Raw genomic sequence first — 57,671 nt, forward strand, 5'->3', positions numbered from 1 at the left:
CGCGGCGAGATCGAGCGCGCCGCCGTGACGACGGTCCTGCGCCAGCGCGGCGTCGAGGTCGTCGACGCCCTCCCCGACGACCTCGCCCCCCGCCTCGCCGACACCTACCTCGCGCTCAAGGCGGCCGGCCGCCTCTGAGCCCCCGCCGGGGGCCACCGAGCCGGAGCCGGTGGTCGCGCGAGGTAGAGCCACGGTCGCACGAGGTAGAGGCCCGGTCTCACGAGGTAGAGGCGTCGTCCCACGAGGTAGAGCCGAGGCCGCGCGAGGTAGAGGCCAGGTCTCACGGGACGAGGGTGCCCGGGTTCGCCGAGCAGGGATCCCGACTCCGTCTGCGGCGCCGGGCCACCAGAAGCGCCCTGTCGGGCGCCACGACCGTCCGGTCGGCGCGCAACCCGTCTGAGGTGGCCCGACGTCGTCGTCCCCTCGAGCGTGGGCAGGCCCACCCTGGGCGACCACGCCTCCACCTGGCGGAACCACGGCTCTACCTCGCGCAACCACGCCTCTACCTCGCGGAACCACGGCTCTACCTCGGGAGACCAGGCCTCTACCTCGCGGGAGGTGGTGCAGGGGCCTTCTCCCCCGACCGTCAGGGGCGGGAGGTAGGGTCGTCCAGCACGTCCATCCCGACCTCAGGAGACTCCCGTGGCCTGGCAGCCGACCGATCCCCGGCAGCGCGTCCGGCGCAACCGTCGCGTCGCGATCATCGTCGTGGTGGCGCTGCTCGCGACGTTCCTCGTCCCGGCGCTCGCGATCGTCCTGTCCTGACGGGCCGATGGCCGACGAGCGGTTCGGGCCGCGGCTGAGCGACGACGACCTCAACCGGGCGCTGCTCGCGCGCCAGCACCTCGCGGCCCCGCGCGACGCGACCGTGCCGGACGAGGTGCGGCACCTCGTCGGCCTGCAGTCGCAGGTCCCGTCGTCGCCGTACCCGGCGCTCTGGTCGCGCCTGGCGGGCTTCGCGCCGGACGACCTGGGCGACCGCCTGCTCGACCGCCAGGTGGTGCGCGTCGCGACGCTGCGCGGCACGGTGCACCTCGTCGCGGCCGACGACGCGCTCGAGCTGACGGCGCTCGCCCGCCCCGGCCTGGCGACCTACCTGCGGTCGCGGAACCAGCACGGAACCGCGCTCGCGCACGTCGACCTCGACGACCTCGAGCGCGCGGCGCGCGACCTGCTCGCGGAGCCGCTGACGTCGGTCGAGCTGGGGCGGCGCCTCGCGGAGCGCTGGCCCGACGTCGACCCGAAGCACCTCGCGTACGCGGCGCGCTGCCTGCTCCCGCTCGTGCAGGTCCCGCCCCGCGGCCTGTGGGGCGCGAGCGGCGCGGGCACCACGACCACCTGGACGACGGCGCAGGCCTGGCTCGGTCGGGCCGACGACGCCCTCGACGCCGTCGCGCACGGCACGGACCCGGACGCAACGCTCGCGGCGCGCGTGCGGCTCGTGCGCCGGTACCTCGCGGCGTTCGGCCCGGCGTCGGTGGCCGACGCGCAGCGCTGGGCGGGCCTGACCCGGCTGCGCGCCGCGGTCGACGTGCTGCGGCCCGAGCTCGTGACGTTCACCGGCCCGGCCGGCACCGAGCTCCTCGACCTGCCCGACGCGCCGCGCCCGCCGGGCGACGAGCCCGTGCCCGTGGTCCTCGCGGGCGACTTCGACAACCTGCTCCTGTCCCACGACGACCGCACGCGCGTCCTCGGGGACCTGCCGGTCACGAGCGTCGTGAGCGTCAACGGTCAGGTCGCGGCGGCGGTCCTCGTCGACGGCCGCGTCGCGGGCGCCTGGACGGCCCGCCCGGCGGCACCGGCGGCGCGCAGCGCCCGAGCAGCGGACCCAGGCACCCCCAGCGCCCGAGCAGCGGCCGCGCGCGGCGCCCGAGCGGCGGACCCGGCCGACGGGACGCGCCCGGCCGACGGGACGGACGTCGCCGTGCACGTCGAGGTGCGGCCGCTGCGCGCACGGAGCGGCCCCGGCGCGCCCGGCGGCGAGGCGCCGAGCCTCGCCGACCGCCTGCGCGACCCCGCGGTGCGCGACGAGGTCGTCGCGCGCGCCGAGGACTGGGTGCGGTGCGGGTGGCCGGACGCGCGGGCGCGCGTCGTCGTCGACGGCTGAGGCGTCGCGGGTCAGGCCGCGACGGGCGCGGTGTCGCCCGCGTGGTCGGCCGTGAGGTCGCCCGTCTCCCCGGCCCGGACCGCGCGGCGTCCGAGCACGATCGTGTAGACCCAGAACGCCGCGAGCGCGACCGCCCCGATCACGATCTTGAGCCACCACGGCAGCTCCGACCCGGTGACGAAGCCCTCGATGACGCCGGAGACCGCGAGCGCGATCGCGAGGCCGATCGCGACGGTGACGAGCGCCCGGCCCTCCTGCGCGAGGGCGCGCGAGCGGGGCAGGGGGCCGGGGTCGATCCACGCCCAGAAGATCCGCAGCCCGGCGGCGCCGGCGACGAAGATCGACATGAGCTCGAGCAGCCCGTGGGGCGCGATGAGCTGGAGGAAGAGCGCGAGCTCGCCGTGCGCGGCCATCATGCCGCCGATCGAGCCGATGCCGACCGCGTTCTGGAACAGGACCCACGCGGGGAACACCCCCGTGATCCCGAGGCCCACGCAGAAGGCCGCGATCCGCGCGTTGTTCGTCCACACGACGGCGGCGAAGTCGACGCCCGGGTCGTAGTAGGACGCGAACGCGTCGTTCACGTACTCCTCCTGGGTGCTGGGCGGGCCCATGGAGGCGAGGCCCTCGGGCGTGGTCGCGACCCAGACGCCCGCGACGAGCGCGACGAGGAGGCACGCGGCGGTCACGCCGACCGACCACCACCGGATCCGGTAGAGCGCGGCCGGGAGGGACACCGTGAGGAACCGCACGACGTCGCGCCACGCGGGCTCGTGCGCCCCCGCGATGCGCGTGCGGGCGCGCCCGAGGAGCACGGACAGGCGCGAGATGAGCACCGGGTCCGGCGCGACGGAGCGCACGGTCGACAGGTGCGTCGCGACGGCCTGGTAGAGCCGGACGAGCTCGTCGGCCTCCGCGCCGTCGAGCGTGCGGCGGCGGACGAGCGCGTCGAGGCGGTCCCACTCCGCGCCGTGCACGTCGGTGAAGGCGTCGAGGTCCACGACCGATACCCTGCCACACGGGGCGTGCCGCCGGTGCGCCGACCGACGGGCGGGCAGGACCCGCGACGGCGAGGACGGGAGCGGGCGTGCGCGAGGGCATCGTGATCGGCGAGGGCGTGGTCCTGGACGCGCGACCGGCGTCGTTCGTGACGCGCGGGCTGGCGCTCGCGCTCGACCTGCTCGTCGTGCTCGTGTTCTTCGTCGCGACGCTCTTCGTGCTCGGCGCCTCGCTGGGCTCGCTCGAGCTCGACATGGTCACCGCGATCCTCATCGCCTTCTCGGTCCTCGTCATGGTCGTCATCCCGACGACGGTCGAGACGCTCTCGCGCGGCCGCTCCCTCGGCAAGCTCGCGCTCGGCATCCGGGTCGTGCGCGACGACGGCGGCCCGGTCCGGTTCCGGCACGCGTTCCTGCGGGCGCTCGTCGGGGTCGGCGAGATCTGGCTCACGTTCGGCTCGGTCGCGCTCGTCGCGTCGCTGACGAACGACAAGGGCAAGCGGCTCGGCGACATGGCGGCGGGCACGTACGCGATCCGGGTGCGGGGCGGGCGACCGACGCTCGCCCCGCTCGCGATGCCGCCCTACCTCGCCGCGTGGGCCGCGCACGCGGACATGCGCCGGCTGCCGGACGGCCTCGCGCTGGCCGCCCGGCAGTTCCTCGGGCGCGCCGACCGCCTGCACCCGGCGTCGCGCGCGCGGCTGGGCCAGGAGCTCGCGGGGCAGGTCGAGCGGTACGTCGCTCCGGGCCCGCCGCCCGGCACCCACCCCGAGACGTTCCTGCTCGCCGTGCTCACCGAGCGCCGCGACCGGGACCGCGCGACGGCCCACCGCGCGCAGGCCGCCGCGCGCGAGCAGGCCGAGCTGCTCCACCGGCTCCCCTACTCGGTGCCCGACCCGACGCGCTGACGCGCGCGGCGCCCCGTCGGGGCGTCCTCGAACCGCCCGACGGCGCGCGCGATCCCGACGAGCACGAGGGCGAACGCGCCGAACCACACGGGCCGGCTCGCCCACCAGTCGGCGCCGCCCACGGCCGGGAGCTCCTGCCCGAGCACCACGAGGACGACCCCGACCACGACGACCATCGCGGTGAGGTGCCACAGGTACACGGTCATCGAGCGTCGCGCGAGACCGCGGACGACGGACCGTCCCTGGCCGTCGGCCCAGCGCACGAGCGGTCCCCGCGCGGCGAGCGCGAGCGCGACGAGCGCGACGGCGTGCAGCACGACGGGCGCGGTCGGCGGCCCGAGGTTGGACATCGCGTCGCCCGGCATGCCGATGAGCGAGACCGGGTAGGGCCCGACGGCGACGAGCAGGGCGGCGAGGGCCGCCGCGGCGAGCCCGACGGCCACGAGCACGCGGGGCCGCGGCACGACGGCGACGGGGACGACGCGGCCCCGGCGCACGACCCGCAGGCCCGAGCGGGCGTCGGCGTAGAGGAGCCCGACCGCGTAGGGCACGGCCCACACGAGCACCACGTTGACGAGCGCGAGCCGCTCGAGCCCGGCGCCGAACCGCAGGGCCTCGACCGCGAGCGGGGCCGCGGCGAGCCCGGCGACGGCCCACCAGCCGGCGGCGTGCAGCGCGCGACGCAGGAGCGGCGTGAGCACGACGAGGCCGAGGTAGACCGCGAGGAACCACAGGAGCTGCGGCGCGAGCGTCGCGAGCGAGCGGACGGCGTCCGCCGGGAGCCCGACGGCCAGCAGGACGCCGACGGCGACCACCCACGCCCCGACGAAGACGGCCACCGGCCGCAGCAGGCGCGGCAGCCGGGCGCCTGCGAGGCGGACGCCGTCGGCCAGGTCGGCGGCGGCGCTCGGGCGGGTCACGACCCGGCCCCGGGCGGCGGTCCCGCCGGTGCTGCCGGCACGCCGCAGCCCGTATGCCGCCGAGGCGCCCGCCGCGAAGAACAGCAGGGCGAGCACCTGGAGCACCCACGTCACGGCCCACCCGGCGCCGTGCGCGAGGGCGTTCCCGATCCGGAGCTGCTCGCCGTCCCACGTCGCGTCCGCCATGAGCCAGTGCACCGTGAGGACGCTCAGGGTCGCGACGGCGCGCACGGCGTCGACGAACACGTCGCGCGACGGGCGACGCGGTCCCTCGCCCGCCGCGGCCGCCGCGCCGGGCCGGTCCGGGCGCGGGGCCGGCGGGCCGCCGTCTCGGGTCCGGCGTGAGGCCGGGAGGACGTGCGACGACGCGCGGGGTCGGGCGGGGGGTGGCGACAGGACGGCCACGGGATGCTCCTCGGTCGGCGGGCCCGGGAGGTCTCCCGGTGCTCACCAGTCTCGAAACATCCCGTTCGTCCCGGTACGGGAGGGTCCCCCGACCGCGTCGCGGTCGTCCACCCAGGTTCCGGGGGGTTGTCCCCCCCGCCGCTCGGACCTGGAGCCGCTCGGACCTGGAGCCGCTCAGACCTGGAGGCGCTGAGAGCCGCTCAGACCTTGAGGTAGCGCAGCACCGCGAGGACGCGGCGGTGGTCGCCGGCGTCCTGCGGCAGCCCGAGCTTGCCGAAGATCGAGGTGACGTTCTTCTCGACCGCGCCGTAGGAGAGGAACAGGGCCTCCGCGATGGCGGAGTTCGACCGGCCCTGCGCCATGAGCTCGAGCACCTCGGTCTCGCGCGGCGTGAGGCGCGCGAGACCGTCGTCGGACCGCGACGCGCCCATGAGCTGGCTCACGACCTCCGGGTCGAGGACGGTCTGGCCCGCGGCGATGCGCGTGAGCGCGTCGACGAACTCGCCGACGTCCGCGACCCGGTCCTTGAGGAGGTAGCCGACGCCGCGCGCCCCGCCCGTGAGCAGCTCGCTCGCGAACCGCGTCTCGACGTACTGGGAGAAGAGCAGCACCCCGAGGTCGGGGTGCGCCGCGCGCAGCGCGAGGGCGGCGCGCAGCCCCTCGTCCGTGAACGTCGGGGGCATCCGGATGTCGACGACGGCGACGTCCGGCAGCGCGTCCTGCGCCGCGAGCCGCGCGACCTGCGCGACGAGCTCGTCGCCGTCCGCGACCGCCGCCGCGACCTCGTGGCCGCGACGGGTGACGAGCGCGACGAGACCGTCGCGCAGGATGGCGGAGTCCTCGGCGATGACGAGCCGCATGGTGTCCTTCCGGTCGGGCGGGCCGGGCGGCCCGGGCGGGCGCGGTGCCCCGGGGACATCCTGCCCGACGCCGCCCCGCCGCCCGGGCAGGACCGTCCCGTTCGCGCGCAGCACGTCAGACCCGGACGGGCAGGAGGACCGTGACCACCGTGGGCCCGCCGACGGGGCTCGTGAGCTCGAGCGAGCCGTCCACGGAGCGCACGCGCTCCGCGAGGCCCGCGAGCCCCGAGCGGTGACCGTCGGAGCCCGGCTGCACGACGCGCGCGCCGCCCTGGCCGTCGTCGCGCACCCGCAGGCGCAGGCGGGCCGCCCGGCCGCCGCCCTGGCGCTCCACGAGCACGTACACGCCCGACGCGCGCGCGTGCTTGACCGCGTTCGTCACGAGCTCGGCGACGCAGAAGTACGCGATCGACTCGACCGCGGGGGCGAGCCGGCCGGACGCCTCGACGGCCGGGTCGACGTCGACCGTCACCGGCAGCGGCGAGCGCGCCGCGAGGGTCTCGAGCGCGACCGCGAGACCGTTGTCGAGCGCCGGCGGGTGGATGCCGCGCGCGAGCTCGCGCAGCTCGACCAGCGCCTCCTTGGTCGACGAGTGCGCGAGGTCGACGAGCTCGAGCGCGTCGCCCGCGTCGCCGCCCGCCGCGAGCTGCTCCTTGGCCTCGCCGAGCTGCATCGCGACGGCGACGAGGCGCGCCTGGGTGCCGTCGTGCAGGTCCCGCTCGATGCGGCGCAGCTTCGCGTCGGCGTCCTCGACCGTGCGGCCGCGCGACTCCTCGAGGTCGGCGACGCGCAGGCTGGACAGCGTGGGGCCGAGCAGCGCCACGGTGAGCACGCGGAAGAGGTGCGCGAACGCGCGCGTGACGTGGGGCCACACCCAGAGGAAGAGCGCCCCGACGAGCACGAGGCCGAGCTGGCGCGCCGGGGTGTCGACGTACCAGTCGACGCCGAACTGCGCGCCGCGGTGCCACGACCCGTCGGCGGCCTGCTGCAGCGGGAGCCAGCGCGACCAGATCCAGTGCGTCATGCCGCCCAGCCCGACGGCGAGGAAGACCGTGCTCACGACGAAGGACAGGATGGCGAGCGGGAACGTCACGAGGAGGAACAGCACGGCCCGCCACCCCGTGCCGTCGCCGATCCCGCTCCACAGCGTGCTCCAGAAGCCGCGGCGGCGCGTGTACGGGGCGGGGGCGGCGACGTCGACCCCGAGCAGGGACCGCGCGAGCGACCGGTACATCGAGCCCCAGCCGCGCCCGCCGACCACGACCCACCCCGCGACGACGAGGCCCAGGACGGGCACGATCATCGCGACGAGGAAGACCACGGAGAACAGCCCGTAGGAGAACGCGAAGGGCGCCAGCAGGAGCGCGAGCGAGAGGTACCCGTACTCGCGCCACGTGCGCCCCGCGAACGGTGCGCGCGCGAAGCCGACCCGCTCGCGGTGGTCCACGTACCGCGGGTCGGGCTGCGAGCCCGCGAACGCGCCCGGGACCCCGGGCGCGGCGGCCACGGCGGACGCCGAGGGGTCCGACGGCGCGGCGGGCGACGACGGCACCGCGGAGGGGTGCGGCGTCGTCGGCACGACCGCGTCGGGCACGCCCGGCGAGGGATCGCCCGCGGGCACGACGCTCGGCTGGTCAGGGGTCACGGCAGTCATGGTGCCAGTCTGGGCGCGCGCGTGCGGCGACGACAGGGTGGCGTCCGCCGCACCCGGGTGGGGACAACCCCCGTGCCTGCCGTCAGTGCAGCAGGTACTTGACCGCGATGACCACGCCGCCGAACGCCGCGGCGAGCAGCGTCTCCCCCACCAGCAGGCCTCCGCGCGCCCCCGCGCGGTACGCGGCGAGGAACCCCACCACGCCGAGCAGGACGACGGTGAACCACACCGCGACGAGGGCGGCGCCCTCGGCGTCGAGCCCGGCCGCGAGCGCCACGAGGTACACGACGATCCCGGGGAGCGCGCCGAGGAGCACCCCGACGTTGGACCTCAGCGCGACGACCGTGCGGCCCCACAGCGAGTGCCCGGTGTCGTGGAAGCGTCCGCTCACCGCGTCCACGTAGCAGTGCGCGAGCCAGTAGCCCACCGCCACGAGGGTCGTCGCGAGCACGACGCGGTCGCCCGTCGGGGCGTGCACGCTGGAGACCGCCATGACGAACCCCGCGACGATCGCGCCGTACAGGAGGTCGTGCGGGGGCTCGCGCTCCCAGCGGTCGCCCACGCGGTGCCACAGCGGCCGCACCCGGCCGGGCGGCGGCTCGTCGCGCACCTCGTCGGCCGGCCCCGTCGTGCCCTCGCCCGCGGGGGGCGAGGGCACGACCGGCGTGCGCTCGTCGGACGACGGGTCCATGCGACCTCCTCGGCGCGTGCCGGACGACTCGGGGCAGTGCTCAGTAGCGGTAGTGCTCCGGCTTGTACGGCCCCTCGACGGGGACGCCCAGGTAGTCCGCCTGGGACGGCGAGAGCTCGGTGAGCCGGACGCCGAGCGCGTCGAGGTGCAGGCGCGCGACCTTCTCGTCGAGCACCTTGGGCAGACGGTAGACCTGGCGCGCGTAGGCGCGCTCGCGCCCCTCGCGCGCGGCGGCCGTCGCGTCCTCGTAGAGCTCGATCTGGCCGATCACCTGGTTCGAGAACGAGTTGCTCATGACGAACGACGGGTGGCCCGTCGCGTTCCCCAGGTTGAGCAGGCGGCCCTCGGACAGCACGACGACCGAGCGGCCCGCGGGCTGGCCGTCGGGGCCCGGCTCCGCGAACGTCCACTCGTGGACCTGGGGCTTGATCTCGGTGCGCGACACCCCGGGCACCTCGGCGAGGCCGGCCATGTCGATCTCGTTGTCGAAGTGGCCGATGTTGCCGACGACGGCCTTGTCCTTCATCGCGACGAGGTGCTCGGCGCGGATGACGTCCTTGTTGCCCGTGGTCGTGATGAAGAAGTCGGCCTCGCCGAGCACGTCCTCGATCCGGGCGACCTGGTAGCCGTCCATCGCGGCCTGGAGCGCGCAGATCGGGTCGACCTCGGACACGATGACGCGCGCGCCCTGGCCGCGGAACGCCTCGGCCGCGCCCTTGCCGACGTCGCCGTAGCCCGCGACGAACGCGACCTTGCCGCCCATGAGGACGTCGGTCGCGCGGTTGATGCCGTCGGGCAGCGAGTGACGGATGCCGTACTTGTTGTCGAACTTCGACTTGGTGACCGAGTCGTTGACGTTGATCGCCGGGAAGAGCAGCTCGCCCGACTCGGCGAGCTGGTAGAGGCGGTGCACGCCCGTCGTCGTCTCCTCGGTGACGCCCTGGATCTCCTGCGCGATCGTCGTCCAGCGCAGCGGGTCGGCCTCGAGCGCGCGGCGCAGCACCCCGCGCACGACGTTCATCTCGTGGGTGTGGTCGGGCTCGCCCGGGAGCGTGTCGGGCGGGACGACGCCGGCGCGCTCGTACTGCAGGCCAAGGTGGACGAGCATCGTGGCGTCGCCGCCGTCGTCGAGGATGAGGTTGGGCGACTCGTCCCCCGGCCACACGAGGATCTGCTCGGTGCAGTCCCAGTACTCCTCGAGGCTCTCGCCCTTCCACGCGAACACCGGGACGCCCTGCGGGTCATCGGGCGTGCCGTGCGGCCCGACGACGACGGCGGCCGCCGCCTCGTCCTGCGTCGAGAAGATGTTGCAGCTCGCCCAGCGCACCTGCGCGCCGAGCGCGACGAGCGTCTCGATGAGGACGGCCGTCTGCACGGTCATGTGCAGGGAGCCGGCGATGCGGGCGCCCGCGAGCGGCTGCGACTCCCCGTACTCGGCGCGCAGCGCCATGAGACCGGGCATCTCGTGCTCGGCGAGGCGGAGCTGGTGGCGGCCCGCCTCGGCCAGGGACAGGTCGCGGACCTTGTACCGGCCGGGGATCTCGTCGAAGCCGGGGGTGGCGCCGGAGGTCGGGGCCTGCGCTGTGGTGGACATGGTTCTCCTGTGCGTTCTCGGTGCCGGCGGAGCCGGTGGTGCCGGCTCGGCGGTGGCTGCCGATGACTGGTCGGTTGCTGCGCTGGGGGCTCCCGTCCGCGCGGGACGGGACCGCGGCCCGCCCGGCACCAGCCTACCGAGGACGACGCCGTCCGGCCGGGGCGCGGACCGCCCGGGCCCGCAGCACCACCGTTCGTCCGGCGCGCGCGCCCGGGCGCGCGCGTAACACGAACGCTTGACCATCTCAAGATCACGAAGGGATAACGATCCCGGTTCCGCCGTCATCCGCGCCATTCCAACGATGCTCGGTCAAGAATCGTCCTGGAATCGCCCCCGGTGCGGGGGTCCTGGGTAGAAGTTGAACCTCGAATCAGGCAGGGTGGGCGCGAACCGATTGACATCGGATCAGCGTGAGGCCCTGTGTGCGCCGGCCCCTGCGGGGGCAACCGGCCGGACGCGCCACCCCAGGGAGGACGTCCTCGCACCCGGGGCCTCCTGCCGTGCCCTCTCGTCGAGCGCCCGCACCCGGGTGCTCCGGAGGGGCGTGACGCTGGTCCACGACCGGAAGGTGGCGACACCCACCGCATGACAGCTCTCAGCACACCCGTGCCGACCGACCCGGCCGCGCACGCCGGCGCCGCGACCGTCGGCACCGACGACCGCGCGACCGCGCTCTCGGTCCGCGACGTCTACAAGGTCTTCGGGCGCCGCCCCGTCGAGGCGATCCGCCGCCTCGAGCAGGGCGCGAGCCGCGACGACGTCAAGCCGCTCGGCACCGCCGCGGTCATCGACGCGTCGTTCGACGTGAAGCAGGGCGAGATCTTCGTCGTCATGGGCCTCTCGGGCTCCGGCAAGTCGACGCTCATCCGCATGCTCAACGGGCTGTGGAAGCCGACGTCCGGGCACGTGCTGCTCGGCGGCACCGACCTCGCCCAGGCCGACGCCAAGCAGATGCGCGCGCTGCGCCGCAAGCACGTGTCGATGGTCTTCCAGCACTTCGCGCTCCTGCCCCACCGCACCGTGCTCGACAACGCCGCCTACCCCCTGGAGATCCAGGGCGTCGGCAAGGCGGAGCGCCGCGAGAAGGCCCGCACCGCGCTCGGCCTCGTCGGGCTCGGCGGCTGGGAGGACTCCCTGCCCTCGCAGCTCTCCGGCGGCATGCGCCAGCGCGTCGGGCTCGCCCGCGCGCTCGCCGCCGACACCGACGTCCTGCTCATGGACGAGGCGTTCTCCGCGCTCGACCCGCTCATCCGGCGCGAGATGCAGGAGCAGCTCCTCGAGCTCCAGCAGACGCTCGGCAAGACGATCGTCTTCATCACGCACGACCTCAACGAGGCGATGCACCTCGGGGACCGGATCGCCGTCATGCGCGACGGCCGGATCGTGCAGATCGGCACCGCCGAGCAGATCCTGTCCGACCCCGCGAACGACTACGTCGCCCAGTTCGTCGCCGACGTGGACCGCACGCGCGTCCTCACGGCGTCGTCCGTCATGGTGCGCCCCGCCGTCGTCGTCCCGCTCTCCGGCGGTCCCCGCCAGGCGAGCCGCACGATGCGCGAGGCGCAGGTCTCGGCCGCGTACGTCGTCGACCGCCAGCGCCGCCTCCAGGGCGTCGTGCGCGACGAGGACGCGGTCGCCGCCCTGAAGAAGGGCCAGGACAGCCTCGACGGGCTCGTGCGCCAGGGCGTCGCGCCCGTCTCCCCCGACACCCCGCTCGCCGAGGTCTTCGCCCCCGCCGCGGAGTCGCCGCTGCCCGTCGCGGTCACGGACGAGCAGGGCCGCCTCGTCGGCGTCGTCCCCCGCGTCACGCTCCTCGAGGCCATGGTCCCCGGCGACCAGCCGAAGACCGGCGAGATCGACCTCGGGCAGACGCCCGTCGTCCAGGACGCACCGGCGGAGGGCTCCGCCCCGCTCGCGGCCGCCCCGACGGAAGGCGGTGCCGCGTGAACGACACCCTCGTCCCCCGCATCCCGCTCGGCGAGTGGGTCGACGCCTTCGTCGGCTGGGTCACCACCACGTTCCGCCCGCTCTTCCGGTTCATCAAGGACGTCCTCGTGGGCGTCTACGACGGGCTCGACGCCGTGCTCTCCGGCCCGCCGTTCTGGGTCGTCGCGATCGCCCTCGCCGCGCTGGCGTTCTTCGTCAAGGGCTGGCGGCTCGCGGTCGGCACGCTCGTCGGCTTCGTCCTCATCGCGGGCGTGAACCAGTGGGACAACGCGATGGACACCCTCGCGCTCGTCCTGCTGTCCGCCGTCCTCGCGATCGCCATCGCGATCCCGCTCGGCATCTGGGCCGCGCGCAACGACCGCGTCTCCGCCGTCGTGCGGCCCGTGCTCGACTTCATGCAGACCATGCCGGCGTTCGTCTACCTCATCCCGACCGTCGTCATCTTCCTCACCGGGCCCGTGCCCGGGATCATCGCGACGATCGTCTTCGCCATGGCCCCCGGCGTCCGGTTCACCGAGCTGGGCATCCGGCAGGTCGACAAGGAGGTGGTCGAGGCCGGCCAGGCGTTCGGCTCGACCCCCGGCCGCATCCTGCGCCAGATCCAGCTCCCGCTCGCCCTGCCCACGATCATGGCGGGCGTCAACCAGGTCATCATGCTCTCGCTCTCCATGGTCGTCATCGCCGGCATGGTCGGCGCCGGCGGCCTGGGCGAGGACGTCGTCGCCGCGCTCCAGCGCGTCGACGTGGCGCTCGGGTTCGAGGCAGGCCTCGCCGTCGTCATCCTCGCGATGTTCCTCGACCGCGTGACCTCCGCGCTCGGCGACCGCGCCCCCGTGGCGCGCGCCCTCGCCGCGGCGCGCATCTGACCGCGCCACCCACCGTCCCCGGCCGCACGCCGGGACCCCGCCCCACGCACCCGCCGTCGGGCACCCCGACCGGGCCCCCCGGCCCACGGAAGGAACGCATGACCCCCGCACGCAAGCGCACCACCCGCACCGCCGCCGTCGCCGCGACCGCCGTCCTCGGCCTCGCGCTCACCGGCTGCGCGTCCGACTCCGGCTCGGGCGGCTCCGGCGACGGCGCCTCCTCCACCGGCGAGGACGAGACGTCGGTCTCCATCGGCATCCCGTCCGGCTGGGACGAGGGCATCGCCGTCTCCCACCTGTGGACCACCATCCTCGAGGACGAGGGCTACGACGTGTCGACGCAGACCGCCGACGTCGGCGTCGTCTACACCGGCCTCGTCGGCGGGGACTTCGACCTCACGCTCGACGTCTGGCTGCCCTACACGCACGCGTCGTACGAGAAGAAGTACGGCGGCGAGATCACCGACCTCGGCTACTGGTACGACGACGCCAAGCTCACCATCGCGGTGAACGAGGACTCCCCCGCGCAGTCCCTCGAGGACCTCGCGGCCATGTCCGACGAGTACGGCAACAAGCTCGTCGGCATCGAGGCGGGCGCCGGCCTGACCGAGATCACCCAGGACCAGGTCATCCCCACCTACGGCCTCGAGGACATGGACTACTCCATCTCCTCCACCCCCGCGATGCTCGCCGAGCTCAAGGGCGCGACCGACAGCGGCGAGAACATCGCGGTCACGCTGTGGCGCCCGCACTGGGCCTACGACGAGTTCCCCGTCCGCGACCTCGAGGACCCCGAGGGCGCGCTCGGCGAGGCGGAGAAGATCCACATGTGGGGCTCGTCCGACTTCGAGGAGCGCTACCCGACGCTGACGAAGATGCTCGGCGCGTTCTCCCTCGACGACGAGCAGCTGTTCTCGCTCGAGAACATGATGTTCAACTCCGACGAGTACGCCGACGAGCAGGCCGCCGTCGAGGCGTGGCTCGAGGAGAACCCGACGTTCGTCGACGACCTCAAGGAGGCCGCGGGCGTCTGACGCCCCGACCACCCGCGCTCCGACGGGCCCGGCAGGGCCCGTCCCGGACGGGCTGCGGTCCCGGTTCGCCGCAGCCGTGCGGGCACCCTCGGTGCCCGACGCCGAAGGCCGGCTCCCTCGCGGGGGCCGGCCTTCGGTCGTGCTGCGGGACGCGGTGCCCTCAGAGCTCGCGCGCGTCGTCCTCCAGCAGCACCGGGATGCCGTCGCGCACGGGGTACGCGAGCGGACGCCCCGGGTCGGTCGAGTGCAGCTCCGGCTCGCCGGAGGGGCTCGTCCCGTCCACGAGGCGGGCGCCCGTCACCGGGCACCGCAGCGCCTCGCGCACCCAGGGGTCGATCTGCAGGCTCATGCTCGCTCCTCGTCGTCGTCCGTGCGCACGAGCGACAGGACGTCGTCGCGCACCTTCTCCATGATGTCCTCGTCAGCGGCCTCGACGTTGAGCCGCAGGAGCGGCTCCGTGTTGGACGCCCGCAGGTTGAACCACCACTGCGGGTGAGAGCCCCAGTGGGAGACCGTCAGGCCGTCGAGCTCGTCGACCTCGACCGGGCCGGCCCCCTGCTGGGTCACGTACGCCTCGACGACGCGCGCACGCGCCGCCGGGACGTCCGCCACGGTCGAGTTGATCTCCCCCGAGGCGACGTAGGGCTCGTACATCTCCGCGAGGTCGGACAGCGCGTGCGGCTGCGACCCGAGCGCGGCCAGGACGTGCATCGCCGCCAGCATCCCGGTGTCCGCGAAGAAGAAGTCGCGGAAGTAGTAGTGGGCGCTGTGCTCGCCCCCGAACACGGCGTCGTGCTCCGCCATCTGCGCCTTGATGAACGAGTGGCCCACGCGCGTGCGGACCGTGCGCGCGCCGGCCGCGCCGAGGAAGTCGGGGACGGCGCGCGAGGTGATGAGGTTGTGGATCACCGTGGGGGTGCGCCCGGCCTCGAGCTCCTTCGCGACCTCCCGCAGGCCGACCAGCGCCGTGACGGCGGACGGGGAGACCGGCTCGCCGCGCTCGTCCACGACGAAGCAGCGGTCGGCGTCGCCGTCGAACGCGAGCCCGAGGTCGGCCCCGTGCTCGACCACGGCCGCCTGCAGGTCCACGAGGTTCTTCGGGTCCAGCGGGTTCGCCTCGTGGTTCGGGAACGTGCCGTCGAGCTCGAAGTAGAGCGGCACGACGTCGAGCGGCAGGGCGGGCAGTCCCGCGCCCGTGCCCAGCACGGCCGGCACGGTGTGCCCACCCATCCCGTTGCCGGCGTCGACGACGACCTTGAGCGGACGGATGCCCGACAGGTCGACGAGGCCGCGCAGGAACGCCGCGTACTCCGCGAGCATGTCGCGGTCCGTGACGGTGCCGGGCTCCTCGGCAGCGGGCGGGAGACCGCCGTCCAGGTACCCCTCCGCGAGGGTCCGTACGTCGATCAGGCCCGTGTCCTGGCCGACCGGGCGCGCGCCCGCGCGGCACAGCTTGATGCCGTTGTAGACGGCGGGGTTGTGGCTCGCGGTGAACATGGCCCCGGGGACGCCCAGCACCCCGGACGCGTGGTAGAGACCGTCCGTCGAGCACAGCCCGATGCGCGTCACGTCCACCCCCGCGGCCGTGAGCCCCGCGGCGAACGCGTCGACGAGCTCCGGGCCCGAGTCGCGCATGTCGTGCCCCAGCACGGCGCTGGCCCGCGTGCCGGCCGGGGCCTCCGGCAGCACCACGGCCCGCGCGAACGCCGCGCCGACGGCCCGGGCCACCTCCGGGTTCAGCTGGTCCGGGACGGTGCCGCGGACGTCGTACGCCTTGATGAGGTGGGAGAGGTCGGTGCTCACGCGACCCACCCTATCCGCGGGTGCACCGCGTGCGACGGCGACGGCTGCTGCGCGTGCTACTGCCCGGCCGCCGCGTACCGCTCCTCGGTCCGCGCCTTCGCCGGGCGCCACCACTCCTCGTGCTCGCGGTACCAGTCCACCGTCCGGGCGAGACCGTCGCCGAACGAGGTGAAGGCGGGCTCCCACCCCAGCTCGGTCCGCAGCCGCGTGGCGTCGATCGCGTAGCGCAGGTCGTGCCCCGCACGGTCCGCGACGAGCTCGTAGTCGTCACGGTCGCGGCCGAAGATCTCGAGCAGGTCCTGGACAACCTGCAGGTTGGACCGCTCGCCGTCCGCCCCGACGAGGTAGGTCTCGCCCACGGCGCCCCGCTCGACGATCGCCCACACCGCGTCGTTGTGGTCGTCGACGTGGATCCAGTCCCGCACGTTCGCGCCCGCCCCGTAGACCTTGGGACGCCCGCCGTCGAGCAGGTTGGTGATCTGCCGCGGGATGAACTTCTCGACGTGCTGGTACGGCCCGTAGTTGTTCGAGCAGTTCGAGATCGTCGCGCGCACGCCGAACGAGCGCACCCACGCCCGCACCAGCAGGTCGCTCGACGCCTTCGTCGAGGAGTAGGGCGACGAGGGGTTGTACGGGGTCGTCTCCGTGAAGCGCGCGACGTCGTCGAGCTCGAGGTCGCCGTACACCTCGTCCGTCGAGACGTGGTGCAGCCGCACGTCGTGGCGGCGCACCGCCTCGAGCAGGGTGAACGTGCCGAGCACGTTGGTCCGGACGAACGGGGACGGGTCCCGCAGGGAGTTGTCGTTGTGCGACTCCGCGGCGAAGTGGACCACGAGGTCGGCCTCGCCCACGAGCCGGTCCACCAGGTCGGCGTCCGCGACGTCGCCCTCGACGAGCTCGACGCGGTCGCGCACCGGGTCGAGGGACCGCGCGTCCCCCGCGTACGTGAGGGCGTCGAGCACGACCACCGCGGCGTCGGGCCGCGTCTCGACCGTGCGATGCACGAAGTTCGCCCCGATGAAGCCGGCGCCGCCGGTCACGAGCACCCGCACAGCCGACCTCCTCGATCCGTCCTCCTGGCGCGGCGAGTCTATCGACGGCGGGCCCCGGCCCCGGGGTCCGCGGCGGCATTTCACCCGCCGCGGCACGGGGCTGTCGTGAGAGCCTGCCGGGATGAAGGGGATCGTCCTGGCAGGAGGCGCGGGCACGCGCCTGCACCCGATCACGCTCGGGGTGAGCAAGCAGCTCCTGCCCGTCTACGACAAGCCGATGGTGTACTACCCGCTCTCCACGCTGCTGCTGGCCGGGGTGCGGGACGTGCTCGTCATCACGACACCGCACGACGCCGCCGCGTTCACGCGCCTGCTGGGCGACGGCTCGCAGTTCGGCATCTCCATCTCCTACGCGGTGCAGGCGGAGCCGAACGGGCTCGCCCAGGCGTTCGTGCTCGGCGCGGACTTCCTCGACGGGGACTCCGCCGCGCTCGTCCTCGGCGACAACATCTTCTACGGGCCCGGCCTCGGCGACCGGCTCCAGCGGTTCGCCGAGATCGACGGCGGCGCCGTCTTCGCCTACCGCGTCTCGGACCCGACGGCGTACGGCGTGGTCGAGTTCGACGGGTCGGGACGCGCCCTGAGCATCGAGGAGAAGCCCGTGCACCCGCGGAGCAGCTACGCGGTGCCGGGCCTGTACTTCTACTCGGCGGACGTCGTCGACGTCGCCCGCTCGCTGCGGCCCTCGGCGCGCGGCGAGTACGAGATCACGGACGTGAACCTGCACTACCTGCGCGAGGGCCGGCTCCAGGTCGAGGTCCTGCCGCGCGGGACCGCCTGGCTCGACACCGGGACGGTCGACTCGCTCCTCGACGCGAGCGACTTCGTCCGCACGATCGAGAACCGGCAGGGCCTGAAGATCGGGGCCCCCGAGGAGGTCGCCTGGCGCCGCGGGTTCCTCGACGACGACGGCCTGCGCGAGCGTGCGGCCGCGCTGGGCCGGTCGCGCTACGGCACCTACCTGCTGTCGCTGCTCGACGCGTGAGCGCCCGGGGCCGAGGCTCCGGCGAGCACGTCGGCCGCCGCGACGACCCAGCGCTCGCGCCAGTCGCCGACGGGCTCGACGCCGGCCCGGCGCAGCGCCTCGTGGCCGAGCACGGACCACGCCGGCCGCGGCGCGGGGCGGGCGGACGCGGCGCTGGGGACGGGGCGGACGATCGCCGGGTCGAGCCCGGCCGCGGCGACCACCTCGCGAGCGAGGTCCCACCAGGACGCCCGGCCCTGCGCCGTGCCGTGGTAGACGCCGCCCGGCGCCGGGGACCGCACCAGCCGCACGACGAGGTCGGCGAGGTCCCGCGCCCACGTCGGCTGCCCCACCTGGTCGTCGACGACCTCGAGCGCTCCGCGCTCGCGCGCCACCCGGGCGATCGTCCGCGGGAAGCACGCGCCGTGCGCGCCGTAGAGCCACGCCGTGCGGACCACGAGGGCGTCCGGGTGCTCGGTCCGCACGGCCCACTCCCCGGCGGCCTTCGTCCGGCCGTACGCGGACCGGGGCGCCAGCGGCGCGTCCTCGGCGTACGGGACCCCGACGGCGGCGGGCCCGCCGTCGAAGACGTAGTCCGTCGACACGTGCACGAGCCGGGCCCCGTGGCGAACCGCCGCGCGGGCGACGTGCTGGGCCCCGACGGCGTTGACGGCGAAGGCCGTCGCCTCGTCCGCCTCGGCGGCGTCGACGGCCGTGTACGCCGCACAGCTCACCACGACGTCCGCGCCGGCGAGCGCGCGCGCGACGGCGTCCCCGTCCGTGACGTCGAGCGCCGCGCGGTCGAGCGCGCGCACGGGCTCCCCGCCGGCGCGCAGCAGCGCCACCACCTCGGCCCCGAGCATCCCGCCGGCCCCTGTCACCGCCCACCGCACCACGACCACCTCCGCACGGCACCCTACCGAGGAGCACCATGAACGTCCGTGAGCTCACCGTCCCCGGCGCGTGGGAGCTGCTGCCGCGCCAGCACGCCGACGACCGAGGGGTCTTCCTCGAGTGGTTCACGGCCGCGGCCCTGCGCGAGGCGACGGGGCGCGACCTCGACCTCGCCCAGGCGAACGCCTCGGTGTCGAGAGCGGGCGTCGTGCGCGGGATCCACTACGCCGACGTCCCGCCCGGGCAGGCGAAGTACGTGACGTGCGTCGCGGGGTCCGTCCTCGACGTCGTGGTCGACCTCCGCGTCGGGTCGCCCGCCTTCGGGCGCTGGGACGCGGTCCTGCTGGACGCCCACGAGCGCCGGGCCGTGTTCCTCCCCGAGGGCGTCGGGCACGCGTTCATGGCGCTCGAGGACGGCGCGACGGTCGTCTACCTGTGCTCGAGCGGGTACGCCCCCGAGCGGGAGCACGGCGTCGACCCGACCGACCCCGAGCTCGCCATCGAGTGGCCGACCACCGGCCCGGACGGGCGCGCCCTCGTGCCGTCGTTCTCCGCGAAGGACGCGGCGGCGCCGTCCCTGCGGGAGGCGCTAGCGGCCGGAGCCCTCCCCCGCGCGGACGAGGTCGCCGCGTTCGTCCGGACGCTGCAGGGGTAGGTCAGTCGGCCTCGGCGCGCAGGACCCGCAGGTGCCCGCGCCGCCCGACCTCGGTGACGTCCGGCGGCTCCGGCTCGGTGCGGACCTTGCCCGCCTCGCGGACGGCGTCGGCGAGCGCCGAGAGGTCGTCGTCGCTGGGACCGGTCTCGACGAACTGCGGCGACAGGCGCACGACCTCCCAGCCGCGCGGCGCGGTGAGCCGCTCCGCGTGCTCGGCGCACAGGTCATAGCTGTGCGGCTCGGCGAGGTGCGCGAGCGGGCCCAGGACCGCCGTGGAGTCGGCGTAGACGTAGGTGAGGGTCGCGACGGCGGCACGGACGCACGCCGTGCGCGAGCACTGCCTGACGGATCTCACGGCCTGACCTTACGCCTTCCCGAGCGGTCCTGGAGACGCCACACGCCGTCCGCGCCCCGCGCCGGGCCGTGGCTGGTCCCGGCCGGGTTCGTGGGAGGGCCCGGCGAGCCCCGGTGCGCAGGGCGACGGCCGACTAGAGTCGTGGTGTGCGTGGCAACTCTCCGTCCCCCGGCTCGCGCCCCGACCCGGCCGGCGCAGGGCGCCGGGCCCGTGACCGCTGGTCGCGACGCAGCGCCGTCACCCCTCCCCCGGTCTCGTTCGACGAGCTCGTCATCCCGCCGCGCGCCCCGGGGCCGGGCGGCCACGGCCCGGTGCCGCGACGCCGCGACCGCCGGGGACGCGGCATCCGGGGTCCTCTCCTGCCGCCGACCGCGCCCGCGAGCCGCACGCGCGCGGAGAAGTTCGACGACGTCGTGCTCGACGTCGTGGAGCGCGTGCAGCGCTCGTGGGCGAAGCAGCTGCGCGGGACGGAGTTCGCGGTGGAGGACGTCCCGCCGTCGGACCCGGCGCCCTGGGAGGACGGCGGCGTGCCGCTCGGCCGGTGCTTCCCGGCCGAGTCGGGCCAGCCCGCCCGCATCGTGGTCTACCGGCGGCCCGTCGAGGCGCGCGCGTTCGACGCCGAGGACCTCGAGGACCTCGTCCGCGACGTGCTCGTCGAGCAGGTCGCGCACCTGCTGGCCCGCACCCCCGAGGAGATCGACCCGCGCTACACGGGCGACCGCTGACCGTCCCCTAGCGTCCGAGCCCGGCCGTGTCCGACGCGCGGACCGCGACCTCGTGCGCGGCGGGCGCCTCCGTGACCGGCAGGAGCACCGACACGAGGCTCGGCGCGCCGTCGCCCTCGTCGCCGCTCGGCGTGCCCGCGCTCGCCGTGAGCGACCAGACGGGGAGCAGGCCGTCGTCCTCCCCGACGACGTCGACCGTCACCGCCGCGGGGACGGCCTCGGACCCCTCCGCCGGCACCGTCGCCGGGTCGAGCGTCTGCGTCGTGCCCGCGCGGAGGGTCAGGGTCGTCGTGCCCGCCTCCGCGCCGCTCTCGTCGTAGACGCGCACGAGGAGCTCGAGCGAGCCCGTCGGCTCGTCCTCGTCGGCACGCGCCGCAGGCACGGCGGCGAGCGTCAGCGCGGAGGACGTGCCCGGGACGAGCGCCACCTGACCGGCGGGCGACGCGTCGTCGGCGGGCCCGGCGCTCTCGTCGGCGCTCGCCGCGTCCGCCACGGGCGGCAGCGGTCGCGCCGCGACCCAGGCGCGGTCGTACTGCCGCTCCTCGTGGAGCAGGTCGGGGTCCGGCTCGCCGCGGCGGTCGACGGACGCGCCGCCGACGACGGGGACGTCGGCGTGCACGGAGACGGCGTACGCACCCGCGGGCAGGCCGCCGAGCGACACGTCCGTGACGACGCCGGGCGTGAGCGCGACCTCCTCGGCCCCGCGCAGGGGCACGGCACCGTCCTCGCCGTAGACCGTGACGCGCGCGGTCCCGGCCTCCTCGCCCGGGGCGAGCAGGCGCAGCTGCGGCGCGTGCGGGTCGTCGACCGCCTCCCCGACGCTCGTGACGCCCGCCAGCGCGAGGTCCGTCGTCGGCTCCGCGCCCGGGACCACGTGGTCGACGCCGAGCGGCACGAGGCCGTCGAGCGTCGAGTGCTGCAGGTACGCCGACACGAGGCCGCCCGACGCGGCCACGTGGACGACGAGGCGGCGCTGCTCGGGGGCCGCCGCCTCGACCAGGGTCACGACCTCCTGCCCCGGACCGACGAGCTGCTGCCCGCCGCCGGAGAGCACGACCTCGCCCCCCTGTCCCCAGACCTGGACCTGGACGACGGCGGGCGTGAGACCGGGGTTCTGGAGCACGAGCTGCGAGCTGCTCCCGATCTCGGTGCTCCCGCCGACGAGCCACTGGCTGATGCCCGGCCGCGAGCAGCTCGCCGCGGCGAGACCGCGCAGGTCTCCCTCCGTCGTCACGGAGCCGACGGACGCGGCCACGCGGGGGGACGCGTCCTGGGCGGGGCGCACCGTCAGGACGCTGCCGTGCTCCGGGTCCTCGACGTCGCCCACGGTGACCTCGGCGCCCGGCCCGGGCGCGAGCTCCTGCTCCTCGGGGTCGCCGCCGTCGAGCACGCCGAGCCCAGCGGTCCCGTCGCCCTCGACGACGGCCCGCAGCCTGCTGGACGTACCGACCGGGGCGGGACCGAACTGCGCGTCACCGACCGTCTCGGGGTCGGTGAGCCGCGCCGGGCCCGGGCAGACCGAGACCTCCTGGGCGGGCTCGACCGTGACCTCCTCGACGGGGTCCGCCGGGGCCGGTGCCGCGGGCAGGAGCGCCGCGCCCGTGCTCCCGAGCACGACGACCGCGCCCACCGCCAGGATGCCGACCAGCCCGGCGCCCGTCGTCGTGACGCGGCGCACCACCGCCCGGGCGCGCCCGGGGCGCGCGTCCTTCTCCGGAGCCTCGTCGGGGCTCGTCCCGTTCGTCGTCGTCACCGTTCCTACCTCGTTCCCGCGCGACGGCGCCGGACCGGCACCGCGAGCAGCACGTACACGACCAGGGTCACGCCCGCCGCCGCCATCCAGCCGGACCGGTGGTCCGCGGCGTGGTACACCTCGAGCCGCCCGGCGTCGGTCCCGAGGGCGAAGGCCTGCAGCCCGCCGGTCGTCGCCGGGTCGACCGCCTCCAGCGGGCGGCCGTCGAGCGTCGCACGCCACCCGGACGACGCGTCCTCCGCGAGGACGACCTGCCGGTCCTCCGCCCCCTCGGGCACGGTCGTGACGACCGGGCGCAGCGCGTCGCGGTCCGCGGCCAGCGGCTCGACGCCCGCGCCGGACTCGACGCGCGCCCACGACGGCTCGCCTCCCTCGGGCACGACGCGCCAGAGCAGCGCCGAGCGGCCCTCCGTCATGCGCTCGAGCCCCGGCACCATGTCGAGCCGGGCGACGAGCTCGGCCCGCGCCTGGTCCTCCGGCGCGGACGCGGGCAGGAGCACGGCCCCGACGCCCAGACGGCCCAGGCCGTCGGCGACGTCCGCCGAGGTCCCGGAGACGAGCTCCGCGACGAGCCGGGGCAGCTCGCCCTCGGTCACCGCGGGGTCGGCCGCCTGCCACGCGTGCACGACGACCGACGAGTCGACCGCCTGCGGACCGTCCGAGCGCAGCGCCGCGTACTCGACGACGCCACCCGGACCGTGCTCCAGGGTGAGCACGCGCGCCTGGCGCGGCGAGGACTGCATCTGGCGGCCGACCGGCGGCACCACCGGCTCGGTCGTGGCCACGACCGAGCCGACCCGGGCGTCGTCGCGGTCGAGCACGCCCACGGTCCAGGACGCGGCGGCCCCGAGGGGCAGCAGGGTGACGACGAGCGCGAGCGCGACGACGGCGCCCGAGCGCCAGGCCGGGGCCCCGGCGCCGGGCCACCGCGGGGCGCCCACGAGCGCGGCACCGAGGAGGGCGAGGAGCGCGAGGGACAGCCCGGCGCCGGGCCACCCCGTGACCGGGGCGTCGGGCGACGCCCCGGCGGCCACGACGGTCGACCCGGCGAGGACGGCGGCGGCCAGCCCGAGCGCCGCGACGAACCACGCCCCCACGGCCAGACGGCGGCCGCGCAGCACGGCGAGCACGGCGAGCACCACGACGACCGCGCCGGCGGCGAACGGGGCCCAGCGCGCCAGGAGGTCGCCGGCGCCGCCCCCGTCGAGCCCGAACCACGCCTCGGGCGCGGTCGGCAGCCCCAGGAGCTGCTGCCACGGCGCGGCGGGCGTCGCCGCGACCGGCGCGCCCGGGTCGGCGAGCAGCAGCCGCCACCCGCCGTCGCCCGCGGTGCGGGCCACGTGCACGAGGAACGGGGCGAAGAGCACGAGGGCCGGCACGGGGACGAGGGCGAGGTAGCGGCGGTGCGCCCGGACCCCGAGCGCCACGACGACGAGCACGACCACACCGACGGGCAGGAGCACGGGCGCCCCGGCGACGGCGACCGCGAACAGCAGGCCCGCGGTCGCGGCGGCCGCGAGCGACCCCGGCTCGCGGCGCGCGCCCCGGCGGACGACGTCCTGCGTCGGGGGCGCGACGACGTCGAGCCGCTGGAGCCCGAGCGCGCGGACGACCGCGAGCGCGAGCCACGGGAGCGTCGCGTGCACGAGGACGGCGCCGACCCGGCCGGCACCCACGGCGGTGAGGAGCGCGGGAGCGGCGACCCAGACGAGCGTCGCCCAGGCTCGGAGCGGCACGGAGCGCGTGACCGCGCCCGCGGCGAACCACGCGCCCAGGCCGGCCGCGAGGAAGCACGCGGGGACGAGCAGGTTCACGGCGGTCTGCGTGGCGCCGCCGGCGAGCAGGGACGCCGGGACCAGCGCGGACACGAACGGGTCCGCCGGCGCGGGCGCGCCGAGCCCCGTGGTGACCCAGCCCGTCGTCGCCGCGCGCCACACGTCCCCGAGCGTCCCCGTGGCCGGGAGGAGCGAGCCGCCGACGAGCCGACCGCCCGCGAGGAGAGCCCCCGCCAGCGGCCCGAACACGACGGCGGTGAACCCCGCCAGCACGACGGCGGCCCCGGCGAGCCCGGCCCGACGCCGCACCGCGAGGGCACGCAGCTCGCGCCGCTCGATGTCGGTCGGCGCCCACGCGGTGCGCCGCTGCTCGGCGCGCGCGAGCCGGCGGTCGCGCCGCTCGACGAGCACCTCGCGCCACGTGCCGCGCAGCGGGCGCAGCGCTCGGCGCGGGAGCGTCCGGGTCCGGCGCGCCACGCGGCGCGCCCGCACGACGGGCCCGACCCGCACGAGCGCCCACAGCGGCGCGAGCAGCTCGTCCCGGGCCTGCCCCGGCTGCTTGACGAGCAGCCGGAACGCGGCGTGGAAGGGTGCGCCGACGACCATGGCGAGCGCGACGAACGGGAGCCACGGTGCCGCGACGCCGACGAGCCGCGCGTGGAGCTGGGAGTGCCGGCGCGCCGCCGACGACGCGTCGGGGTCCGGGGCGGGGAGCGCCGTCGTCCCGCGCCGACGCTCGCGCAGGCCGAGCAGGGAGGCCTGCGCGTGCCGCACCACGGCCGACGGCACGACGACGACCCGGTGACCCGCGAGGCGCGCCCGCCGGCACAGGTCCAGGCCGTCGCCGAACGGGCCGAGCTCGGGGTCGGTCCCGCCGAGCTCCTGCCACACCGACCGCCGCACGAGCGCCCCGGCGAGCCCGACGGCGAGCACGTCCTCGCGCGCGTCGTGCTGCCCCTGGTCGACCTCGTCCTCGTCGATGCCGGTCAGGCGGCGGCCGAGCGGCGTCGTGGTCACGCCCACCTCGACGAGGCGGCTGACCGTGCCCGGCTCGAACGGCGCCGCGGGCTGCGCGTCGGTGCCGGGCACCCAGCGCTCCTGCTTGGGGCCGGCCACCGCGACCGCGCTCGAGTGCTCGACGGCGCGCAGCAGCTCGGCGAGCGCGTCGGGCGCAGGGGCCGAGTCGTCGTGCAGGAGCCAGAGCCACGTGCCCGGCTCGACGTTCGCGAGGGCCGTGTCGACCGCGTCGCCGAACGAGCGGGCGCGCGGCGCCGCGACGAAGCGCGCGTCCCCGAGCTGGAGGCCCTGGTGCTCGCTGCTCGCGTCGCCGGTCGCGGCGTCGACGACGACGACCTCGTGCGGGCTCGTCGTCTGGGCGCGCAGCGCCGCCAGCGTGTGGGCGAGGAACGGGGTGCGGCCGCGCGTCACGACGACCGCCGTGACCGTGGTCACGACGGGCAGCGCGCCCGTCACGGCGGCGACGATCCCGGGTGCCGCGACGACGCCCGGCACGGCGGCGGCGCGCGCGGCGGCCCCCGGCGTGACGTCGCCGGGACGGGCGCTGCGCGCGGACGTGGTGAGGTCGGAGGAAGTCATGTCCCGTCGATCATGCGACGGACACGGCTCCAGGCGCGGCATTTGCGCGCCCCGGTGTGGCGGGTGTCGGCCACCCGTCACGACGGCACCCGTCGGCGACGCCGACGAGCCCTCCGGGCCGAGGCCCGGTCGTCAGACGACGCGGCGCTTGAGCTTGCGGCGCTCCCGCTCGGAGAGCCCGCCCCAGATGCCGAAGCGCTCGTCGTGCTCGAGCGCGTACTCCAGGCACTCGGCCCGGACCTCGCAGCCCGTGCAGACCTTCTTCGCCTCGCGCGTGGACCCGCCCTTCTCCGGGAAGAAGGCCTCCGGGTCCGTCTGGGCGCACAGCGCGCGCTCCTGCCACCCCATGAGCGAGTCGTCGACCGGCTCACCGAAGAGCGGCAGCACCGGTGCCACGCGCTCCACCTCTCGCTCAGCGTCGGAGGGGAAGACCCCGCCCGTCCCGTCCAGCATGTTCCACATTGCTCGCCCCTTCATGCCGTTCGCCGGGCCTCGAGCGAGAACCAGGCAGGAAACTGCATTGAAGAAATTACACGCGTGTCATCCGCGGGCGTCAAGCCGAAATGTGATAGCCCCGCGGAGGGCCCGGGTGAAACCACCACATCTCGGGTGTCGATATCAGCGCCCTAGGGTGGTGTCCATGGTGACCGCTCCCCACTCCCGCACCCCTCGCGACGGCCGTCCTGCCCACGTCTCTGACCTGCTCCGACTCGTCACGCGCGACCCGGGTCGGCCCCGTCTCACGTGGTACGGGGACGACGGCGAGCGCGTCGAGCTCTCCGGCGCGGTGCTCGAGAACTGGGTCAACAAGACGACGAACCTGCTCGTCGAGGAATTCGACGCCGGCCCCGGAACGCGGGTCGTTCTCGATCTTCCCGTGCATTGGCGCACCGTCGTCTGGGCGTTGGCTGCATGGCGCGTGGGAGCCACCGTGGTCCTGGTCGACGAGAATGCCACCGGTCCGGGCACCACGCACGCCGAGGTGGTCGTCACGCACCGTCCCGACGCGTGGACGGGTTCCGGCGCGGAGCTCGTCGCCGTGGCTCTCCCTGCCCTGGCGCGCCGGTTCGACGACGCTCTGCCCCCCGGGGCGATCGACGCCGCGTCGGCGGTGATGAGCTACGGGGACCGGCTCGGCTGGGCACCCGAGCCGGATCCGACGCTGGACGCGCTCGTGGACCCGCGCGCGGACGGACCCCTCGTCGTCCGCCACGAGAGCCTCGTGCCGCCCTCCGCCGGCGTCGGGGACGCCGGGCCGGGGCCGCGCGCCCTCGTCGGGCTGGAGGTCGGCTCGGTCGCCTCCACGCTGCGCGAGGTTCTCGCCCTCCTGGCCGCCGACGGGTCCGCGGTCGCGCTCTCCCCTGCCACGGCCGGTCTGCTGTCGGCCGACGAGCAGCGGCTCCAGCGCCTCGTGTCGACCGAGCGCGTCACCCGCTGACGCGCTCGGCCGAGGCCGTGGACCGCGCAGGCCGTCAGTCGCCGCGCATCTTCTCCACGACGGCGTGCGACTCGCCGTCCGCGACGACCACACCCTTCTCGAGGAGGACGCCGCGGTCGCACAGGTCGGCGACCATGTCGAGGTCGTGGCTGACGATCACCAGCGTGCGGCCCTCGTCGCGCAGCTGGCGCACACGCTCGAGACACTTGCGCTGGAACGGCTCGTCCCCCACCGCGAGGATCTCGTCGATGAGGAAGACCTCCGGGTCGGAGTGCACCGCGACGGCGAACGCGAGCCGCAGGAACATGCCGGAGGAGTAGAACTTCACCTCGGTGTCGATGAACTTCTCGATCTCGCTGAACGCGACGATCTCGTCGAACCGCTGCTCCACCTGCTTCTCGGACATCCCGAGGATCGCACCGTTCAGCAGGACGTTCTCGCGACCGGTCAGGTCGGGGTGGAAGCCCGCACCGACCTCGATGAGACCCGCGACCCGCCCCCGCGTGCCGATCGAGCCCGCGTCGGGCTGCAGCACGCCGGAGATGAGCTTGAGCAGGGTCGACTTGCCGGAGCCGTTGAACCCCAGCAGCGCGACCGTCTCGCCCTCCTCGACGGTGAGCGAGACGTCGTCGAGCGCGAGGAAGGTGTCGGACAGGTCCTTGCCCCGGACCATCGCGACGGCCAGCTCCTTGAGAGAGCGGTTGTGCCGCAGCGTGAACCGCTTCTGGACGTGAGAGATCTCGATGGACGACGTCATCACAGCTCCTGCGCGAAGCGCCCCTCGAGGCGCCGGAAGACGGACTGCCCGAGGAACACGACCACGACCGAGATGGCGAGGCCGACGAAGCCCCACATCCACAGGTTCGGCGGCATCGCGGCGGTGCGCGACGTGGCGGGGAACCAGAAGCAGTAGTGGAAGAGCTCCACGGCGGCCGTGATGGGGTTGAGCTGGTAGACGGTGAAGAGCCAGCCGGGCAGCGTGTCCCGGACCATCTCCCAGCTGTACAGGATCGGCGACGCCCAGGTGGCGACCATCACGATGAGGTCGACGAAGTTCTCGGCGTCGCGGTAGAAGACGTTGATCGCACCGGCTAAGAGCCCCAGCCCGAGCGCGAGCGTCGCGATGATCACCAGCCCCAGCAGACCCGCCGCGACCTCCGCCGGGTTCGGCCTCCACCCCGCGATCACCGTACCGACCAGCAGGACGACGAGCTGCGGGAAGAAGTGCACCGCCGAGACGTAGATCGACGCCACCGGGAACAGCTCGCGCGGCAGGTAGATCTTCCGCACGAGCGGCGCGTTCCAGACGATGGAGCGCGTCGCGTTGCCGAAGCCCTCGCCGAAGAAGTTGATGACGACGATGCCCGAGAAGAGGTAGACCGCGTAGTCCTCGATCTGGTCGCCCAGCCGGAGGAACAGACCCATCGCCACGAAGAACACGGCGAACTGGGTCGCCGGCTTGACGTACGACCAGGCCATCCCCAGCACCGACCCGCGGTAGCGGACCCGGAGCTCCTTGCGGACGATCAGGCGGAGGAGGAACCGTCGGTCGAGGACGTCGAGGAGACCTCTGCCCTGCCCGGGGGCGACGAGCGGAGCCGGTGCGTTCACGACGACGGCGGGTTGTCGGAGAAGGTCCGCTCCCACGCCTCGACGGACGTGATGCGCGGGAGCGCGTCACGGTAGGTGGTCCGCAGGTCGCCCCACCGCGCGAAGAGCTCCGCGTGGAGCTTCACGGCCTCGGTGAGCATCGTGCGCACGACCCGCGGGTCCCTCCGGTGCCAGGAGACACCGGTGCCCTCGGCGTTGGAGACGATCGCGGAGTCGTACTGCGACAGGCGCCACCACCGGGCGTCCTGGTGCGGGACGACGGCCTCGGGACGCTCCCGCTTGTTCTCCGGGACCGGCTTGGCGATCTGCCGGACGACGGTCTTCGCCGCCCACGGCCCCAGCATCAGGCGGCTGGGCATCTGGACGCCACGCCCCTTGTTCCGGGGCTTCGCCGCCGCGGGCGCGGGGAACTCGTCGAGGTCGGGCTTGAGCTGGGCGTCCGTGAAGTCCTGCGTGAGCCGACGGATCTCCGGGAGCTTCGTCCCGATCATCCCGTGCAGGCCGTCCGGTCCGGCGAGGACGTCCCGCATCGCGAGGATGCGCCCCTGCTCGGTGTAGTACTGCATCGAGATCAGGTGCTTGACGTCCATGTACGTGGACTCGCGGAGCACCCGCCCGCCCCGCTCGTACAGGGAGTAGAGCAGCGCCGTGATGAGCCGGTTGCGCTCGTGGAAGTACGACTGCCATCCCACGAGGTCGTCCTTGTCCCCCCACGACACGTGCCAGACGGCCGCCCCGGGGAGCGAGACCGTCGGGAAGCCGTGCGCCCGCGCACGCAGGCCGTACTCGGCGTCGTCCCACTTGATGAAGACCGGGAGGGACAGGCCGATCGTCCGGATCACCTCGGTGGGGATGAGGCACATCCACCAGCCGTTGTAGTCCACGTCCGCGCGCCGGTGCAGCCACGAGGTGGCCCGGAGCCCGCTCTCGCGGAAGTCGTGGCCGTTCTCCATGTCCGGGTGCGGGACGCCGGGCTGGATGCGCCACGGCTCGACGATCTCGCCGAAGGTGTGCAGGACCGAGCGGTTGTACATGTCGAACATGTGCCCGCCGACGAGCGTCGGCACCCGCGTGAAGTCCGCGAACGTCACGAGCCGCAGGATGCTCTCCGGCTCGAGGACGATGTCGTCGTCGAGGAGGATCACGTAGTCGCTGCGGCCGGCCGTGACGGTCTCGTACATGGCGCGCGAGAAACCGCCCGAGCCGCCGATGTTGGCCTGCTTGATGATGCGGAGCTGGTCGCCCATCTCCGCCGCCACGTCGGCGAAGCCGTCCTCGTCCTCGACGCGCTGCGACCCCTGGTCGACGATGATCAGCTCGTCGAGGAGCGCACGTACGGAGTCGTTCTCGGCCACGCTGCGGATCGTCTCGAGGCAGAAGTCCGGACGGTTGAACGTCGTGATGCCGAGCGACGTCCGGCCGTGCCGCGCCGCTTCGTCCTCGACCTCCCACACCGCGCTCTCGAGCACCAGGGGCTCGGTGCCGCCGATGAGGTCGAACCAGTACCACCCGCCGTCACCGAACCGGTCGAGCGGGAGGTCCACCGAGATCGTCTGGTCCCCCTCCACGTGGAACGACTCCACCCGGTGCTGGGCGCCCTTCGCGTTCGAGCGGTAGACCGTGAGGTTCCCGTTGCCCACGAGCTCGGCGGTCAGCCGGACGGAGCGCACCACGGTCCACCGGCGCCAGTACCCGGCGGGGAACGCGTTGAAGTAGCTGCCGAACGAGACGCGGCGCCCGGCCCGGACGCTCATCGACAGACGGCTGCGGATGTCCTGGGCACGGACGGACTCGGAGACGCGGGGGGCCGCGCCCGCGCCCGCGCCCGTCCGGAGCGACTCGAAGTCCGTCTTGGACGGTGCCGGTCGCGCCTCCCCCGCCTCGACGTAGAGGGCCAGGCTGTCGGAGTCGGACTCCACCGGGAAGATGACCCGCTGGACCGTCCGCATGGTCCCGCTCTGCGTCGTCGTCTGCTGCTCCTCGGTCGCCGTCACGCGTCGACCCCTCCGCTCTCGATTCGCGTGCCCCCGCCGAAGTGCGGCGCAAGCTTGTTGTCGACCACGGAGAGCGCTGCTCCGATGGCCATGTGCATGTCGAGGTACTTGTAGGTACCGAGCCGGCCGCCGAAGATCACGTCCGTCTCCCCCGCCGCGAGGTCGCGGTACTTGAGGAGGCGCTCCCGGTCCGCCGACGTGTTCACCGGGTAGTACGGCTCGTCGGCGCGGTCGGCGAAGCGGGAGAACTCCCGCATGATCACCGTCTTGTCCGTGGGGTAGTCCCGCTCGGGGTGGAAGTGCCGGAACTCGTGGATGCGCGTGTACGGCACGTCCGCGTCGGCGTAGTTCATCACCGGGGTGCCCTGGAAGTCACCGACCGGGAGGACCTCCTCCTCGAAGTCGAGCGTGCGCCACGACAGGTCGCCTTCGGCGTAGTCGAAGTAGCGGTCGACCGGCCCCGTGTAGACCACGGGCACGTTGCCCACGACGTTGCCCTTGCTCACCGGCTGGGACTCGTCGAAGAAGTCGACGCCCAGACGCACCTCGATGTTCTTGTGGTCGGCCATGCGCTCGAGCCACGCCGTGTAGCCGTCGACCGGCAGACCCTCGTACGTGTCGTTGAAGTACCGGTTGTCGTACGTGTACCGCACCGGCAGCCTCGAGATGATCGACGCGGGCAGCTCACGCGGGTCCGTCTGCCACTGCTTCGCCGTGTACTCACGGATGAAGGCCTCGTACAGCGGGCGCCCGATGAGCGAGACCCCCTGCTCGTCGAGGTTCTCCGGCTTCTTGCCGCCGAGCTCGGCGGACAGCTCCTTGACGAGCGCGCGCGCGGCGTCGGGGCCGTGCGCCGAACGGAAGAACTGGTTGATCGTGCCGAGGTTGATCGGCATCGGGAAGACCTCGCCACGGTGCGTGGTGTACACGCGGTGCACGTAGCTCGTGAACGCCGTGAAGCGGTTGACGTACTCCCAGACCCGTTCGTTCGACGTGTGGAACAGGTGCGCGCCGTAGCGGTGCACCTCGATCCCGGTCGACTCCTCGGCCTCGCTGTAGGCGTTGCCACCGATGTGGGACCGGCGGTCGATCACGAGGACCTTCCGGTCGAACTCTGCGGCGATCCGCTCCGCGACGGTCAGGCCGAAGAAACCCGAACCGACAACGACAAGGTCGGCGTCCACTCAATCTCCTTAGGTAGCACGCTGGCCGGGACAGCCTACGTGACCGGCACGGCCGGGAATGCCCGCAGCGGGTCGCGGGGAACGGTCAACACGGAACGTTCACGCGCGAGGACTACCCGCAGGACGTGATCGCGTACACCCGCGCCGACCCGCCCTCGTCGACGAGCTCGAGACCGAGCGGCAGGTCCTCGGGGTCGTCGAGAAGAGCCTCGTAGCGGACCTGGTTCTCGTTCTCCGGCCAGTAGGGCCGGGAGTCCGTGTAGAGGTGCGTCACCCCGGTCCGCTCCAGCGCTGCGCAGACGTCGTCGACGTCGCTCCGCGAGTCGAGCTCCGTCGCGAGGAGCAACTCGTCCGGCCCCCAGCTCCCGCTGATGTGCGGGAACACGACGTCGTGACCGGTGAGCCCGTAGACGAACGGCGCGCCGGTGAAGGGGGACCCCAGCACGACCGCGTCGTCCGGCAGCTCGTCCTCGAGGCGGTCGATCATGTCGAGCTCGTCCTGCGTGACCATGCCCCAGCGGCCCTCGGGGTCGGCGTAGTAGAGGTCGTACATCCACTGCCGTCCGTCCGCACGCAGCCACCCGCTGCCGACGACCACCGCGACGAGGGCGACGGCGGTGACCACCTCGGCCGCGACCGCGGCCCGACCGGCACCGCGGCCGTCCAGGGCGCGGCGGACCGCCTCGCCCGCACCCACCAGACCGAGCGCGGTCAACGGTGCCATCACCACCACGCAGAGCGCCCCGATGCGCAAGGGGTCCGAGTACCACGGGCCGACGACCCACTGGAGCGCGGGCAGCGGCGCGACGGTGAGCGTGTACATGCCCAGCACGATCAGCAGGCTGACCGTGAGCCACCGCCCCCGGCGCAGCAGGAACGTCGTGAGGATCCCCAGGACCACGAGGCCGAGCAGCCACCAGGCACGGTCCGTGTTCCCGTAGAGCATGGCGCCCTGCTGGGAGTCGGTGACGACGCTGAGGACGGCGTCGAGGCGCCCTTCGAGATGCTCACGCCGGTACGACGACACCGAGCGGACCAGAGGGGAGAACAGGAGGACGACGGCGAGCACGACGACCGCGACGGGGATCCCGACCACGACCGACCGCACCGCCCGGGAAGCCTCGCGGTAGCCGCGTGCGGCACGCCACCACGCCGCCGCCCACACCGGGGCGCTGAGCACCACGTAGGCGAGCAGCCCGTTGGGGTGGCAGACCGTGACCCCGCCGAGCACGGCCACGAGCCCCGTCAGCACCGCGGGTCTGCTGCCGGGGTCGGCCCCCGGCAGCGCGGCACGTCGCATCCCCGTCAGCCGGACGGTCAGGGCGAGCGCGACCGGCACGAGCGCGAAGGCGAGCGCGTTGGGCCAGAGCGTCCCGACCGACTGGATACGAGCGGGGAACGCGATGAACGCACCGCCCAGGCACATCGCCACGACGGGTGCGAGGCGGCTCGTCGGCACGACCGCACCGACCAGGCAGGCCAGCCCCAGCGGCCAGACGACCGCGGCCACCACGATGGCCGTGACGTTCACCGCGGCCGGGATCGAGTCGCCGACGACGAGCGCGACGAGGTCGTGCCACCCGGCCGGGTAGAAGCGCTCGACCTGCGGGTTGCTCGACACCGCGCCGAGGTGGAGCGTCGACCCGTCACCCGTCTCCAGGATCCATCGCACCGCGTTCACGTGGAAGGGCGTGTCCCACGTCTGGGCGGGCATCCCGGGGTCGATCATGCCGCGCTTGATCGGGAGCGCCGCGAGGGGAGCCGACACGACGAGACCCACGAGGGTCCACAGCGTGGAGGGCGGGGAGGCGGCGTCGGTCGGCCAGCGGCTGCCGAGCAGGCGTCGCAGACCCAGCACGCACACCACCGCGACCACCGTGACCACGAGCGCACCGAGCCGGCCCCACGGCATCCCGACGAGATCGAGGAGCACCGCGCCGGCGCCGAGGACGGCGACGCTCGCCGCAGGGGCGACAGCGAGCAACCAGACGCGCCGCAGGCCGAGCGCCGCGCCGACGGCGAGGCCCGGCCCGAACAGGAACAGCAGCGCCCACCCGAGCTCGTCCAGGACGGACCACCAGCTCACCGAGCCCTCGATTCTTCACTCACGACGGGACCTCGCCCGGCGGTTCGCGTGCCGGGCGGGCATCAGCGGCTCCCGTCGGACCGCCACCGCGACCCATGCCCGATACAGGGCACGCCGGACCGGTTCGCCCAGGACACGATATCCGCCCCGGACGAGAACGTTGCGCACGAACTGCGCGAGCGTCGTGAACCCGATCGCCCGCATCCGCCGCTGCAGCTCGATCTCGGACCGCAGGAGCCGGCGTCCGCCGCGCCGTCGGTAGGCCCCGGCGTCGACGCGGTACAGCACGAGGGGGTCGGGGACGTTCGCCACCCGGGCACCGCGCGCGATCATGCGGGCGAAGAGCCAGTAGTCCTCGAGGAGGTCGAGGTGCTCGTAGCCACCGGCCTCACGGACCGCGCTGCGACGGAACACCACGGTCGGGTGGTTGAACGGGGACGCGAACCGGGCCCGTCGCACGATCTCCGCCTGCGTCGTGGGAGGCACGCGGACGAGCCCGTCGCCGGGCCGGCTGTCGTCGAGCTCCTCGATGGCGCTGCCCACGAGGTCGAACCCGCGCTCGAGGAGCGGCAGCTGGGCGGCGAAGCGCTCCGGGCGCGAGACGTCGTCGGCGTCCTGCCGGGCGACGACCTCGTGACGACAGCGCACGAGGCCGGCCTCCAGGGCGCGGGCGAGGCCGACGTTCGCCTCGAGCCGGACATGGTCGACCGGGACGGCGGAGGCGGCGACGAGCGCGAGGACGGCCTCGTCGAGCTCCGGGCCCGTCGGGCCGTCCTGCACCAGCACCACCTCGTCCGGCGGGAGCGTCTGGTCGGCCGTCACAGAGAGGAACGACCTCCGCAGGTGCTCGGGGTCGTCGCTGCGGTAGTACGGGAGAAGGACGGAGAACGGCGTCGTCGTCACGCCGTGGACCGTTCGAGCCGCTCGACCGAGGCGCTGACCAGACCGAGCCCGGCGAGGACCCGGCTGTTGGGCCGCGGGCGGCGGAACACCCCGTCCCGCAGCCCCTTCACCCCGGCCGCCAGGAGCGTGCGCCGGTCCTGCGAGCGCGCGGCGGTGCGCAGCCACCGTCGTGCGCTGGCCCCGGCGTACAGCACCCGCTCCGACGGCGAGAGCGACGACGAGCGGGTGAGCATCCAGATCTTGTTGCGCACCTCGTAGTAGAACCGAGGACCGGGGTCGGCGTCCGTCGCCCCGAAGGTCTTCGTCCGGTGCTCGACGACGCTCCGCGGCACGTGCAGACCGGTCCCCGAGCGCAGCAGGCGGGCGGAGTACTCGAAGTCGTCGTTCCAGATGAAGTAGTCCGCCACGGGCAGCCCGTGGTGCCGGACCGCGCGCGCGTCGACGAGCATCGAGACGAACGAGGAGGACCGTACCGGCACCGCCGCGACCGAGGCCGCGGACCGCACCTCGGCGCCCGCCGCGCCCGGCCGCCGCCGCGGCGTGTTCATCGGGTGGTCGCGGCCGTCGGTCCACACCACGCGGCTCCCCAGGAGCGCGACGGGCCCCCCGTAGCCGTCGCGCGCGGCCAGGAGCTCCTGCAGCGCCCCCGGCGTCGGGATCGTGTCGTCGTCCATGAGCCAGACCAGGTCGGCGGCCATCTCCTCGACCGCGTGCGCGAGGCCGACGGCGAAGCCCCCGGCACCGCCGGTGTTGCGTGCCAGCTCCAGCACGGTCGGCGCCACGCGGTGGGTCGCGGCGACGACCGCCGAGTCGTCCGGCGACGCGTTGTCCACGACGAGCACCGCGTCCACCGGCCGCGTCTGGACGGCGAGCGCGTCGAGCGCCTCCACGAGCAGGTCCCGGCGCGCGTACGCGACGACGACCGCGACGACCCGCGCCGGCGCGCCGCCCGAGGTGGTCACGCCGTCCCGCCCCCGAGCACGATGCGCGGCGTGCCGGACCAGCGCGCGGCGTCGGTGACCCGACGCCCGTCCACGACGAGGCGGACCCCCGGCAGGCGGTCCGGACCCAGCTCCGCGTACTCCGCGTGGTCGGTCTGCACGACGGCGAGGTCGGCGGCGTCGCCGTACGCGTACGGCTCGAGGCCCAGCGACCGCAGCTCGTCGTCGGAGTAGAGCGGGTCGTGGACGACGACGGTCGCGCCTCGCTCCTCGAGCGCCCGGACGGTGGCGAACACGCCGGAGAACGCCGTCTCCTTCACCCCGCCGCGGTACGCGGCCCCGAGCACCACGGCGCGCAGCCCCGAGAGGTCGCCCAGCACCTCGGCGGCGCGCTCGACCACGCGGTCCGGCATCGCGGCGTTCACGGCGCGGGCCTCGCGGACGATCGACGCCTTCGGGTCGACCGACAGGTAGAGGCGGGGGTACACCGGGATGCAGTGACCCCCGACCGCGATGCCCGGGCGGTGGATGTGGCTGTACGGCTGGGAGTTGCACGCCTCGATCACGGAGTACACGTCGATGGCGTGCTCGTCGGCGAACAGGGCGAACTGGTTCGCGAGGCCGATGTTGACGTCCCGGTAGGTCGTCTCGGCGAGCTTGGCGAGCTCCGCCGCCTCGGCGGACCCCAGGTCCCACACCCCGTTCGGACGGGCGAGGTCGTCGCGCTCGTCGAACGTGAGGACCGCCTCGTAGAACTCCCGGGCCCGCTGCGCGCCGGCCTCCGAGAGCCCTCCGACGAGCTTCGGGTAGCGACGCAGGTCCGCGAACACCCGTCCCGTCAGCACGCGCTCCGGCGAGAAGACGAGGTGGAAGTCCTCGCCCTCGCGCAGGCCGGAGACCTCCTCCAGGAGCGGCTTCCAGCGGTGGCGCGTGGTGCCGACGGGCAGCGTCGTCTCGTACGACACGAGGGTCCCGGGGGTCAGGTGCTCCGCCAGCGACCGCGTCGCGGCGTCCATCCAGCCGAAGTCGGGCTGCGCCGTCTCCTCGTCGACGAAGAGCGGCACCACCAGCACGACGGCGTCCGCACCCGGCACCGCGTCCCCGTAGTCGGTCGTCGCGCGCAGCCGGCCCGCGGGGACGAGCTCCGTGAGCTTCTCCTGGAGGTGGGCCTCGCCGGGGAACGGCTCCACCCCGGCGTTGACCTTCTCGACGACGGCGGGATTCACGTCGACGCCCACGACGTCGTGCCCCTGGTCGGCGAACTGGACGGCAAGGGGAAGCCCGATCTTGCCCAGTGCGATGACAGCGATGCGCATGGTGATCCTCAGTGGTGCGTCGTCAGGATGGTGGTCCGAGAGAACAATAGGCGTGCTCAGCGCGTCGCCAGAAACGAGGCCGCCATGAGTCGTGGCGGGGCCTCGCGGGCGAGGAGCCGTGTCAGGTCGCGCGGTGCCACCGTGTCCGGTCGCCCGTGCCGACGCCGACCGATCGATGCGGCGATCAAGGCCTCCGCGGCGACGTCGGGCGCGCGCACCGCGTCGAGGAGGCGACGGTCTGCGAAGGAGAGCACACGGTCGAAACCCGGAGCGGCCTCGTGCAGCGCGACGGCGACGGCCCGCAGGTGCCGACGCTCGTCCGTCGTCCAGAACTCGGGGGCTTGCCGGTGGAAGACCGCCCCGAAGACATGGATCCTGAGGATCTTGACCGCGACCGACCGACGCGCGGTGAGGTCCAGCGCGGCGAACCACGGCATCGTCAGCAGGTCGCCGACGAACGCGAGCTCGTCCCCGATCGACCGGGGCGCGTACGTCACCCGCTCGACGGCGTCGTCACCGATCACGTACGAGGGCCCACGCCGGTCCAGCGCCACGCGCGCGCCCGCCCACAGCGCGGTCGCGAAGGCGACGTCCTCCCCGACCGGGAGGCCTGCGCGCATCCGCAGGCCCAGGCGGTCGATCGTCGGTCGTGCCATGAGCCCGAGCGGCGCGCTGCGGTACGCGAGACGGTCCTTGACGAGGTCCAGGTCCCGGGCACGGCCGGGCCGTGCGGGCGGTGTCGGCACGCGGCTCCCGCTCGCGTGCCTCAGGCGCGGTACCACCGCCTCCGCCCCGGTCGCCCGCGCGAGCGCGAGCCATGACGCCAGGGCACCCTCCTCGAGCCAGTCGTCCGAGCCCATGATGCCCACGAAGGGTGCTTCGGCGTGGTCGAGACCGAGGTTGAACGGTCCGGCAGGACTCGGGATGCCGTCGTGCAGCTCGAGCAGCCTGACGCGGCCCCCGACCTCGTCGAGGATCCCGCTCCCCAGACCGTCGGCGATGCGCGCGCGGTCGATGTTGTGGCACACGACGGTGAGCCGGACCCGCACGTCCTGGTGATCCAGCACCGACGCGGCGGCCCGGGCCACGGGCCGCCTCGCGTCGTGGACGGCGACGACGACGTCGACCTCGGGAGCAGTCACCGCCGCGTTCCGCCGCGTGTCCGCAGGGCGTCCCGGTACGCCCCCGCGTAGCCGTCCTGCACGGCCTCCGGGCTGAACCTGTCCCCGATGGTGCCCGCGATCTGCGCGGCGTCGAGCACGCGCGTCCGGTCGTCCGTCGCGAGGATGGCGTCGGCGTAGGCCCCGGCGTCCTGGACTCCCACGAGGCTCCCGACCTCCGGCTCGATGTACTCGCCCTGGCCCCCGGTCGCGCCGACCACGACAGGCCGCCCGTGCACCAGCGCCTCAGCCGCCGAGACGCAGAAGTTGTCCGCCCGTGTGGGCAGGAAGAACATGTCGGCGTCCGCGAGGACGCGCGAGACGCCCCGGGCGTCCTGCACGCCGGCCAGGTGGACGCGGTCCGCGACCCCCAGCTCGCGGGCGCGCTCGAGGACGCGGTCGCGGAGCGGGCCCGAACCGACCCAGGTGAGGTCCGCGACGACGTCGCGCTCCCGGAGCGCGGCGATCGTCTCGACCGCGAGGACGGGGTCCTTCCTGTCGATCAGACCGCCCACGGCGGCCAGCCGCAGCGCCTCGGTCCGCGCGGGGCGCCCAGGGAGCGGCCGGGGAGCGGGCACGATGCACGGGACGATCACGGTGCGGCCCGTGCGGACCGCACGGATCGGCCGCGCCAGGTAGTCGCAGACGGCGGTCACGACGTCGGGCCGTGCCAGGAGCGGCCGCAGCGCCGGGAGCGCGACCCGCCAGGACGCGGGGAGCGTGGACGGGTTGGTCAGGCCCGACCAGTGCTCGGTGTGGACCCACGGCACGTCCGGACGGCCCAGCCCGAACGGGAGGAGCGCGGAGAACGCCATCGTGTGGACGAGATCGGCACCCCGGAGCAGAGGTCGGAGCTCCCGCGCCGCACGCACGACGTGATCGGGCCTCTGGGTCGACATCACGACGCGACGCACCGTGACGCCGTTCCGCTCGACGACGGCCTCGCCGTCGTGGTGCGAGGGGGGCACGAGATGGACGACCTCGACCTCGTGGTCACGCGAGAGCACCTCGACGTCCTTCTCGACGAAAGCACCGAGGGAAGGGCTCGACCCGGTCGGATACCACGTGGTCACGGCGACGATCTTCATCACGGAGGACGGTACCAGGGCGACCGGATAGCATCGTCGCCCGTGAAGCTCCTCAGCGTCGTCGGCGCCCGCCCCCAGTTCGTCAAGCTCGCCCCGATCGCTCGCGCCGCGTCCGCGGCGGGTGTCGAGCACGTCATCGTGCACACCGGCCAGCACTACGACCCGATGCTGTCCGACGTGTTCTTCCAGGACCTCGAGATCCCGGACCCCGACGTGCACCTCGGCGTCGGGTCCGGGAGCCACGGCGTCCAGACGGGCGCCATCCTGGGAGCTCTCGACGGCGTCCTCGAGGAGCACCGCCCGGACTGGGTGCTCGCCTACGGAGACACCAACTCGACGCTCGCCGCCGCCGTCGCCGCCGTCAAGCTGCACTTCCGACTGGCGCACCTCGAGGCAGGCCTGCGGTCCTTCAACCGACGCATGCCCGAGGAGCACAACCGGGTCCTCACCGACCACGCCGCGGACCTGTGCCTCGCACCGACCGAGGTCGCGATGGGGCACCTCGCGGCCGAAGGGCTCGCCGAGCGATCGGTCCTCGTGGGTGACGTCATGACCGACGTCCTGTTCCAGGTCCGCGACGCCGTCTCCGGCCAGCCCGCCGACCTCGTGACGGAGCTCTCCCTCGAGCGGGGCGGGTACTACGTCGCGACGCTCCACCGCGCGGAGAACACCGACGACCCGCAGCGCCTCCGCGCGATCGCCGACGCCCTGTCCTCGTTGGACCGCCCCGTCGTCCTCCTGGCGCACCCTCGTGTCGTCGCCAAGGCCGCGCTCCACGGCGTGACGCTGGACCAGGGCTCCCTGCGGGTGCACGCCCCGCTCGCCTACCCCGACCTCGTCGCCGCCGTGCTGGCGAGCGCCGGTGTCGTGACGGACTCGGGCGGTCTCCAGAAGGAGGCGTTCCTCCTGCGGGTGCCGTGCACCACCGTCCGCACCGAGACCGAGTGGGTGGAGACCGTCGACCTGGGCTGGAACGTCCTCGCGGACACGACCGAGGAGATCGCGGCAGCCGTCGGCCGCCCGGCGCCTCGGCCCACTGAGGCGGCGCCCTACGGCGACGGCGCGGCCGCCCGCCGGGTCCTGGAGGTCCTGGCGTCGGCGTAGCCGCCGGCGCCTCCCCCTAGTCCGGGACGTGCGGGTCGATCCACGCGTCGAGCAGGACGCGGGCGCTCATCTCGCCGTCGTGCACGGCACGGACGAACTCGCGCCCCGCGTCCGCGACCTCCGACCGTCGGCTCGCGTCACGCGCGAGGTCCTCGACGACCGCCTCGATCACGTCCGGCGCCGCCTCCACGACCGGGAGCTCACGACCGGCCGCGGCACGCACGGTGGCCCGGACGTCGTCCAGGACGTGCCCGACGACGACGCAGCCCGCCGCCATGGCCTCGCACGCCGCCACGCCGTAGGACCCCAGCCGGAACTGGTCGAGCACGATGTCCGCGTCGGCCCAGAGCGAGGGCATCCGCGACGACGGGACACCGGAGATCTCGCGGTACTCGATGATCCCGCGGTCGTGCAGGCGCTGCATCGCCGGGCGGATCAGCTCCGTCCCCTTGATGCCCGCGTTGCTCGGGACGTGCGCGACGACGGGGACGGATCTCTCGTCACCTCGGGCGACGGACCAGCGGTCCGGCTCGACGACGACCGGTACCCACGCCGCGCGAGGCAGGTCTGCCAGGAGGTCCGGCGTCGAGACGAAGAGCGGTCGGCCCAGCCGGTCCAGCAGGTCGATGTTCCGCCGCGCCTCCGCCTCGTGGCGAGCGACGTACATGTCGGGGTCCAGGTAGGGCGACCAGGGCGTCCGCCGGACGTGCCGAGACGGCAGCCTGACGTCCGTGCCGTGGGCGAGGTAGGCCGTGGACACCCCTGCGGCGGCGAGCTCGGCCCCCTCCGCCTCGACGTCACGCCAGAACAACCGCCCGAACAGCGGTCGCTCCGCCTCGACCAGCGCGTGGGTGAATCGACGCACGGCGGCGAGCTCGGCCTCCTGCCAGGCACGGGACCTGTGGTACACCGCCTCGGGCACCTCCGTGTCGGAACGGAAGGCGAAGCCTCGCGGGACCTCGACGCTCATGTTGCGCGCGCCGACGTCGGGCCGGGCCCGCTCCAGGGCGCGCGCCCACGCGTACCCCTGCTCCGAGTAGTTGACGGGACCGATGTAGACCCGCGTCGGGGTCGGCGGGAGCGAGGTGGGCGGAGGCACCGCGTCGCGACGGACGGCGCCGAAGCGCCACGCGGCGACGCGTCCGGGGAGGCTGCGGGGGTGGTCCGCGACGTAGTCGACGGCCGCGTTGACGCGGGGTGGGAGCTGCGTGCGCGGGGGCAGTCCCTTGCGAGCCCACGCCGCACGGAGCGCGGTCGCCGTCGTGGGCGGGCGACCAGCGCGCGACGGCTCGGGCGACCCCTCGGTACGGGCGCTGCCGGGCGCTCGGACGGTGACGCGTCGAAGGACGACCGCTCGCCGGCCCGGGCCGTCGACGTCGATCGTGCGCCACGGCGAGCGCGTCAGCGCGCGGTCGACCGGTGAGCCGTCGAGCCACCGGCGGGCAGCCGCCGCGACCACGTCGGCGCGGCGGCTGCGGGCCGCGCGGAGCAGCCGCGCGTCGGCCACGGACACCGCACCGGCCACCCGCGGCGCGAGCCGGACGATCCCCCGCACCACCCGGTCGAGGCACGCCAGGTCGTCGTCCTCCCACGCCTCCCGCTCCGGGCGTCGGGTCATCGCCGGGACGACGTGGAACCGCACGAGCTTGATCGCGACCGCGAGTCGTGCGCGCGGGCCCAGCGACGCGACCGTCGACGTCCCGAGGAGCCTCTCGACGGGCTCGAGCTCCGCGGCGGCCGGACGCGTCTCCAGCGTGACGCGCTCCGGCGCGTCGGCCCCCATGACGTACGCGGGGAGTCCGGGGTCGTGGTCGACGCGACCGCCCCCGGTGAGCAGCGCCAGCCCGAGCTCGATGTCCTCGCCGGTCCGCAGACCGGGCGTGAGCCTCGTCCCCAGCTTCTCCAGGTACGTCCGTCGCACGAGCCCCAACGGGGCGGTGCGGTACACGAGACGGTCACGGACCAGGTCGAGCGGCTCGGTGCGACCGCGGCGCACGAGGGGGTCGTGCGACCGTGCGCCGTCCTGGTGCCGGAGAGGGACCAGGAGATAGTCGGTGGAGCGCTCCTCGGCAAGGGCCACCCAGGCGTCGAGGGCGTCCGCCTCGACGAAGTCGTCCGAGCCCATGATGGCGACGTACCGCGCGTCCGCGAGCGCGAGCCCGTGGTTGAACGGACCGGCGGGCGACCTCTGCCCGTCGTGGAGCTCCACGACGCGGAGCCGGTCGTCCTCGGCGACGGCGCCGAGCGCACCGAGCACCTCGTCGGCACGGAGGTGGTGGGCGACGATCGTGAGCCGCATCGGCACCCGAGCAGCCAGCACGGACGCCGCGGCACGGCCGATCTCCCGGCGGAGGTCGTGCACCGCGACGACCACGTCGACGACGGGCGTCATGCGCGCACGCCCCGGGCGATCGCGTCCACGGCACGGACCCACCCGGCCACCTGCGTCTCCGCGGAGAGGTCGCGCGCGGCGGCCTGCGACGCCGCCTTGAAGGAGGCGACGCTCTCGGGCGTGAGCCTCCCCACCGCGTCCGCGAGGGCCCCGGCGGTGAAGTCCTCGGTCACCAGCCCCAGACCGCGCGCACGGACGACCTCGGCCATCTCGGGCGTCGGGCCGACCACGAGCGCCAGCCGCGCCTGGACGTAGTCGAAGAACTTGTTCGGCAGGGCGAACCGGTTGTTGAAGTTGACGGGCGGAAGGACGTGCACGCCGACGTCGTACGTGTTGAGGGTCGCGACGAGCCGCTCGTACGGCACGGCGTCGTGCACGCGCGTGCGGCTCCCCGCGGCGGCGAGGGCGCGGAGCTCGTCGAGGTAGGCGGGCTCGTTGGGCGCGAGGTAGAGGTCGAGGGTCACCGGGGCGGCTGCGTCCTCGACCGCCTCGATGAGGAGCCCGAGGTCGCGGTTCCTCAGCGCCGCACCGCTGTGGACGACACGGACCGTCTCCCCCACGGCGCCCGGAGCGAGGTCGGCGTACGGGGTCGCGTTGGTGACGACACCCGGGCGGAAGCCGAAGTCGTCCTCGTACTGCCGGGCGAGCCCCTGACCCACGGTCGTGGTCGACGCGACCCGACGCACGTACCGGCGGCACAGCCAGCGCACGTAGGGCGCCCGCCAGAACACCCAGGCGCGGACGTCGTCGTGCAGACGCGGGGAGTACTCGTGCAGGTCGGCGTGGACGCGGCCGGGCGGTGCCAGCTCGAGCGCGAGCGGCACCGTCTCCACGTCGTCGGCGAGCACCACGTCGAACGACCGGCCCGCGAGAAGCCGACGCGCCGCACGGACGGCGCCGGTCGACGAGTACGCGGCGCGGTACAGCCGTGCCGCCAGGAGCCGGAAGTTCGTGTCGTCCGCGCGGACGCCGTCCGGGATCCGCAGGTGCTCGACGCCGCCCGGCGCAGGACCGTACCCGCACGTCGTCACCTGGTAGTCGTCCTGGAACGCGTGGACCTGCTTGAGGACCCGCGCGTCCGAGGCGATCGGCGAGAAGGACAGGATGAGAAGACGGGGACGAGACACAGGGCTCCTCGGCTGGTGGCTGCTCGGGTCAGGCGCGGCCGCGCCGGTCGACGATGGCGTCGATCGCCTCCGACCAGACGCCGACGACGTTCTCGGCCGAGTACGTCGTGGCGGCGCCGTCCGCCGCGTCCTTCCACCGCGCCACCTCTTCGGCCCCCAGGTCGTCGAGGACACGGCGCAGGTCTGCGGCCTCGAAGCCGTCGGCGACCGTCCCGGCACCCGTCGTCCTGACCAGGGCCGCCATCTCGGGCGAGGGCCCCACGACGACTCCGAGCCGTGCCTGCAGGAAGTCGAAGATCTTGTTGGGCAGCGCGAAACGGCTGTTCACCGTCTGCGGCTCGAGGAGGTAGACGCCGACGTCGAACCGGTTGAGCGAGCGCACGAGCTCCGGTTGCGGCACCGGGTCGTGCACGGTCACCCGCCCGTCCGTGCCGGCCGCCCGGGCACGGAGCTCGTCCACGTACGCCTTGTTCGTCGGGACGAGGAACAGATCGAGGGTCACGTCGGCCCGCGTCGTCAGCGCCGCCTCGACGAGCTTGTGGATCCCCCGCGAGGGTGCGCCGACCCCCGCGTGCACGAGGCGGAGGGGACGGCCGACGGCGCCGGGCTCGAGCGCGTGGAACGGCGGGACGTTCGGCACCACGGCGGGCTCGAACCCGCAACGGCTCGCGTACTCTCGCGCGATACCGGGCCCGACCGTGGTGGTCGAGGCGGCGCGGCCGGCGAGCCGGGTGCAGACCCAGGCGTTGTAGACGCCGGGAAGTCGCCGACGTCCCCGCAGCGCGGCCCCCTCGAGCGGCCAGAACTCGTGGAGGTCCACGTGGAGACGGTCGAGACCGACGAGGGTCCGAGCGAGGATGACCGTGTCCACGTCGTTCGCCAGCACCACGTCGAAGTCGCGGCCGCGGAGCCTCTGCCGGGCTTCCCGGGCCCAGGCGTTGCGCCAGTAGGCGGCGCGGTACAGACGGACGCTCTTGAGCGCCTCGGTGACGAGCCCTCGCACGCGCGCCCGCCGCGGGTCGGCGGGCACGACCGGGTCGGCGACCTGCACGTGCTCGACGTCGGGGTGGGGCTGCGGTCCGAACCCGCAGGTCGTGACGTCGTAACGCTCGGCGAACAGGCGGACCTGCTTGAGCACCCGGGCGTCGCTCGCGATCGGCGAGAACGAGAGGATGAGGAGGCGCGGCCGCTCAGACATCGGCCACCTCCAGGCCCGCCAGGCGCGCCTGCACCCGGAAGTCCGGGACGACCCGCTGGAGGTCCTCGAAGGAACCCGTGGCGAGGATGCGACCGCTGTCCATGTAGGCGATCGCGTCGAACGACCGGATGGTCGCGAGCCGGTGCGCGACCGCGATGATGGTGACCTCGCCCTGCAGGTTCCGGATGGCCTGCGCCACGGCGTCCTCGGTGCGTCCGTCGAGCGCGCTCGTCGCCTCGTCGAGCACGAGCACGAGCGGGTCGGAGTAGAGCGCCCGCGCGATACCCAGTCGCTGCCGCTGGCCGCCGGAGAGGTTCGCGCCCCGCTCCTCGAGCATCGCGTCGATCCCGCCCTCGCGGGTGTCGAGCAGCTCGTCGAGCTGCGCCCGTCGCAGCGCGCTGACCACGCGCTCGCGGTCGAAGTCGTCTCCCCACGTCAGCGCGACGTTCTGGGCGATCGAGGCGGCGAACACCGCCACGCTCTGCGGGACGTACGCCACCCGGGAACGCCAGCTCCTCTGCGCCTCGGCGATGGGGACGCCGTCGACCTCGACGGTTCCCGCGGTCGGCCTCGAGAGACCGAGGAGGATGTCGACGAGCGTCGACTTGCCGGCGCCGGACGGGCCGGCGATGCCGAGCGTGCTGCCGAACGGGATCGTGAGCGTCAGGTCCTCGAGCACGTCGGTCTGGGTGCCCGGGTACCGGAAACGGACGTCGCGGAGCTCGAGGTTCCGGGGCGCGTCCGGAAGCGTGCGGACGTCGGCCAGCTCGGCCTCTCGCGCGGCCGTCTGGGCGTCGGTGATGTCCGAGACGACGTTGCGGGCGTGGACCTCGTTCGAGCTCGCCTGCGTGAGGCTGGCCTGGACCCCGTTGATCGCCGGCAGCATGCGGAAGCCGGTGAGCGTGAAGAGCGCGATCGCGGCGACCGCCTCGTCCAGCCCTCCGGACGCGTACGAGATCCCGCCCACGATGAGCATGCCCACCATGAGCGCCGCCTCCATCGTGTACTTCGGCACGATCGACAGGAACGAGATGTTCGCGCGGGAGTGTGCGGCGTGCGAGCGGATCTCGCGCACGTGGAGGCGCACCGCGTCCAGCCGCCCGCGGAGCGTGAACTCCTTCAGCGCCTCGACGAGCTCGGTCATGACCCCGGCCGCGCGGTAGGCGTAGGTCCGGTTGGTGCGCCCGGCGGCGGCGACCTTGCGCGAGAGGTACGTCGACATGAAGACGCCGACGAGGACGAGGTAGGCCATCACGGCGAGCGCGCTGACCGGCTGCGCGACCAGCAGGACCGAGGCCACCGCGACGAACGTCAGGGCGTTCGTCGGGATCGTCGAGAGCGGGATGAGGAATCCCATGATCGTGTTGGCGATGCCCGTGTCGGCCACGCGCGTCAGGTCGGACGTGCTGCGCCGCGAACGCTCTTCCCACGTCAACCGGGTGTAGGCCTGGAAGAGGCGGTCACCGACCTCGAGCTCGTACCGGGCGAACCGGCGCGTCGCCCACCACTGCAGCAGCAGGGTCGCGGCGCCCTTCAGGACGATGAGCCCGCACGCGACGACGACGAACCAGACCGCCGCGTCGGGCGGGAACGTCCCCAGGACCGGCAGCTTGATCGGAGAGCCGGTGAGCGTCGGCGTCATCACGACCGCGAAGAGACCCATCGAGAGCACGTCGAGCAGTGCGAGGGCCGTGGAGGCAGAGATGAGTCGCAGGTAGAAGCGGGAGGTCCCTGGCGGGAGGATGCGCAGCACCTGCCGGGCGACGGAGTAGAGCGACAGCAACAAGGCTCCAGGGTCGGCACGGAGACGAGGAGCCACCATCGTCCCACACGACCGGGACGAATCAGGCCACGATCACGACGGCGGATCCACCCCGAGGAAGGGCGCCAACGCTGCGGCCGCGGCGCGCCCGTCGTGGAGTCGACGGACGAGCTCCGGGCCTCGGGACGCCGCGTCCCGGGCCGCGTCACGGTCGTCGAGGAGCCGCAGGAGCACGGCGCGCAACGACCCCGCCTCCGCCTGCACGACGGGCAGGTCCGTACCGGTGCTCCGACGTACCTCGTCGCGCACCTGGTCGGAGACGTGCGACACCACCACGCGCCCCGCCGCCATCGCCTCGCAGGCCGCGACGCCGTAGCTGCCCAACGCGAACTGGTCGAGCACGACGTCCGCCCGCCGGTAGAGCTCCTGCATGCCCGCGCGGTCGAGCCCCTTCGCCTGCCGGTACTCGATCATGCCGGACTCGTCCAGCTCGCGGAGCACCGGCTCGACGAGGTCGGTGCCCTTGAGCGACCCCCTGCTCGGCGCGTGGACGACCACCGGGACCCGGCGCACCATCGGCGCGGCCTCGACCGCCCAGGTGCTCGTGTCGACGCAGACGGGGAGCCACGTCGCCCACGGCACGTCGAGCAGGAGGTCGGGCGTCGACACGAACGCAGGGACGCCCCGGTCTCTCAGCTCCCGCAGCCGGGCCAGGTTGCTCGTCGCCACCGACTCGAGCACCGCGGCGTCGCCGTACGCGCCCCGGAACGGGGAGTGCTCCTCGCGCCGCGCGTGCGCGCTCGGCAGCCGGACCTCGCTGCCGTGGCTCAGCGTGGCCACGGAGACGCCGGCCGCGCGCAGCCGCGCCACCTCGTCCGCCGTTCCGCCCCGGGACAGTCGGGGGAACAGGGGGAGCTGCGCCTCGACGATGACGTGCGTGAACTTCTCGACGGCTGCCCGCTCCGCGCGCTGCCAGCTGCGGGACGTCCGGTAGACGTGGCCCGGCACGTGCTGGTCGGCCTGGAACCCGAACCCTCCGAGCGGAGCCATGTTCCGGGCCCCGACCCCGTCGAGGTGCCGCTCGACCGCACGGGCCCAGGCGTAGCCCTGACCGGCATAGTTGGCGGGCGCGACGTAGAGCCGGACGCGTGCGTCGGGGACGTCGACCGGCGGTGGAGGCGCGACGTACGGGCGGTGCGCGGCCCACGCCGCCAGTCGCTCCTCGACCGCCGGGGGCAGCGCCGACGACGCCCGCCCTGCGAGTCGGCGGAGTCCTCCCGGCGTGCGCTGGTAGATCCGGCCGAGGACGGACGTCAGTCGCACGGCGCGGCCCCCTCGTCCTGTCGGGCGGGAGCGACCGTCACGGCGGGTCGGACGCCGCTCACGGCCGGGCCCCGCGCGACGCCCCGCGGACGACCTCGGCGACCGTGCGCGCCCGAGCCCGTGCCGAGGCGTTCTCCTCGGCCCAGCGCGCGAGCCGCGTCCGCTCCGTCGGCGCCGGTTCCACGGCGAGAAGTTCGGAGAGGGCGCGGGCGACCTCGTCGACGTCGTGGTCCACGGCCGCACCCAGGCGGTCCTGACGGATCACCGTGCGCGCGGCGCCCGGTCCGGCGTAGAGCACCGGCGTGCCGGACGCCAGTCCCGCGTACACCTTCGTCGGGAAGGCGAAGTCGTACCCGAGTCCCGGTCGCAACGAGACGAGTGCCGCGCGCGCACCGCGGAGCCAGGCCGACGCCTCGGCGGGCGGGACGGTGCGGAGCATGCGCACCGCCTCCGCCCCGTCGGGGAGGGACCGCGCGACCCGCTCGATCTCCTCCCAGGCGCTCCCCTGGCCGAGGAAGACGAGAGTCGCGCCGGGGACCGCGGCTCGGACGGCGGGGAGCGCCCGGACGAAGACGTCGGCGCCCTGCCACTCGGAGGTGGTCCCGGCGTAGACGGCGTACGGCCCCGGCGGTCGGGACGCAGCCGGTTCGCCGTCTGGTCGGAACACCTCGGTGTCGATGCCGTTGCGCACGACGGCCACGTCGCGCGCCCCGAGCTCGCGGACCCGGTCCGCGACGCCGTCGGTCACGGCCACCACGCGGGCAGCGCCCCGCAGCACCCACGACTCGACGGCGCGCAGCGCGCGGACCACGGGCCCCGGGGCCGCTCCGCTGGTGTCCGCCGCGTCGGACCAGACGTCGGCGGCGTAGTAGACGTAGGGGATCCGACGCACCGCGCACGCGAGCCGCACCGCGACACCGGTCGTCGGGGGCGGCTCGGCGACGACGACGTCGAGCGACCGCGTCAGGAGGAGCCGGAGGAACAGCGGGACGTCGAAGCTCAGGTACTGGACGTACCCGCGCACGTAGCCCTGTCGATCGCGCAGGACGGGCCAACGACGGACACGCACCCGCTCCCCGACCGGTCCGGGAACCGTGCCCCGCGGTGCGGCGACCGTGAGGACCTGGACGTCGTGACCTTCCTCGGCCAGCGCCTCGGCCAGCGCGCGGAGCCGAAACGCTGCGGCCGCGGGCTCCGGGTCGTAGATCCTGCTGGCAAGCGCGACACGCACGCGGCGTCCTTTCCTCGCTGACGGGGCGGATTCATCCTAGGTGTTCGTGTCGCGCGAACCGGCGATGACGTCGTCGGATGCCTACGCTGGTCTCCGGATCGACAAGGAGCTCACACATGCATCGAAGGTCGCTCGTCGCGAGCGTCGTCACCGCGGCGATGGTCGCCGTCCTGGGCGTGACGTCGGCAGCGGCCGCTGCCGTCGTCACCACGTCCGAGAGGGTCTACCTCCCGCCGGGCGGCGCGGTGACGATCGCCGGGCACGGGTTCGGTCACGGCCGTGGACTGTCCCAGTGGGGTGCGCGCGGTGCGGCCACGCAGGGGGTCGGGTACCAGGACATCCTCGACTTCTACTACCCCGGGACGACGCGCGTCACGCAGAACAACGCGGAGATCCGGGTGCTCGTCTCCGCGGACGACGACAACGAGGTCCGGGTCGTCGCGCAGGACGGCATGACGGCGTCCGACACCCGGAACACGAGACGGCCCATCGGGTTCCCCGGAGAGACCGTGACGCAGTGGCGCATCGTCCGGCAGGCCGAAGGTCTCTTCCTCCACGGGCTCGTCAACGGTGCGTGGCGGCCCTGGTCGCAGGGGGCGTCGTCGTCCTTCCTCGGCATCGAGGCGCCGTCGGGCACCGTGCGGCTGCTCCTGCCGAACGGCACGAGCAAGCTCTACCGCGGTTCCGTCCGAGCGGTCGAGGACGGAGCCGCACCACGCCTGCGGACCGTCAACGCGCTCCCCATGGAGTCCTACCTCCGCTCGGTGGTCCCGTCCGAGTCCCCGTCGAGCTGGCCCGCCGACGCCCTGCGGGCTCAGGCCGTCGCCGCGCGGACGTACGCGTCGTTCGACCGGGCCGCTCGTCCGAGCGCACCGTGGCACACCTGCGACACGACGTCGTGCCAGGTGTACCCCGGGTATCGCACCTACAACAGCGCCGGCGTCGTGACGACGACGCACGAGGCGAGCACGACGGACGCTGCCATCGCGGGTACGGCCAACCAGGTGCGGTACTTCGGCGGCGCCCCTGCCTTCACCCAGTTCAGCTCGTCGAACGGGGGCTGGACCGCGTCGGGGTCGCTGGCCTACCAGGTCGCCAAGCCCGACCCGTGGGACGCGATCGGGAACCCGGTGCACAGCTGGTCGCTCCGCGTCACGACGGAGAGGCTGCGCACCGCGTACCCGCAGGTGGGTACGCCCCGCTACGTCGAGACGTCGCGCAGGACGGGGGACGGCGAGTGGGGCGGCCGGGTCGTGGACGTCGTGATCGCCGGCTCGTCGGGCAGCGTCACCGTGTCGGGGAGCGCGTTCCGTTCCGCGCTCGGGCTCCGGAGCGACTGGTGGAAGCTGACCGGGAGCACCCGCCTGGACTCGGACACCACCGCCGACGGCCGCCCCGATCTCGTGGCCGTGATGAACGACGGGAGCCTCCGGTCGTACGAGGGCACGGGCGACGGCGGGTTCGCGGGCTGGCGCCAGGTCGGCAAGGGCTGGTCGGGCATGCGGCTGGTGGTGCGGGCCAACGATCTGACGAGCGACGGGCGCACGGACGTCCTCGCCGTCGACCAGACGGGCGTCCTGTGGCGGTACGAACCGGACGGCAAGGGCGGGTTCGGCTCGGCCACCAAGGTCGGGCCCGGGTGGGGCGGCTTCCGGATGATCGTCATGCCCGGGGACATCGACGGTGACGGTGCCGTCGACATGCTCGCCATCGACAGCGGCGGGGTCATGTGGCAGTACCCCGGTCGCGGCGACGGCAGCTTCCAGTCCCGGTTCCGGGTCGGTCCGGGCTGGGGAGGCATGACCGCGGTCCTCGGCGGTGGCGACTGGACCGGTGACGGTCGGGTCGACTTCGTCGCCCGAGCGGCGGACGGCCGACTCTTCCTCTACCAGGGCGGCGTGAACGGAGGATTCTCCGGCCGGCAGATCGGCACGGGCTGGTCCGGGATGCGGCTGCTGACGGTGGTCGACGACTGGGACGGCGACACCCGGCCCGACGTCCTCGCGTCCGGCAGCGACGGCGCGCTGCGGATCTACCCGTGGCTGGGCGACCGCTTCGGGTCGCCCCGCGTGATCGGGAGCGCTTGGGAGGTGGTCCGCGTCCTGAGCTGAACCCGCCGTGCGTCCCGGCGTCGTCGTGCGGCACGCCGTCGGCGACGCCGGGACGGCTCCAGGCCGCGGGCTCGGCGAGGACGGCGCACGACCGCCCTGCCCCGGGCGAACCGTCGGCTGTCTACGCGAACCCTGCAGCCCCGGCACCGACCGCCGCGCGGCAGCGCCGTCCCGGGTCGTCCACGAGGACCCGGGACGGCGCACCGAGGACGGTCATGACGTCGCGGCGCCCTGGGGCACGCTCCCGAAGGGATAGCTCGCGAGGAAGCCGCCTCGGCCGTCCCCGGGGTAGAGCCGGACCGTGCCGTCAGCCGCCACGAGGGCGATGTCGGGCCGGCCGTCGCGGGTGGCGTCACCGACACCGATGATCGACGCCGCGCCGCCCCAGCCCTGACCGATCCTGCGCGGAGCGCCGAGCTGTCCGGCACCGTTGCCCTCGCGCAGGACGAGCGCGCCGCTCTCGCGCGTCACGACGTCGGGGACGCGGCCGGTCCACGCCCCGACGCTGACGAGCGTGTCGGCACCGGGGGCGGTGCCGATGACGAACGGTCGGCCGAAACCACCTCTGCCGTCGCCCGGGTAGACCCAGATCCGGCCGGAGCCCCGCTCGAGGCTGAGGAGCGCGGGACGGCCGTCCCCGGCGAAGTTGGGAGCGCCGACGATCGACACCATCCCGCTCCATCCGACACCGATCTGCGTGGCGGTCGGCGAGAAGGCGCCGTCGCCCGTGCCGGCGTGCAGGAACAGCCGCCCGTCGGACCCGCGCACCATCAGGTCGGGGCGCCCGTCACCGTTCCAGTCACCGGAGGGGACGACCGAGGCCCCCGCCCCGACACGCACCGAGGTGGGGAGGGTCGTGCCGAACCGGTCGTCCTTCGAGTACGGGTAGCGGCGCAGGTTTCCGGAGCGGTCGACCGGGTACACCTCGATGACGTCCCCCGACCGCGTCCCCACGACCGCGGAGAACGACTGCCAACCGTTCCCGATCTGGGTCCGCGCACCGAACGACCCCTGGCCGTCGCCGGGGTACCTCCACAGGAACCCGTCCCGGTCACGGGCGATCAGGTCGGCGTGCCCGTCACCGGACGCGTCCCCGACGCCGATCAGTGTCGTCATCGCGTTCCACCCCTGGCCCAGGCGCACGGTGCCGTTGAACCCGCCCCGCCCGTCGCCCCGGTAGGTCACGAGGCGGCCGGTCGCGTCGCGCGCGACGAGCGCCGGGCCCGAGCGGAGGTTCCCGATCATCGTGATGGCCGACATGCTCTGCCAGCCCCAGCCGATCTGCCGCGGGCTGCCGAAGCCACCGCGTCCGTTGTTGGGGTAGAGCCAGAGGCCTCCGTCGCTCGCTCGTCGCGCGAGCAGGTCGGGATAGCCGTTGCCGTCCCAGTCGAAGCCGCCGACGATCGCGTTCATCACGGACCAGCCCTCGCCGATCTGCCGGGGTGCTGCCCAGCCGTTCGCCGTGCGGGCCAGGAGGAAGAGCCGACCGCTCGCGTCGCGCCAGACGAGATCGCCGCGACCGTCCCGGTCCCAGTCACCGGCCGCGACGAGCGTGCGCCCGGCCCAGCCCGTGCTGACGGTGGTCGGCGCCTCCCACCCCCAGCCGCGGGGTGCCCGGAGCGAGACCGTCCCTCGCTGCTCGACGACGAGCTCGGGCAGGGCGTCGCCCGCGAGGCTCCGCGAGGTCGTCCGGAAGGGTGCCGAACCCTGGAGGGAAGCCGCCTTCGAGCGGAGCTCACCGAGCCGCGGGTACAGGTTCGCGCCCGGGCACGACGTCTGGCCGACGTCCCGGTGGCCGACGACGGCCGACATGGTGCGCCCGTCGATGCTCGCCGTCCCGTTCGCGCTGACGCCGTGGAGCGAGAGCTTCCAGGCGATCAGTCGCGACATCGCGTCCATCGCCGCGGCGGGGACGCCGACCTGGTCGTAGTTCCCCATGAGCGAGAGGCCGAACGTGTGCGAGTTCACGCCTGACGCGTGCGCGCCGACGATCGCGCGCTCCACCCCGCCCGCGCGTCCTTCCCAGATGCGACCGAACTTGTCGACGAGGAAGTTGTAGCCGATGTCGCCCCAGCCGCGGGACTGCGCGTGGTAGGTGTAGATGCCCCGGATGATCGACGGCACCTGCGCCGCGGTGTAGTTGTTGGAGCCGGCGGTGTGGTGCACCACGGCGCCGTTGACGCGGCCGACCTGCGGCGTCCAGGTCATGATCGACTCGTCGGCGCCCCACTGCGCGCGCGTGTTGATCGTCGGACGGGACACGGCGGCCGCCGCGAAGCCGTCGGGTTCGAAGGTGGTGCCGCCGGACGCGGACTCGTCGACGATCGCGGGCGGCGCGACGTCCGGCTCCTCCACGAGCCTCGTCGTCGCCACGGTCGGCTCCGCGTCCGCCTCCCCCGGCTCGATCACGACGAGGCGGATGTCCTGGGGCAGGCTGTCGGCGGCGCCGCGCACCGCGACCTCGACCTCGTCGACGTCCCCGACGAAGGCCGGCTCCGTGCCGTCGCGGAGCACGGTCGCGTCGGACCCGACCTGGTCCTCCGTCGGGTCGTCGGAGACGACCTCCTCCTGGTCGAGGACCGCCCACTCCGACCAGGTCTTGGCCGTGCGCGTCCGCAGCACCACGGTCGCACCGTCGGGTGCGGTGCCCTGCTCCCAGGTGACGCCGACCACCGCGAGGCCCGTCGTCTCGCCGGAGGTCGCGACGACCGTGCCGTCCTGCTCGGGAGCACCTGCCTCCGTGAACGGGGCGTCGGCGTCCGTGGGCGCGTCCAGCGCCTGGGGGCTCTCGTCCACGGCGAGCTCCGCGACGTCGGACTCGATCCCCTCACCGCCCTCCGGCGCCTCGAGCGAGGCGCGAGCGGGTGCCGCGGTGGCTGGTGCCGCCGTGGCGGGCGCGGCGGTCGCTGCCGTGAACGGCAGCGCGAGTACCGCGGCGCCCGCCACGAGGGATCGAAGTGACGTACCGAACCGATGCGACTGCATCGTTCCTCCCCTGTGGTCGAGATGTGTGCCTTGGGCACTCTCTCGTCACCGTACGTTCCCGGGAGAAAGTCCGCAGTGCGGGCGAGCAGGTTCAGAGGGTGATCATCGTGCCCGTACGGGACGAATCGAGCACCGCCTCCGCGACCTCGAGGGTGCGCAGCCCCTCCTCCATGGTCACGACGTCGTGGCGCAGCCCCAGCACCGCGTCGCGGAACGCCTCGTGCTCGACGCGGAGCGGCTCCCGCTTCGCGAAGGCGTACCGCGTGACGTCCCCCTCGGAGACGCCCCGGAAGGCCGAGACGGCCTCCCACTCCGTCGGGATGACCCCGTTGGCGTAGAAGGTGAGGTCGGCGGTCCCCGTGTCGGCGACGAACGCGCCGCGCTCGCCGGTGACGATGGTGACGCGCTCCTTCATCGGCGAGAGCCAGTTGACGACGTGGTTCGTCACGACGCCGTTCTCGAGACGTCCGGTCACCGTGACCATGTCCTCGTGAGGACGGCCGCTGCGGTGGGTCGTCTGCGCCGCGACCGACTGGAACGGGCTCTGGGCGACCCAGGCCGTGAGGTCGATGTCGTGGGTCCCGAGGTCCTTGACGACCCCGACGTCGGCGATGCGCGCGGGGAAGGGGCCCTGGCGGCGGGTCGCGATCTGGTACACCTCGCCGAGCTCGCCCGCCTCCGTGCGGCGGCGGAGCTCCTGGAGCGCGGGGTTGAAGCGCTCGATGTGCCCGACGGCGCCCACCAGGCCGGCCTCCGCGAACGCTTGGGCGACCTTCCGGCCGGCCTCGCTCGTGGCGGCGATGGGCTTCTCGACGAGCGTGTGGACGCCGGCGGCGGCGAGGGCGAGCGCCACGTCCTCGTGGAAGACGGTGGGCACCGCGACGACGGCCATCTGGATCCCGGCGGCGATCAGCGCGTCGACGTCGGGGAGGACGTCGAGGTCACCCGACACGCCGTAGGGGTCGCCGCCCGGGTCGGCGACGGCCACGAGGTCGACGCCGTCGATCTCGCGGAGCACCCGGGCGTGGTGCCGACCCATGGCACCGAGGCCGATGAGGCCTGCGCGGAGGTCGGCCATCACGCACCTGCCTTCACGACGGTGTTGACCGCGGTGACGATGCGGTCGAGGTCGGCCTGGGTGAGCGACGGGTGCACCGGCAGGGAGATCACCTGCTGCGCCGCGATCTCGGTCTCGGGCAGGTCGAGGCCCGGCGCGAAGTGCCGCAGGCTCTCGAGACGGTGGTTGGGGATCGGGTAGTAGACGCCCGAGCCCACGCCGTGCTCCTCGCGCAGCGCGGTCACCACGCCGTCGCGGTCGTCGGCGACCCGGATCGTGTACTGGTGGTAGACGTGCACCGCCCCGTCGGCGACGGGCGGCGTGACGACGCCCTCGAGGTTCTCGGTGAGGAACGCCGCGTTGCGCTGACGGTCCGCGGTCCAGCCCTGGACCTTGGTGAGCTGCACCCGGCCGATCGCCGCGTGGACGTCGGTCATGCGGGCGTTGAAGCCGACGACCTCGTTCGCGTACTGGCGCTCCATGCCCTGGTTGCGCAGCAGCCGGACGTTGCGGGCGACCTCGTCGGTCGCGCAGGACACCATGCCGCCCTCGCCCGACGTCATGTTCTTCGTCGGGTAGAGGCTGAACATCGCGAACGTGCCGAACGAGCCGACCGGACGGCCGTCGAGCGTCGCGCCGTGCGCCTGGGCCGCGTCCTCGAAGAGCAGCAGACCGTGCTCCTCGGCGATCGCTCCGAGCGCCGTCATGTCCGCCGGGTGACCGTAGAGGTGCACCGGCATGATCGCCTTCGTGCGCTCGGTGATCGCGGCGCGCACCGCGTCGGGCGACAGGCAGAAGTGGTCCGCCTCGATGTCCGCGAACACCGGCGTCGCGCCGGTCAGCGCGACCGAGTTCGCGGTCGCCGCGAACGTGAACGACGGGACGATCACCTCGTCGCCCGGGCCGATGCCCGCGGCGAGGAGGCCCAGGTGGAGGCCGGAGGTCCCGGAGTTGACCGCGACGCACGTGCGCCCGCCGACGAGCACGTCGGCGAACTCCTGCTCGAAGGCGGCGACCTCCGGGCCCTGGGCGATCATCCCGCTGCGCAGCACGCGGTCCACGGCCGCTCGCTCGTCGTCCCCGACGATCGGCTTCGCCGCGGGGATCAGTGTCTGGCTCATTCGGCCGCAACCTCTCTGATGGTGTCGTCGTTCTCTTCGTAGCGGGCCCCCGTCACCGGGCACACCCAGTGCTCGCCGTCGCGCTCCAACGGTCGGCCTGCTCGTCCGACCCAGCCGACCCGTCGCGCGGGAACCCCGACGACGATGGCGTGGTCCGGGACGTCCTTGGTGACGACGGCGCCGGCGGCCACGGTCGCCCAGGCGCCGATCGTGACGGGGGCGACGCACACGGCGCGCGCACCGATCGCTGCCCCCTCGCCGATCGTCACGCCGACGGCGTGCCAGTCGTCCGCGCTCTTCAGCGTGCCGTCGGGGTTCACGGCGCGCGGGTAGGTGTCGTTCGTCAGCACCACGGCGGGACCGATGAAGACGCCGTCCGCGAGCGTCGCCGGCTCGTACACGAGGGCGTAGTTCTGCACCTTGCAGTTCCGGCCCATCTGCACGCCGGTGCCGATGTAGGCGCCTCGTCCGACGACGCACGACTCCCCCATCGACACCCCCTCGCGCACCTGGGCGAGGTGCCAGATCTGGCTGCCGTCGCCGATCGCGGCACTCTCGGCGACGTCGGCGCTGGGTGCGATGCGCACACTCATGATGGGAGGAGCTCCTCGCTCTCGACAGCAGTGGGCGGGCTCACTCTAACCGCGGCACCGCACCGGCCAGCCTACCGACGCGGTCGGCACGGGACGACTGACCTTCGTCCTGACCTCGCTCCGGATGCTGCAAGAATGAGGGCATGGACTTTTCGGACGCGGCGACGGACGGTCGCGCGCCCACCCGCACCGTCACCGACGACGTCTGGCTCGTGATCCCGCTCTACAACGAGGACGCGGTGGTCGGCGACGTCGTCGCCGAGGCGCGCAAGACCTTCCCGAACGTCGTCTGCGTCGACGACGGCAGCACGGACGACTCCGCGGAGCGCGCGCGAGAGGCGGGCGCCGTCGTGGTCCGCCACGCGGTGAACCTCGGCCAGGGCGCCGCGC

Annotated in this window: 48 protein-coding genes (2 of these 48 running past the window's edge); 14 read left to right on the forward strand and 34 right to left on the reverse strand. The window is 74.1% G+C overall.

The features are described 5' to 3' along the window. The 3 genes from ACI769_RS11175 to ACI769_RS11185 form a co-directional block, all read left to right on the forward strand. Positions 1-138, forward strand: the 3' end of a protein-coding gene (locus ACI769_RS11175; RefSeq protein WP_085387531.1) for a DUF58 domain-containing protein. Its footprint begins 1,155 nt before the window's first position; 138 of the gene's 1,293 nt are visible here — the last part of the coding sequence; its start codon lies beyond the left edge, outside the window; its stop codon occupies positions 136-138. A 504-nt stretch (positions 139-642) separates the two neighbouring features. Then, a complete protein-coding gene (locus ACI769_RS11180) occupies positions 643-765 on the forward strand; it encodes a hypothetical protein (protein ID WP_255179365.1) in 123 nt (40 codons plus the stop codon). A 7-nt stretch (positions 766-772) separates the two neighbouring features. Further along, the gene (locus ACI769_RS11185) at positions 773-2,107 is read left to right on the forward strand and encodes a winged helix DNA-binding domain-containing protein (protein ID WP_409141590.1); all 1,335 of its coding nucleotides are present in this window, start codon (positions 773-775) and stop codon (positions 2,105-2,107) included. Between the two features lie 11 nt (positions 2,108-2,118). Here the strand turns inward: ACI769_RS11185 and ACI769_RS11190 are convergent, their stop codons facing one another. Then, the gene (locus ACI769_RS11190; RefSeq protein WP_396052412.1) at positions 2,119-3,108 is read right to left on the reverse strand and encodes a stage II sporulation protein M; all 990 of its coding nucleotides are present in this window, start codon (positions 3,106-3,108) and stop codon (positions 2,119-2,121) included. Between the two features lie 86 nt (positions 3,109-3,194). Between ACI769_RS11190 and ACI769_RS11195 the strand changes: the two genes are divergently transcribed. Next, a complete protein-coding gene (locus ACI769_RS11195; protein WP_340696746.1) occupies positions 3,195-4,013 on the forward strand; it encodes an RDD family protein in 819 nt (272 codons plus the stop codon). Here ACI769_RS11195 and ACI769_RS11200 read toward each other — a convergent pair. The 5 genes from ACI769_RS11200 to ahcY form a co-directional block, all read right to left on the reverse strand. Beyond that, positions 3,986-5,338 carry an acyltransferase family protein gene (locus ACI769_RS11200; RefSeq protein WP_409141591.1) on the reverse strand — a complete coding sequence of 451 codons (1,353 nt, stop codon included), beginning with the start codon at positions 5,336-5,338 and terminating at the stop codon, positions 3,986-3,988. The two genes, ACI769_RS11195 and ACI769_RS11200, sit on opposite strands and share 28 nt — an antisense overlap. A 200-nt stretch (positions 5,339-5,538) precedes the next feature. Further along, positions 5,539-6,198: a response regulator transcription factor gene (locus ACI769_RS11205; protein ID WP_034651737.1), complete on the reverse strand. Its 660-nt coding sequence runs from the start codon at positions 6,196-6,198 to the stop codon at positions 5,539-5,541. Positions 6,199-6,313: 115 nt separating this feature from the next. Beyond that, complete coding sequence (locus ACI769_RS11210) at positions 6,314-7,852, reverse strand: sensor histidine kinase (protein ID WP_409141592.1); 1,539 nt, start codon at positions 7,850-7,852, stop codon at positions 6,314-6,316. An 82-nt stretch (positions 7,853-7,934) separates the two neighbouring features. Continuing rightward, positions 7,935-8,543: a hypothetical protein gene (locus tag ACI769_RS11215; RefSeq protein ID WP_034651704.1), complete on the reverse strand. Its 609-nt coding sequence runs from the start codon at positions 8,541-8,543 to the stop codon at positions 7,935-7,937. A 40-nt stretch (positions 8,544-8,583) separates the two neighbouring features. After that, positions 8,584-10,137 carry an adenosylhomocysteinase gene (gene ahcY / locus ACI769_RS11220; RefSeq protein ID WP_409141593.1) on the reverse strand — a complete coding sequence of 518 codons (1,554 nt, stop codon included), beginning with the start codon at positions 10,135-10,137 and terminating at the stop codon, positions 8,584-8,586. A gap of 585 nt (positions 10,138-10,722) precedes the next feature. Between ahcY and ACI769_RS11225 the strand changes: the two genes are divergently transcribed. The 3 genes from ACI769_RS11225 to ACI769_RS11235 all read left to right on the forward strand — a co-directional run bounded on the left by ACI769_RS11225 (position 10,723) and on the right by ACI769_RS11235 (position 13,984). Next, positions 10,723-12,084, forward strand: a complete 1,362-nt coding sequence (locus tag ACI769_RS11225; protein ID WP_081895783.1) for a glycine betaine/L-proline ABC transporter ATP-binding protein — start codon at positions 10,723-10,725, stop codon at positions 12,082-12,084. Further along, on the forward strand, positions 12,081-12,950 hold the full coding sequence (locus tag ACI769_RS11230; RefSeq protein WP_391516263.1) for an ABC transporter permease: 870 nt from the start codon (positions 12,081-12,083) through the stop codon (positions 12,948-12,950). Before ACI769_RS11225 ends, ACI769_RS11230 begins: the two co-directional genes overlap by 4 nt. Before the next feature lie 98 nt (positions 12,951-13,048). Beyond that, on the forward strand, positions 13,049-13,984 hold the full coding sequence (locus tag ACI769_RS11235) for a glycine betaine ABC transporter substrate-binding protein (RefSeq protein ID WP_034651706.1): 936 nt from the start codon (positions 13,049-13,051) through the stop codon (positions 13,982-13,984). Between the two features lie 160 nt (positions 13,985-14,144). Here ACI769_RS11235 and ACI769_RS11240 read toward each other — a convergent pair whose 3' ends face one another. From ACI769_RS11240 to rfbB, 3 genes are read right to left on the reverse strand one after another with little or no spacing between them, the layout of a single operon-like run. Continuing rightward, complete coding sequence (locus tag ACI769_RS11240; RefSeq protein WP_021479800.1) at positions 14,145-14,333, reverse strand: Trm112 family protein; 189 nt, start codon at positions 14,331-14,333, stop codon at positions 14,145-14,147. Beyond that, complete coding sequence (locus ACI769_RS11245) at positions 14,330-15,787, reverse strand: phosphomannomutase/phosphoglucomutase (protein WP_085387526.1); 1,458 nt, start codon at positions 15,785-15,787, stop codon at positions 14,330-14,332. The genes ACI769_RS11240 and ACI769_RS11245 overlap by 4 nt, the downstream gene beginning before the upstream one ends. Before the next feature lie 56 nt (positions 15,788-15,843). Next, a complete protein-coding gene (rfbB, locus tag ACI769_RS11250) occupies positions 15,844-16,839 on the reverse strand; it encodes a dTDP-glucose 4,6-dehydratase (RefSeq protein ID WP_034651713.1) in 996 nt (331 codons plus the stop codon). A 121-nt stretch (positions 16,840-16,960) separates the two neighbouring features. Between rfbB and rfbA the strand changes: the two genes are divergently transcribed. Next, entirely contained in the window at positions 16,961-17,824 is an 864-nt protein-coding gene (rfbA, locus tag ACI769_RS11255; RefSeq protein WP_034651716.1) for a glucose-1-phosphate thymidylyltransferase RfbA, read from the forward strand. Here the strand turns inward: rfbA and rfbD are convergent. Continuing rightward, on the reverse strand, positions 17,797-18,696 hold the full coding sequence (rfbD, locus tag ACI769_RS11260) for a dTDP-4-dehydrorhamnose reductase (RefSeq protein ID WP_085388692.1): 900 nt from the start codon (positions 18,694-18,696) through the stop codon (positions 17,797-17,799). The genes rfbA and rfbD overlap by 28 nt on opposite strands. A gap of 38 nt (positions 18,697-18,734) precedes the next feature. Between rfbD and ACI769_RS11265 the strand changes: the two genes are divergently transcribed. Beyond that, positions 18,735-19,352, forward strand: coding sequence for a dTDP-4-dehydrorhamnose 3,5-epimerase family protein (locus ACI769_RS11265; protein WP_137281187.1), 618 nt, complete (start codon positions 18,735-18,737; stop codon positions 19,350-19,352). A gap of 1 nt (position 19,353) precedes the next feature. Here ACI769_RS11265 and ACI769_RS11270 read toward each other — a convergent pair whose 3' ends face one another. After that, positions 19,354-19,707 (reverse strand): DUF3499 domain-containing protein, encoded by a 354-nt coding sequence (locus tag ACI769_RS11270; RefSeq protein WP_009863301.1) that lies wholly within the window; start codon positions 19,705-19,707, stop codon positions 19,354-19,356. 146 nt (positions 19,708-19,853) lie between these two features. On the opposite strand from ACI769_RS11270, the gene ACI769_RS11275 reads away from it, so the two are divergent. After that, positions 19,854-20,432 (forward strand): metallopeptidase family protein, encoded by a 579-nt coding sequence (locus tag ACI769_RS11275; RefSeq protein ID WP_085387524.1) that lies wholly within the window; start codon positions 19,854-19,856, stop codon positions 20,430-20,432. 7 nt (positions 20,433-20,439) lie between these two features. Here ACI769_RS11275 and ACI769_RS11280 read toward each other — a convergent pair whose 3' ends face one another. The 3 genes from ACI769_RS11280 to ACI769_RS11290 all read right to left on the reverse strand — a co-directional run bounded on the left by ACI769_RS11280 (position 20,440) and on the right by ACI769_RS11290 (position 26,018). Continuing rightward, positions 20,440-22,185, reverse strand: coding sequence for a DUF5719 family protein (locus tag ACI769_RS11280; RefSeq protein WP_409141594.1), 1,746 nt, complete (start codon positions 22,183-22,185; stop codon positions 20,440-20,442). Between the two features lie 5 nt (positions 22,186-22,190). Beyond that, the gene (locus ACI769_RS11285; RefSeq protein WP_409141595.1) at positions 22,191-25,556 is read right to left on the reverse strand and encodes a glycosyltransferase; all 3,366 of its coding nucleotides are present in this window, start codon (positions 25,554-25,556) and stop codon (positions 22,191-22,193) included. Positions 25,557-25,688: 132 nt separating this feature from the next. Beyond that, positions 25,689-26,018, reverse strand: coding sequence for a WhiB family transcriptional regulator (locus tag ACI769_RS11290; RefSeq protein ID WP_021482334.1), 330 nt, complete (start codon positions 26,016-26,018; stop codon positions 25,689-25,691). A 178-nt stretch (positions 26,019-26,196) separates the two neighbouring features. Between ACI769_RS11290 and ACI769_RS11295 the strand changes: the two genes are divergently transcribed. Further along, on the forward strand, positions 26,197-26,994 hold the full coding sequence (locus ACI769_RS11295) for a TIGR03089 family protein (RefSeq protein WP_051027628.1): 798 nt from the start codon (positions 26,197-26,199) through the stop codon (positions 26,992-26,994). Positions 26,995-27,028: 34 nt separating this feature from the next. Here ACI769_RS11295 and ACI769_RS11300 read toward each other — a convergent pair whose 3' ends face one another. The 10 genes from ACI769_RS11300 to ACI769_RS11345 form a co-directional block, all read right to left on the reverse strand. Then, entirely contained in the window at positions 27,029-27,751 is a 723-nt protein-coding gene (locus tag ACI769_RS11300; RefSeq protein WP_034650565.1) for an ABC transporter ATP-binding protein, read from the reverse strand. Then, on the reverse strand, positions 27,751-28,605 hold the full coding sequence (locus ACI769_RS11305; RefSeq protein ID WP_034650568.1) for an ABC transporter permease: 855 nt from the start codon (positions 28,603-28,605) through the stop codon (positions 27,751-27,753). The genes ACI769_RS11300 and ACI769_RS11305 overlap by 1 nt, the downstream gene beginning before the upstream one ends. Then, positions 28,602-30,599: a glycosyltransferase gene (locus tag ACI769_RS11310; RefSeq protein ID WP_409141596.1), complete on the reverse strand. Its 1,998-nt coding sequence runs from the start codon at positions 30,597-30,599 to the stop codon at positions 28,602-28,604. Before ACI769_RS11310 ends, ACI769_RS11305 begins: the two co-directional genes overlap by 4 nt. Next, on the reverse strand, positions 30,596-31,783 hold the full coding sequence (gene glf, locus ACI769_RS11315) for a UDP-galactopyranose mutase (RefSeq protein ID WP_409141597.1): 1,188 nt from the start codon (positions 31,781-31,783) through the stop codon (positions 30,596-30,598). The genes ACI769_RS11310 and glf overlap by 4 nt, the downstream gene beginning before the upstream one ends. Before the next feature lie 112 nt (positions 31,784-31,895). Further along, entirely contained in the window at positions 31,896-33,869 is a 1,974-nt protein-coding gene (locus ACI769_RS11320) for a DUF6541 family protein (protein WP_409141598.1), read from the reverse strand. 15 nt (positions 33,870-33,884) lie between these two features. Next, the gene (locus ACI769_RS11325) at positions 33,885-34,772 is read right to left on the reverse strand and encodes a glycosyltransferase (RefSeq protein ID WP_051027626.1); all 888 of its coding nucleotides are present in this window, start codon (positions 34,770-34,772) and stop codon (positions 33,885-33,887) included. Further along, positions 34,769-35,734 carry a glycosyltransferase gene (locus ACI769_RS11330; protein WP_409141599.1) on the reverse strand — a complete coding sequence of 322 codons (966 nt, stop codon included), beginning with the start codon at positions 35,732-35,734 and terminating at the stop codon, positions 34,769-34,771. The genes ACI769_RS11325 and ACI769_RS11330 overlap by 4 nt, the downstream gene beginning before the upstream one ends. Then, positions 35,731-37,029 carry a nucleotide sugar dehydrogenase gene (locus tag ACI769_RS11335; protein ID WP_409141600.1) on the reverse strand — a complete coding sequence of 433 codons (1,299 nt, stop codon included), beginning with the start codon at positions 37,027-37,029 and terminating at the stop codon, positions 35,731-35,733. Before ACI769_RS11335 ends, ACI769_RS11330 begins: the two co-directional genes overlap by 4 nt. Positions 37,030-37,085: 56 nt before the next feature. After that, positions 37,086-38,171 carry a hypothetical protein gene (locus ACI769_RS11340; RefSeq protein ID WP_034650588.1) on the reverse strand — a complete coding sequence of 362 codons (1,086 nt, stop codon included), beginning with the start codon at positions 38,169-38,171 and terminating at the stop codon, positions 37,086-37,088. Continuing rightward, complete coding sequence (locus tag ACI769_RS11345; protein WP_409141601.1) at positions 38,168-39,262, reverse strand: glycosyltransferase; 1,095 nt, start codon at positions 39,260-39,262, stop codon at positions 38,168-38,170. The genes ACI769_RS11340 and ACI769_RS11345 overlap by 4 nt, the downstream gene beginning before the upstream one ends. A 57-nt stretch (positions 39,263-39,319) precedes the next feature. Here ACI769_RS11345 and wecB point away from each other — a divergent pair, with 57 nt between their 5' ends. Beyond that, positions 39,320-40,381 (forward strand): non-hydrolyzing UDP-N-acetylglucosamine 2-epimerase, encoded by a 1,062-nt coding sequence (gene wecB, locus ACI769_RS11350; RefSeq protein ID WP_085387518.1) that lies wholly within the window; start codon positions 39,320-39,322, stop codon positions 40,379-40,381. A 16-nt stretch (positions 40,382-40,397) separates the two neighbouring features. On the opposite strand, the gene ACI769_RS11355 is transcribed toward wecB, so the two are convergent. The 6 genes from ACI769_RS11355 to ACI769_RS11380 form a co-directional block, all read right to left on the reverse strand. After that, on the reverse strand, positions 40,398-42,773 hold the full coding sequence (locus ACI769_RS11355; protein ID WP_051027624.1) for a glycosyltransferase: 2,376 nt from the start codon (positions 42,771-42,773) through the stop codon (positions 40,398-40,400). Beyond that, entirely contained in the window at positions 42,770-43,900 is a 1,131-nt protein-coding gene (locus ACI769_RS11360; protein ID WP_396052434.1) for a glycosyltransferase family 1 protein, read from the reverse strand. The genes ACI769_RS11355 and ACI769_RS11360 overlap by 4 nt, the downstream gene beginning before the upstream one ends. Before the next feature lie 28 nt (positions 43,901-43,928). Beyond that, positions 43,929-45,098 (reverse strand): glycosyltransferase family 1 protein, encoded by a 1,170-nt coding sequence (locus tag ACI769_RS11365; RefSeq protein WP_409141602.1) that lies wholly within the window; start codon positions 45,096-45,098, stop codon positions 43,929-43,931. Further along, positions 45,091-46,884 carry an ABC transporter ATP-binding protein gene (locus tag ACI769_RS11370; RefSeq protein WP_232322740.1) on the reverse strand — a complete coding sequence of 598 codons (1,794 nt, stop codon included), beginning with the start codon at positions 46,882-46,884 and terminating at the stop codon, positions 45,091-45,093. The genes ACI769_RS11365 and ACI769_RS11370 overlap by 8 nt, the downstream gene beginning before the upstream one ends. A gap of 69 nt (positions 46,885-46,953) precedes the next feature. Further along, on the reverse strand, positions 46,954-48,183 hold the full coding sequence (locus ACI769_RS11375; RefSeq protein ID WP_051027622.1) for a hypothetical protein: 1,230 nt from the start codon (positions 48,181-48,183) through the stop codon (positions 46,954-46,956). Between the two features lie 58 nt (positions 48,184-48,241). Then, entirely contained in the window at positions 48,242-49,414 is a 1,173-nt protein-coding gene (locus ACI769_RS11380; RefSeq protein WP_081895710.1) for a glycosyltransferase family 4 protein, read from the reverse strand. 116 nt (positions 49,415-49,530) lie between these two features. Between ACI769_RS11380 and ACI769_RS11385 the strand changes: the two genes are divergently transcribed. Beyond that, entirely contained in the window at positions 49,531-51,525 is a 1,995-nt protein-coding gene (locus tag ACI769_RS11385; RefSeq protein WP_409141603.1) for a SpoIID/LytB domain-containing protein, read from the forward strand. A gap of 213 nt (positions 51,526-51,738) precedes the next feature. On the opposite strand, the gene ACI769_RS11390 is transcribed toward ACI769_RS11385, so the two are convergent. The 4 genes from ACI769_RS11390 to ACI769_RS11405 all read right to left on the reverse strand — a co-directional run bounded on the left by ACI769_RS11390 (position 51,739) and on the right by ACI769_RS11405 (position 57,281). Continuing rightward, on the reverse strand, positions 51,739-54,510 hold the full coding sequence (locus ACI769_RS11390; RefSeq protein ID WP_409141604.1) for an FG-GAP-like repeat-containing protein: 2,772 nt from the start codon (positions 54,508-54,510) through the stop codon (positions 51,739-51,741). 91 nt (positions 54,511-54,601) lie between these two features. Then, positions 54,602-55,588 carry a Gfo/Idh/MocA family protein gene (locus tag ACI769_RS11395; RefSeq protein WP_034650607.1) on the reverse strand — a complete coding sequence of 329 codons (987 nt, stop codon included), beginning with the start codon at positions 55,586-55,588 and terminating at the stop codon, positions 54,602-54,604. After that, positions 55,588-56,688: a DegT/DnrJ/EryC1/StrS aminotransferase family protein gene (locus ACI769_RS11400; protein WP_085387513.1), complete on the reverse strand. Its 1,101-nt coding sequence runs from the start codon at positions 56,686-56,688 to the stop codon at positions 55,588-55,590. Before ACI769_RS11400 ends, ACI769_RS11395 begins: the two co-directional genes overlap by 1 nt. Next, positions 56,685-57,281: an acyltransferase gene (locus ACI769_RS11405; RefSeq protein ID WP_085387512.1), complete on the reverse strand. Its 597-nt coding sequence runs from the start codon at positions 57,279-57,281 to the stop codon at positions 56,685-56,687. The genes ACI769_RS11400 and ACI769_RS11405 overlap by 4 nt, the downstream gene beginning before the upstream one ends. A 143-nt stretch (positions 57,282-57,424) precedes the next feature. On the opposite strand from ACI769_RS11405, the gene ACI769_RS11410 reads away from it, so the two are divergent. Continuing rightward, positions 57,425-57,671 carry the start of a glycosyltransferase family 2 protein gene (locus tag ACI769_RS11410; protein WP_034650615.1) on the forward strand. The gene runs 470 nt beyond the window's last position, so 247 of the gene's 717 nt are visible here — the first part of the coding sequence; it begins with the start codon at positions 57,425-57,427; the stop codon falls past the right edge of the window.

This window comes from Cellulosimicrobium sp. RS, assembly GCF_046159675.1.
GTDB lineage: Bacteria > Actinomycetota > Actinomycetes > Actinomycetales > Cellulomonadaceae > Cellulosimicrobium > Cellulosimicrobium funkei.

What these genes read in the sequence shown, in the direction of transcription:
- ACI769_RS11210 (WP_409141592.1), bottom strand. Translation starts at nt 7,852, where the DNA reads ATGACTGCCGTGACCCCTGACCAGCCGAGCGTCGTGCCCGCGGGCGAT.
- ACI769_RS11300 (WP_034650565.1), bottom strand. Translation starts at nt 27,751, where the DNA reads ATGACGTCGTCCATCGAGATCTCTCACGTCCAGAAGCGGTTCACGCTG.
- ACI769_RS11215 (WP_034651704.1), bottom strand. Translation starts at nt 8,543, where the DNA reads ATGGACCCGTCGTCCGACGAGCGCACGCCGGTCGTGCCCTCGCCCCCC.
- ACI769_RS11285 (WP_409141595.1), bottom strand. Translation starts at nt 25,556, where the DNA reads ATGACTTCCTCCGACCTCACCACGTCCGCGCGCAGCGCCCGTCCCGGC.
- ACI769_RS11400 (WP_085387513.1), bottom strand. Translation starts at nt 56,688, where the DNA reads ATGAGCCAGACACTGATCCCCGCGGCGAAGCCGATCGTCGGGGACGAC.
- ACI769_RS11335 (WP_409141600.1), bottom strand. Translation starts at nt 37,029, where the DNA reads ATGCGCATCGCTGTCATCGCACTGGGCAAGATCGGGCTTCCCCTTGCC.
- ahcY (WP_409141593.1), bottom strand. Translation starts at nt 10,137, where the DNA reads ATGTCCACCACAGCGCAGGCCCCGACCTCCGGCGCCACCCCCGGCTTC.
- ACI769_RS11235 (WP_034651706.1), top strand. Translation starts at nt 13,049, where the DNA reads ATGACCCCCGCACGCAAGCGCACCACCCGCACCGCCGCCGTCGCCGCG.
- ACI769_RS11390 (WP_409141604.1), bottom strand. Translation starts at nt 54,510, where the DNA reads ATGCAGTCGCATCGGTTCGGTACGTCACTTCGATCCCTCGTGGCGGGC.
- ACI769_RS11225 (WP_081895783.1), top strand. Translation starts at nt 10,723, where the DNA reads ATGACAGCTCTCAGCACACCCGTGCCGACCGACCCGGCCGCGCACGCC.
- ACI769_RS11365 (WP_409141602.1), bottom strand. Translation starts at nt 45,098, where the DNA reads ATGTCTGAGCGGCCGCGCCTCCTCATCCTCTCGTTCTCGCCGATCGCG.
- ACI769_RS11385 (WP_409141603.1), top strand. Translation starts at nt 49,531, where the DNA reads ATGCATCGAAGGTCGCTCGTCGCGAGCGTCGTCACCGCGGCGATGGTC.
- ACI769_RS11395 (WP_034650607.1), bottom strand. Translation starts at nt 55,588, where the DNA reads ATGGCCGACCTCCGCGCAGGCCTCATCGGCCTCGGTGCCATGGGTCGG.
- ACI769_RS11295 (WP_051027628.1), top strand. Translation starts at nt 26,197, where the DNA reads ATGGTGACCGCTCCCCACTCCCGCACCCCTCGCGACGGCCGTCCTGCC.
- ACI769_RS11185 (WP_409141590.1), top strand. Translation starts at nt 773, where the DNA reads ATGGCCGACGAGCGGTTCGGGCCGCGGCTGAGCGACGACGACCTCAAC.
- ACI769_RS11355 (WP_051027624.1), bottom strand. Translation starts at nt 42,773, where the DNA reads ATGACGCCCGTCGTCGACGTGGTCGTCGCGGTGCACGACCTCCGCCGG.
- ACI769_RS11290 (WP_021482334.1), bottom strand. Translation starts at nt 26,018, where the DNA reads ATGTGGAACATGCTGGACGGGACGGGCGGGGTCTTCCCCTCCGACGCT.
- rfbA (WP_034651716.1), top strand. Translation starts at nt 16,961, where the DNA reads ATGAAGGGGATCGTCCTGGCAGGAGGCGCGGGCACGCGCCTGCACCCG.
- ACI769_RS11405 (WP_085387512.1), bottom strand. Translation starts at nt 57,281, where the DNA reads ATGAGTGTGCGCATCGCACCCAGCGCCGACGTCGCCGAGAGTGCCGCG.
- ACI769_RS11205 (WP_034651737.1), bottom strand. Translation starts at nt 6,198, where the DNA reads ATGCGGCTCGTCATCGCCGAGGACTCCGCCATCCTGCGCGACGGTCTC.
- ACI769_RS11240 (WP_021479800.1), bottom strand. Translation starts at nt 14,333, where the DNA reads ATGAGCCTGCAGATCGACCCCTGGGTGCGCGAGGCGCTGCGGTGCCCG.
- ACI769_RS11265 (WP_137281187.1), top strand. Translation starts at nt 18,735, where the DNA reads ATGAACGTCCGTGAGCTCACCGTCCCCGGCGCGTGGGAGCTGCTGCCG.